At 70.4% G+C, this 55,566-nt stretch carries 56 protein-coding genes, 1 tRNA gene, 1 pseudogene and 1 riboswitch (1 of these 59 only partly in view); of the genes and pseudogenes, 19 read left to right on the top strand and 39 right to left on the bottom strand.

What is annotated here, in order from left to right; all coding sequences use genetic code 11:
- From ADK52_RS00275 to ADK52_RS00240, 8 genes are all read right to left on the bottom strand, one after another.
- Positions 1-330, bottom strand: the 5' portion of a protein-coding gene (locus tag ADK52_RS00275) for an ABC transporter permease (RefSeq protein WP_078987749.1). It extends 1,020 nt beyond the left edge of the window; the window shows 330 of its 1,350 coding nt (coding positions 1-330); it begins with the start codon at positions 328-330; the stop codon falls past the left edge of the window.
- The gene (locus tag ADK52_RS00270; RefSeq protein ID WP_053687773.1) at positions 327-1,046 is read right to left on the bottom strand and encodes an ABC transporter ATP-binding protein; all 720 of its coding nucleotides are present in this window, start codon (positions 1,044-1,046) and stop codon (positions 327-329) included. The genes ADK52_RS00275 and ADK52_RS00270 overlap by 4 nt, the downstream gene beginning before the upstream one ends.
- Positions 1,043-2,542 carry a hypothetical protein gene (locus ADK52_RS00265; protein ID WP_053687772.1) on the bottom strand — a complete coding sequence of 500 codons (1,500 nt, stop codon included), beginning with the start codon at positions 2,540-2,542 and terminating at the stop codon, positions 1,043-1,045. The genes ADK52_RS00270 and ADK52_RS00265 overlap by 4 nt, the downstream gene beginning before the upstream one ends.
- A 45-nt stretch (positions 2,543-2,587) precedes the next feature.
- Entirely contained in the window at positions 2,588-3,130 is a 543-nt protein-coding gene (locus ADK52_RS00260; RefSeq protein ID WP_053687771.1) for a hypothetical protein, read from the bottom strand.
- Positions 3,127-4,089: a hypothetical protein gene (locus tag ADK52_RS00255; RefSeq protein ID WP_053687770.1), complete on the bottom strand. Its 963-nt coding sequence runs from the start codon at positions 4,087-4,089 to the stop codon at positions 3,127-3,129. Before ADK52_RS00255 ends, ADK52_RS00260 begins: the two co-directional genes overlap by 4 nt.
- 120 nt (positions 4,090-4,209) lie before the next feature.
- Positions 4,210-4,521, bottom strand: coding sequence for a hypothetical protein (locus tag ADK52_RS00250; RefSeq protein ID WP_053687769.1), 312 nt, complete (start codon positions 4,519-4,521; stop codon positions 4,210-4,212).
- 322 nt (positions 4,522-4,843) lie between these two features.
- Complete coding sequence (locus ADK52_RS00245; protein WP_053687911.1) at positions 4,844-5,887, bottom strand: AI-2E family transporter; 1,044 nt, start codon at positions 5,885-5,887, stop codon at positions 4,844-4,846.
- 73 nt (positions 5,888-5,960) lie between these two features.
- Positions 5,961-8,105, bottom strand: a complete 2,145-nt coding sequence (locus tag ADK52_RS00240; protein ID WP_053687768.1) for an ATP-binding SpoIIE family protein phosphatase — start codon at positions 8,103-8,105, stop codon at positions 5,961-5,963.
- A 136-nt stretch (positions 8,106-8,241) separates the two neighbouring features.
- Here ADK52_RS00240 and aspS point away from each other — a divergent pair, with 136 nt between their 5' ends.
- Entirely contained in the window at positions 8,242-10,059 is a 1,818-nt protein-coding gene (aspS, locus tag ADK52_RS00235) for an aspartate--tRNA ligase (RefSeq protein ID WP_053687767.1), read from the top strand.
- Between the two features lie 76 nt (positions 10,060-10,135).
- Here the strand turns inward: aspS and ADK52_RS39190 are convergent, their stop codons facing one another.
- Positions 10,136-11,743 carry a VWA domain-containing protein gene (locus tag ADK52_RS39190; RefSeq protein WP_063783734.1) on the bottom strand — a complete coding sequence of 536 codons (1,608 nt, stop codon included), beginning with the start codon at positions 11,741-11,743 and terminating at the stop codon, positions 10,136-10,138.
- Between the two features lie 354 nt (positions 11,744-12,097).
- Between ADK52_RS39190 and ADK52_RS00225 the strand changes: the two genes are divergently transcribed.
- Entirely contained in the window at positions 12,098-14,191 is a 2,094-nt protein-coding gene (locus ADK52_RS00225) for a PhoX family protein (protein WP_053687766.1), read from the top strand.
- Between the two features lie 116 nt (positions 14,192-14,307).
- Here the strand turns inward: ADK52_RS00225 and ADK52_RS00220 are convergent, their stop codons facing one another.
- The 4 genes from ADK52_RS00220 to ADK52_RS00205 form a co-directional block, all read right to left on the bottom strand.
- Complete coding sequence (locus ADK52_RS00220; RefSeq protein WP_053687765.1) at positions 14,308-15,621, bottom strand: sensor histidine kinase; 1,314 nt, start codon at positions 15,619-15,621, stop codon at positions 14,308-14,310.
- 15 nt (positions 15,622-15,636) lie between these two features.
- A complete protein-coding gene (locus tag ADK52_RS00215; RefSeq protein ID WP_063783733.1) occupies positions 15,637-16,359 on the bottom strand; it encodes a hypothetical protein in 723 nt (240 codons plus the stop codon).
- A 144-nt stretch (positions 16,360-16,503) separates the two neighbouring features.
- Positions 16,504-18,501: an FUSC family protein gene (locus tag ADK52_RS00210; RefSeq protein ID WP_078987745.1), complete on the bottom strand. Its 1,998-nt coding sequence runs from the start codon at positions 18,499-18,501 to the stop codon at positions 16,504-16,506.
- 120 nt (positions 18,502-18,621) lie between these two features.
- Positions 18,622-19,449 (bottom strand): hypothetical protein, encoded by an 828-nt coding sequence (locus tag ADK52_RS00205; protein WP_053687764.1) that lies wholly within the window; start codon positions 19,447-19,449, stop codon positions 18,622-18,624.
- A gap of 147 nt (positions 19,450-19,596) precedes the next feature.
- On the opposite strand from ADK52_RS00205, the gene ADK52_RS00200 reads away from it, so the two are divergent.
- Complete coding sequence (locus tag ADK52_RS00200; RefSeq protein ID WP_053687763.1) at positions 19,597-20,001, top strand: hypothetical protein; 405 nt, start codon at positions 19,597-19,599, stop codon at positions 19,999-20,001.
- Between the two features lie 79 nt (positions 20,002-20,080).
- Here the strand turns inward: ADK52_RS00200 and ADK52_RS42065 are convergent, their stop codons facing one another.
- The 5 genes from ADK52_RS42065 to ADK52_RS00180 all read right to left on the bottom strand — a co-directional run bounded on the left by ADK52_RS42065 (position 20,081) and on the right by ADK52_RS00180 (position 22,653).
- Positions 20,081-20,251 carry a hypothetical protein gene (locus tag ADK52_RS42065; protein WP_159045819.1) on the bottom strand — a complete coding sequence of 57 codons (171 nt, stop codon included), beginning with the start codon at positions 20,249-20,251 and terminating at the stop codon, positions 20,081-20,083.
- Between the two features lie 58 nt (positions 20,252-20,309).
- On the bottom strand, positions 20,310-20,684 hold the full coding sequence (locus ADK52_RS00195; RefSeq protein ID WP_053687762.1) for a hypothetical protein: 375 nt from the start codon (positions 20,682-20,684) through the stop codon (positions 20,310-20,312).
- Positions 20,685-20,797: 113 nt separating this feature from the next.
- On the bottom strand, positions 20,798-21,379 hold the full coding sequence (locus tag ADK52_RS00190) for a class F sortase (protein WP_053687761.1): 582 nt from the start codon (positions 21,377-21,379) through the stop codon (positions 20,798-20,800).
- Positions 21,380-21,654: 275 nt separating this feature from the next.
- Positions 21,655-22,410 carry a CbtA family protein gene (locus ADK52_RS00185; RefSeq protein WP_053687760.1) on the bottom strand — a complete coding sequence of 252 codons (756 nt, stop codon included), beginning with the start codon at positions 22,408-22,410 and terminating at the stop codon, positions 21,655-21,657.
- Between the two features lie 30 nt (positions 22,411-22,440).
- Positions 22,441-22,653 (bottom strand): CbtB domain-containing protein, encoded by a 213-nt coding sequence (locus tag ADK52_RS00180; RefSeq protein WP_030857499.1) that lies wholly within the window; start codon positions 22,651-22,653, stop codon positions 22,441-22,443.
- A 36-nt stretch (positions 22,654-22,689) separates the two neighbouring features.
- Positions 22,690-22,844: riboswitch (cobalamin riboswitch) on the bottom strand.
- On the opposite strand from ADK52_RS00180, the gene ADK52_RS00175 reads away from it, so the two are divergent.
- The gene (locus ADK52_RS00175) at positions 22,844-23,296 is read left to right on the top strand and encodes a histidine phosphatase family protein (protein ID WP_063783732.1); all 453 of its coding nucleotides are present in this window, start codon (positions 22,844-22,846) and stop codon (positions 23,294-23,296) included. It overlaps the preceding riboswitch by 1 nt.
- Positions 23,297-23,299: 3 nt before the next feature.
- Here ADK52_RS00175 and pucL read toward each other — a convergent pair whose 3' ends face one another.
- Both pucL and ADK52_RS00165 read right to left on the bottom strand, forming a co-directional pair.
- Complete coding sequence (pucL, locus tag ADK52_RS00170) at positions 23,300-24,217, bottom strand: factor-independent urate hydroxylase (RefSeq protein WP_053687758.1); 918 nt, start codon at positions 24,215-24,217, stop codon at positions 23,300-23,302.
- Between the two features lie 230 nt (positions 24,218-24,447).
- Entirely contained in the window at positions 24,448-25,800 is a 1,353-nt protein-coding gene (locus ADK52_RS00165) for an aspartate aminotransferase family protein (protein WP_107089936.1), read from the bottom strand.
- Between the two features lie 137 nt (positions 25,801-25,937).
- Here ADK52_RS00165 and ADK52_RS00160 point away from each other — a divergent pair, with 137 nt between their 5' ends.
- Both ADK52_RS00160 and ADK52_RS00155 read left to right on the top strand, forming a co-directional pair.
- The gene (locus ADK52_RS00160; protein ID WP_053687756.1) at positions 25,938-26,834 is read left to right on the top strand and encodes a sigma-70 family RNA polymerase sigma factor; all 897 of its coding nucleotides are present in this window, start codon (positions 25,938-25,940) and stop codon (positions 26,832-26,834) included.
- A 169-nt stretch (positions 26,835-27,003) separates the two neighbouring features.
- Complete coding sequence (locus tag ADK52_RS00155; protein ID WP_053687755.1) at positions 27,004-28,272, top strand: ATP-binding protein; 1,269 nt, start codon at positions 27,004-27,006, stop codon at positions 28,270-28,272.
- 29 nt (positions 28,273-28,301) lie between these two features.
- On the opposite strand, the gene ADK52_RS00150 is transcribed toward ADK52_RS00155, so the two are convergent.
- From ADK52_RS00150 to ADK52_RS00140, 3 genes are all read right to left on the bottom strand, one after another.
- Positions 28,302-28,568, bottom strand: coding sequence for a hypothetical protein (locus ADK52_RS00150; RefSeq protein WP_078987743.1), 267 nt, complete (start codon positions 28,566-28,568; stop codon positions 28,302-28,304).
- A 95-nt stretch (positions 28,569-28,663) separates the two neighbouring features.
- Positions 28,664-28,852 carry a hypothetical protein gene (locus ADK52_RS00145; RefSeq protein ID WP_147420034.1) on the bottom strand — a complete coding sequence of 63 codons (189 nt, stop codon included), beginning with the start codon at positions 28,850-28,852 and terminating at the stop codon, positions 28,664-28,666.
- Between the two features lie 5 nt (positions 28,853-28,857).
- The gene (locus tag ADK52_RS00140; protein WP_053687753.1) at positions 28,858-29,433 is read right to left on the bottom strand and encodes a DUF5994 family protein; all 576 of its coding nucleotides are present in this window, start codon (positions 29,431-29,433) and stop codon (positions 28,858-28,860) included.
- Between the two features lie 290 nt (positions 29,434-29,723).
- On the opposite strand from ADK52_RS00140, the gene ADK52_RS00135 reads away from it, so the two are divergent.
- Positions 29,724-30,224, top strand: a complete 501-nt coding sequence (locus ADK52_RS00135; RefSeq protein WP_053687752.1) for a DUF5994 family protein — start codon at positions 29,724-29,726, stop codon at positions 30,222-30,224.
- Positions 30,225-30,380: 156 nt separating this feature from the next.
- Here the strand turns inward: ADK52_RS00135 and ADK52_RS00130 are convergent, their stop codons facing one another.
- Together ADK52_RS00130 and ADK52_RS00125 are read right to left on the bottom strand one after the other, a co-directional pair.
- On the bottom strand, positions 30,381-30,584 hold the full coding sequence (locus tag ADK52_RS00130) for a hypothetical protein (protein ID WP_053687751.1): 204 nt from the start codon (positions 30,582-30,584) through the stop codon (positions 30,381-30,383).
- A 122-nt stretch (positions 30,585-30,706) separates the two neighbouring features.
- Positions 30,707-31,663, bottom strand: a complete 957-nt coding sequence (locus ADK52_RS00125) for an alpha/beta fold hydrolase (RefSeq protein ID WP_053687750.1) — start codon at positions 31,661-31,663, stop codon at positions 30,707-30,709.
- Between the two features lie 128 nt (positions 31,664-31,791).
- On the opposite strand from ADK52_RS00125, the gene ADK52_RS00120 reads away from it, so the two are divergent.
- Together ADK52_RS00120 and ADK52_RS00115 are read left to right on the top strand one after the other, a co-directional pair.
- Complete coding sequence (locus ADK52_RS00120; RefSeq protein ID WP_053687749.1) at positions 31,792-32,427, top strand: TetR/AcrR family transcriptional regulator; 636 nt, start codon at positions 31,792-31,794, stop codon at positions 32,425-32,427.
- 251 nt (positions 32,428-32,678) lie between these two features.
- Complete coding sequence (locus tag ADK52_RS00115) at positions 32,679-34,049, top strand: FAD-binding oxidoreductase (protein ID WP_053687748.1); 1,371 nt, start codon at positions 32,679-32,681, stop codon at positions 34,047-34,049.
- Between the two features lie 40 nt (positions 34,050-34,089).
- Here the strand turns inward: ADK52_RS00115 and ADK52_RS00110 are convergent, their stop codons facing one another.
- Together ADK52_RS00110 and ADK52_RS00105 are read right to left on the bottom strand one after the other, a co-directional pair.
- Positions 34,090-34,524, bottom strand: a complete 435-nt coding sequence (locus tag ADK52_RS00110; protein ID WP_234343252.1) for a hypothetical protein — start codon at positions 34,522-34,524, stop codon at positions 34,090-34,092.
- Between the two features lie 23 nt (positions 34,525-34,547).
- Positions 34,548-34,763, bottom strand: a complete 216-nt coding sequence (locus tag ADK52_RS00105; protein ID WP_053687747.1) for a DUF6243 family protein — start codon at positions 34,761-34,763, stop codon at positions 34,548-34,550.
- Positions 34,764-35,128: 365 nt separating this feature from the next.
- Between ADK52_RS00105 and ADK52_RS00100 the strand changes: the two genes are divergently transcribed.
- Both ADK52_RS00100 and ADK52_RS00095 read left to right on the top strand, forming a co-directional pair.
- Positions 35,129-35,578, top strand: a complete 450-nt coding sequence (locus ADK52_RS00100) for a hypothetical protein (protein ID WP_053687746.1) — start codon at positions 35,129-35,131, stop codon at positions 35,576-35,578.
- A gap of 654 nt (positions 35,579-36,232) precedes the next feature.
- Complete coding sequence (locus ADK52_RS00095) at positions 36,233-37,168, top strand: nuclease-related domain-containing protein (RefSeq protein WP_053687745.1); 936 nt, start codon at positions 36,233-36,235, stop codon at positions 37,166-37,168.
- A 60-nt stretch (positions 37,169-37,228) separates the two neighbouring features.
- Here the strand turns inward: ADK52_RS00095 and ADK52_RS00090 are convergent, their stop codons facing one another.
- From ADK52_RS00090 to ADK52_RS00075, 4 genes are read right to left on the bottom strand one after another with little or no spacing between them, the layout of a single operon-like run.
- A complete protein-coding gene (locus ADK52_RS00090; protein ID WP_053687744.1) occupies positions 37,229-38,128 on the bottom strand; it encodes a hypothetical protein in 900 nt (299 codons plus the stop codon).
- Complete coding sequence (locus ADK52_RS00085; RefSeq protein ID WP_053687743.1) at positions 38,128-39,081, bottom strand: ABC transporter permease subunit; 954 nt, start codon at positions 39,079-39,081, stop codon at positions 38,128-38,130. Before ADK52_RS00085 ends, ADK52_RS00090 begins: the two co-directional genes overlap by 1 nt.
- The gene (locus ADK52_RS00080) at positions 39,078-39,806 is read right to left on the bottom strand and encodes an ABC transporter ATP-binding protein (protein WP_078987741.1); all 729 of its coding nucleotides are present in this window, start codon (positions 39,804-39,806) and stop codon (positions 39,078-39,080) included. The genes ADK52_RS00085 and ADK52_RS00080 overlap by 4 nt, the downstream gene beginning before the upstream one ends.
- A gap of 9 nt (positions 39,807-39,815) precedes the next feature.
- Positions 39,816-40,226 carry a hypothetical protein gene (locus tag ADK52_RS00075; protein ID WP_147420032.1) on the bottom strand — a complete coding sequence of 137 codons (411 nt, stop codon included), beginning with the start codon at positions 40,224-40,226 and terminating at the stop codon, positions 39,816-39,818.
- A gap of 1,419 nt (positions 40,227-41,645) precedes the next feature.
- Here ADK52_RS00075 and ADK52_RS44335 point away from each other — a divergent pair.
- Positions 41,646-42,206, top strand: coding sequence for a SpoIIE family protein phosphatase (locus tag ADK52_RS44335; protein ID WP_324615863.1), 561 nt, complete (start codon positions 41,646-41,648; stop codon positions 42,204-42,206).
- Here ADK52_RS44335 and ADK52_RS00065 read toward each other — a convergent pair.
- The gene (locus ADK52_RS00065) at positions 42,151-42,489 is read right to left on the bottom strand and encodes a MerR family transcriptional regulator (protein ID WP_053687740.1); all 339 of its coding nucleotides are present in this window, start codon (positions 42,487-42,489) and stop codon (positions 42,151-42,153) included. The genes ADK52_RS44335 and ADK52_RS00065 overlap by 56 nt on opposite strands.
- An 831-nt stretch (positions 42,490-43,320) precedes the next feature.
- Between ADK52_RS00065 and ADK52_RS43250 the strand changes: the two are divergent.
- Together ADK52_RS43250 and ADK52_RS00060 are read left to right on the top strand one after the other, a co-directional pair.
- Positions 43,321-43,493: pseudogene (locus ADK52_RS43250) on the top strand (ATP-binding protein); the annotation flags it as partial.
- Positions 43,494-43,540: 47 nt separating this feature from the next.
- The gene (locus ADK52_RS00060; RefSeq protein WP_053687739.1) at positions 43,541-43,900 is read left to right on the top strand and encodes a hypothetical protein; all 360 of its coding nucleotides are present in this window, start codon (positions 43,541-43,543) and stop codon (positions 43,898-43,900) included.
- Between the two features lie 107 nt (positions 43,901-44,007).
- Here ADK52_RS00060 and ADK52_RS00055 read toward each other — a convergent pair whose 3' ends face one another.
- The 6 genes from ADK52_RS00055 to ADK52_RS00025 form a co-directional block, all read right to left on the bottom strand.
- Positions 44,008-44,319, bottom strand: coding sequence for an SCO5918 family protein (locus tag ADK52_RS00055; RefSeq protein WP_053687738.1), 312 nt, complete (start codon positions 44,317-44,319; stop codon positions 44,008-44,010).
- A gap of 49 nt (positions 44,320-44,368) precedes the next feature.
- Positions 44,369-44,785 carry a CBS domain-containing protein gene (locus ADK52_RS00050; RefSeq protein WP_053687737.1) on the bottom strand — a complete coding sequence of 139 codons (417 nt, stop codon included), beginning with the start codon at positions 44,783-44,785 and terminating at the stop codon, positions 44,369-44,371.
- Between the two features lie 46 nt (positions 44,786-44,831).
- Positions 44,832-46,364, bottom strand: coding sequence for a DEAD/DEAH box helicase (locus ADK52_RS00045; protein WP_053687736.1), 1,533 nt, complete (start codon positions 46,362-46,364; stop codon positions 44,832-44,834).
- A 317-nt stretch (positions 46,365-46,681) separates the two neighbouring features.
- A complete protein-coding gene (locus ADK52_RS00040) occupies positions 46,682-46,885 on the bottom strand; it encodes a cold-shock protein (RefSeq protein WP_008734853.1) in 204 nt (67 codons plus the stop codon).
- A gap of 958 nt (positions 46,886-47,843) precedes the next feature.
- Positions 47,844-48,272: a nucleoside deaminase gene (locus ADK52_RS00030; RefSeq protein ID WP_053687734.1), complete on the bottom strand. Its 429-nt coding sequence runs from the start codon at positions 48,270-48,272 to the stop codon at positions 47,844-47,846.
- Entirely contained in the window at positions 48,269-49,132 is an 864-nt protein-coding gene (locus ADK52_RS00025; protein ID WP_053687733.1) for an LLM class flavin-dependent oxidoreductase, read from the bottom strand. The genes ADK52_RS00030 and ADK52_RS00025 overlap by 4 nt, the downstream gene beginning before the upstream one ends.
- 94 nt (positions 49,133-49,226) lie before the next feature.
- On the opposite strand from ADK52_RS00025, the gene ADK52_RS00020 reads away from it, so the two are divergent.
- The gene (locus ADK52_RS00020; RefSeq protein ID WP_053687732.1) at positions 49,227-49,697 is read left to right on the top strand and encodes an Lrp/AsnC family transcriptional regulator; all 471 of its coding nucleotides are present in this window, start codon (positions 49,227-49,229) and stop codon (positions 49,695-49,697) included.
- 714 nt (positions 49,698-50,411) lie between these two features.
- Here ADK52_RS00020 and ADK52_RS00010 read toward each other — a convergent pair.
- Positions 50,412-51,353 carry a hypothetical protein gene (locus ADK52_RS00010; protein WP_053687730.1) on the bottom strand — a complete coding sequence of 314 codons (942 nt, stop codon included), beginning with the start codon at positions 51,351-51,353 and terminating at the stop codon, positions 50,412-50,414.
- Positions 51,354-51,688: 335 nt separating this feature from the next.
- On the opposite strand from ADK52_RS00010, the gene ADK52_RS42060 reads away from it, so the two are divergent.
- The 4 genes from ADK52_RS42060 (at position 51,689) to ADK52_RS42050 (ending at position 54,604) form a co-directional block, all read left to right on the top strand.
- Entirely contained in the window at positions 51,689-51,895 is a 207-nt protein-coding gene (locus ADK52_RS42060; protein ID WP_159045818.1) for a hypothetical protein, read from the top strand.
- Positions 51,896-52,372: 477 nt separating this feature from the next.
- Positions 52,373-52,861, top strand: coding sequence for a hypothetical protein (locus ADK52_RS42055; protein WP_159045817.1), 489 nt, complete (start codon positions 52,373-52,375; stop codon positions 52,859-52,861).
- Positions 52,862-53,178: 317 nt separating this feature from the next.
- A complete protein-coding gene (locus ADK52_RS00005) occupies positions 53,179-53,796 on the top strand; it encodes a hypothetical protein (RefSeq protein ID WP_053687729.1) in 618 nt (205 codons plus the stop codon).
- A 738-nt stretch (positions 53,797-54,534) separates the two neighbouring features.
- A tRNA-Ser gene (locus ADK52_RS42050) sits at positions 54,535-54,604 on the top strand.
- The last annotated feature ends 962 nt before the right edge of the window (positions 54,605-55,566 follow it).

Genomic DNA, 55,566 nt, shown 5'->3' with positions numbered 1-55,566 from the left:
GCCGACCTCGGTGGCGGTCAGGGCGTTGAAGCGGCTGTCGATCTGCGAGGAGGCGGTGGCCGTCAGCCCCAGGATCGCCACGAACGTGCCCACCCCGAGGACCGTGCCGAGGCCGGTCAGCGCCGAGCGGGCGGGGCGCTGGAGCATCCCGGCCAGGGCCTCGGAGAGCAGGTCGCGCAGGGACAGGCGGGAGGGCGTGATCCCGGTGCCGGTGCCGGTGCCGGTGTTGGTGCTGGTGTCGGCGCCGGTGTCGGTGCCGCGCCGTCGCCCGATGCTCCTCAGGGCGTTTCTCAAGGCGTTCGTCAGGGAGTTCCTCAGGGGGTTCTTCATACGGGGACGACCTCGCTCAGGACCCCGTCGCGGATGGACACCGTCCGCCGGCCCCGGGCCGCCACGTGCGGGTCGTGCGTGATGACCAGCAGGGTCAGCCCGTCGGCGTGCAGCTCGTCCAGCAGGGCCAGTACGGCGCCCGCCGTGGCGGTGTCCAGGTTCCCGGTGGGCTCGTCGCACAGCAGCAGCGAGGGCCCGGCGACCAGGGCGCGGGCGATGGCCACGCGCTGGCGCTCGCCGCCCGACATCCGGGTCGGGAGATGGCCGGTGCGGTGCCCGAGGCCCACCCGCTCCAGCGCCGTACGGGCCCGCTCGGCGCGCTCCGCGCGCGGGACGCCGTTGTAGACCATGGCGAGGCGGACGTTCTCCAGGGCGCTGCGGTGCGGCAGGAGGTGGAAGGACTGGAAGACGAAGCCGATGCGCTGCCCGCGCAGGGCGGTCCGGTCGCGGTCGCGCAGGCCCCCGGTGTCGATGCCGTCGAGGAGGTACCGGCCGGTGGTCGGGGCGTCGATGAGCCCGGCGACGTTCAGGAACGTCGACTTCCCGGAACCGGAGGGGCCGACCACGGTGACGTACTCGCCCCGCTCCACGGTCAGTTCGCAGGGCCGCAGCGCCTGCACGGGCGGCGGTCCGGGGTAGGTGAGCCCGACACCTTCGAAGCGGACGACCGGGGCGGGGGCGCCGGCCGACTCCCGCGCGGGGTCCGGGGCGGTCACGGCTTCGCCTGCGCGACGAGGACCCGGTCGCCGTCGGCGAGTGCGCCGCCGCCGACCGGCTCCACCTGGACCATTCCGTCGGCGGACATCCCGGCCCGGACCTCGACCCGGCGCCGGGCGTCCGCGGCGGCGGGGTCCTTGCCCAGCACCGTGACGGTGGTCCGGCCGTCGGCGCCCGCCGAGACGGCGGAGAGCGGTACGACCAGCACCGGTTCGCCGGAGGAGGCGGCGGTCACGGTGAGCCGGACGCCCTGTCCGGAGAGCCGGGCGTCGAGCGTCTGGCCGGGGGTGACGGTGAGCGCGTAACCGCCGGAGTCCTGCGCGGCGTTCTCCCCCGCACCGGAACCCGCTCCCGCACCGGAGCCGCCGGAGCCCGGGCCGCCCGAGCCGCCCGGCACTGCGCCGCCCGAGGCCGGGGCCGGGGCGGTGGCGACCGAGGCGACCGTCCCGGTGGCGGTGAGCCCGGTGGCCTCGGACAGCACCTCGACCTTCATCCCCGCCTTGACCAGGTCCTTCTGGTGCGCCGGGAGCGAAGCCCGGATCACCGGGGCACCCGCCGACAGCGTGAGCAGCCCGTCCGGGACGACTTCCCCGACCGCCGCCTTGACCGCGTCCACGCGCGCCGGGAAGCCCTTGACGAAGACGAGCTCGTCCGCCGGGACCATGGGGCCGGCCGCCGCCCGGGCCGCCTCCAGGCGGGTGGTGGCCTTGGCCAGGTCCTGCTGGGCGAAGGTGAGCTGCTGCTGGGCCTCGGCGGTGTCGGTTCCGCCGCCCGCCTTGGCCTTGGCGAGGGCGCTCTTGGCGGTCGTGACCCCCCGCTGGGCGGTATCGGCGGCGTCCTCCGCCGCCTGGAGCTTCTCGGCGTCGCCGGGGTCGGCGGGCCGCGGGGTGTAGCCGAGCGCCGCGTAGAGCGCGGCGACCGCGGTCTTCGTGCCCGCGCCGTAGGTGCCCGACGGATCCTTGCCGGTGGGGTGGCCCAGCGCCTTGAGCCCCTCCTGGAGTTGCCCGACGTCCTTGCCGGTGGCCCCGGGCTTGAGGTCCCGGTACACGGGCAGGGACCCGGGCAGCGCGAACACCGGCCGCCCCGACACCTCGACGAGTACGTCACCGGCCTGTACGGCGGCCCCGGGCTGTTTGTTGACCCGGGTGACCACGGGTTTCCCGCCCGTCCCGGCGGCCGCGGCGGCTCCGGCCCCCGGGGACACCGTCAGGGACTGCTCGGCGGCCACCGTGCCCCGTACGACCACCGAGGAGGTCAGCACCCGCCGTTCGACCCGGTCGGCCAGGACGGACGCGGGCGGCGGCGCGGCATCGGCCGCGACCTGGGCGGGGGAGCGGATGGTGGTGGCGAGGACCACCCCGGCCCCGGTGAGGGCGACGGCGCCCGCGACGACCCAGACCAGGATCCGTCGCCGCCGGCCGAGCGAGGCCCGTACGTCGTCGGGTTCGACGGCGGTGTCCGACTCCTCGGGGGCGGCGGCCTCTTGATGTTTCACGTGAAACCCACTTCTCCGTTCAACAGCCGCCGTCGGCAGTCGCCGTCAGCAGTCGCCGAGCACCGAGACCGACGTGACCTTCCAGGGCGCGCCGAGCCGCTCGCGGACGAGGGTGAACGCGGACAGCTGGGAGGGCTTGTCCTGCAACTGGTCGGCGAGCGCGCCGCTCGCGCGGTCGTAGATGAGCCAGTGGTCGAGGTCCACGCAGTCCTGGACCACGCGGGTCTGTTCGCCGGAGACGTCCATTCCGTCGATCCGGTGCCCGACCTCGCCGCGGAGCACCTTTCCGCCCTCGCCGAAGTGCTTCAGCATGGCGCGCATGTCGTCCAACTGGGCCCCGGTGGCGATCTGGTCGAGCGCCGGATCGGCGGGGTCCGCCTTCTGGCCGGCCGCCAGCCAGGAGGTCCAGTACGCGTCGTACGCCTGGCGGACGTCGGGGGTCGGCGCGACGAGCCCGTTCCCGCTCGCCGAGGCCGTGGCCCGGGCGGCCGTACCGGCGGCGGGCGAGGTGCATCCGGTGGCGGCGAGGGCCAGCGCCGCGCACGCGCAGACGGCCGCGACCGCCACGACCCGGGCGGGGCGCGTCACGCCGTTCCGTCCTTGAGGACCTTCCCCGCGGTCTTCACCTGCTCGGCCAGGTTCTTCTTCTCCTGCCCCAGCCCGTCCTTGTTTTTCTCCACGGCGGTGTTCTGGTACGCCGTCAGCACCGCGGTCCAGGTGTCGGTCAGCTTGCTCTTCTGCTTGCACGACACGTCCGTGGTGGCGGCGGTGACCTCCTCGGAGGTGACCGGCCCGGTCCACCGGGTGCCCTCCATGTCCTGGAGCTCCCAGGGGGTCTTCACCTGGAACCCGGCGTCACGCATGCAGGCGCTCCACCGGCCGATGGCGGCCACGACCCGACTGTCGCCGCGCGCCCGGTCGTTCGTCTGCTGGGTCAGCTCGTCGAGCAGCTTCGTGCCGGCCTTTCCGCTCTGCGGGTACAGCTTGCGCGTCGCCTCGCCCGAACAGCCGCCCTCCGGGGCGCCGGGCTGCGCGGGTGCTCCGTCCTGCGGACCGTAAAGGGCCGCCGTCTCGTTCGGGTCCTGCTTCTTCGTGTCCCTCGGGCGGTCCGGCGAGGCACCGCCCGTCCGGTAGCCGAATTTCTTCGCGTATTCCGCGTCGACCAGGCCGATTCCGGTACTTCCGTGCTCGCCGCCGGTATTGGCGTACGTATTCGAGTTCTTGAACGCCGCGAAACCGAGCCGGTGCATGCACGCGTCCGTGAGAATGTCCTGGGCCTGCTGCATGACTTTCAGCTGCTCCTTGTCGAACGCGTAGGCGTCCAGCGGGAGTCCGGCGTGAACGGGATCCGCCTGCGGCGTGACGCTCACCTTGGGTTCCGCTGCGGGCAGCGACGCCGTACCCGCTTTGCCGGTGTCACCGGAACCTCCGGAGCCGCCGGTGCAGGCGGTCAGGGCGGCGGCGAGGAGCAGTGCGCCGAGAGGCAGCGCGCCGAGGGGCCCGGGTGATCCGGGCGGCCGGCGGGAGGACCGGTTGGAGCGCGGCACGATCGACCTTTCCGTGGTGTGCGGGTGGCCCTAAACTGCCGGGCGAGCCCGGTGCCGGGACCGATTCCAGCGGTCCCGGCACCAGGTGCCTGCGGGCTGATCACATACGGCTGTTGGCCGTCAGCAGTGCGGCTGGGCGATCTTGTTCAGCAGCGTCTCCGAGGCGAACCCGACCACGCCGGTGTTGTTGTTCTTGTGCTTGGTCCAGAACGGGTTGCCGCTGACGTTCGTGCCCTCCGAGTAGCAGATGGGCGTGATCGTCTGGCTCCGGTAGCCGAGGCCGTTGACGCGGGTGTCGCTCGTGTACGGGGTCTGGCGGATGCGTACCCCGTCGGTGTTGTAGTCGCCGGCCTGGGCGGCGGAGGCCGCTCCGATGCCGAACGCGGCGGTGGAAAGGGCAATGGCCAGGAACTGAACTGCCTTGCGACGCACGTTGTCATCCTCTCGATGAGCCGACAGATCGTTCGTGCAGCCGAGAGGAATTGCCGCGCCCGTTTGAGCCACGAGCGCCGAGCTGGTCCCCCCGGTCCGGTGAAAGACGATGGCACGAAGACGAATTCCGTACCAGTGGGTTCCAGGGCTGCGGGCGAGAGCGGCCGAATGTGTTCCGGGGGTGCGCGGGCGCCGTTCGTACGGACGTGAGCGATCCATTTCCGGATGTGCGCAGGAGAGGACGGTTGCCGGAAAACGGGCGTCTTCACTCCTCCCCGATCGGATGATCAGGGACCGTTTCACGGTTGTCCGGAAAACATCGCTACCCGGTGTGCTCGGCCCCCGCGTACCGCCCGCGGATCTCCGACACCACACCGAACGCCGCCGCGGTCAGCGGTACGGACAGCAGCATGCCGAGGATCCCGGCGACGCTGGCTCCCGCGGTGATGGCGAGCATGACCACGGCGGGGTGCATCTGGACGGTCCGGCTCTGGATCACGGGCTGCAGGACGTGCCCCTCCAGCACCTGTACGGCGAGCACCACGCCCACGGCCCACAGGCCGATGATCCACCCCCGCTCGGCGAAGGCGACGAGGACGGCCACCGCGCCGGAGATGAAGGCGCCCAGGTACGGGATGTACGCGCCGACGAACACCAGGGCGCCGAGGCCGACGGCGCCGGGGACGCGCAGCACGAGCAACCCGACCGTGATGCACACGGCGTCGATCAGCGCGATGAAGGTGGTCCCGCGCATGAAGCCCTCGACGGCGTCGAAGGCGCGCCGCGCCATCGCCTCCACGGTGTCGCCGGTGGCCCGGGGCGCGAGCGAGCGCAGGGTGGCGGCGGCGCGGTGCGAGTCGCGCAGGAAGAAGAACATCAGCAGGAGGGCGAGGACGGCGGTGGTGAGCACCTCGCCGACGACGCTGATGCCCGTGATGACACCGGAGGCGGCGGTACCGCCGAACTTCGCCAGCAGCTCCTTGGCGTTCGAGGCCAGGTCCTCCAGAGAGGTGCCGGCGGGCCCGAAGCGCTCGGCGAGGTCCTGTCCGGCCTGCCGGAGGGAGTCGAGGATCTGGTCGCCGGTGCTGATCAGGGCGTGGACGACGACGTACCCGGCCCCGCCGAAGACCGCGACCACGGCGAGGCAGGTGAGCGCGGCGGCGAGGGAGCGGTGCACCCCCACCCGTACCAGGCGCCGGTGCATCGGCCCGAGCAGGGCGGCCCCGAGCAGCGCGAGGAGGACGGGCGTGACGGCGGTCTTGAACGTGATGCACAGCCACACGCCGACGGCGGCCACGCCGGTGACGAGCAGGGCGACCGTGCACCAGGCGGCCAGCCGCCTGACCGGCGGGGGAAGCAGAGTCAGCACCCGTGCATCCAACCACGGCACTCCGGTGCCGCCTTGCCGCCGGGGGCCGGTCCTCCCGCCCCGCCCGGGCTCAGTCCTCCTTGGCCTGTTCGTCCATCTCGAACCAGATCGACTTGCCCTCGCCGCGCGGGTCCACGCCCCAGGTGTCCGCCAGCATCTCCATCAGCAGGACGCCCCGCCCGCTCGACGCCATCTCTCCCGGGTGCCGCTTGTGCGGCAGCTCGTCGCTGGCGTCCGCGACCTCGATGCGCAGCCGCCGCGTCCCCAGCTCGCCCACCGCCTCCGCGACCAGCAGCGCGTCGCCGTCCGTGTGCATGAGGACGTTCGTGACCATCTCGGAGACCATGAGCACCGCCGAATCCACCTGCTCCGCGTCCGCCCAGTCGTGCAGCAGCTCCCGGATCTGCCGGCGCGCGCCCGCGATCCGCTCCGGCTCCGCCTGCGCCACGGTCAGCATCGTGCGGCGCGCCGGCCGCACCGGGTGCGCCGCCGGGGCCCCGCAGCCGCAGTCCGCGTCCTCCCGGCACAGCAGGACGACGGCTATGTCGTCCTCGCGCCGGTCGGCCAGCGGGCCGGTGGTGTGGTGCGAGGAGGGCCCGTGCACCGCCTGGACCAGCAGGTCGGCCAGCTTCTCCAGGGCGTCGGACCCGTGGGTCCCGTCCGGCTCGTTCGTCTCGGACTCGAGGATCGCCCGCAGCCGCGCCCAGCCCGTGTCCAGGTCGTGCCCGCCGGTCTCGATGAGCCCGTCGGTGCAGAGCATCATCGTCTCGCCGGGCTCCAGCGTGAACCGGGTCGTCGGGTAGTCCGTGTCCGGGACGATGCCGAGCGGGAGGCCCCCGGCGGTCGGGCGCATCAGCACCGTGCCGTCCGTCATCCGGATCACCGGGTCGGGGTGGCCGGCGCGGGCCACCTCCAGCAGTCCGGTCGCCGGGTCGCACTCCACGTACAGGCAGGTCGCGAAGCGCGGGCTGCGGAAGTCGGAGTCCTCGTACGAATCGGTGATGCCGGCCAGGAAGCGCGAGGCGCGGGAGAGCACCGCGTCCGGCCGGTGGCCCTCGGAGGCGTACGCGCGCACCGCGATCCGCAGCTGGCCCATCAGCCCGGCGGCCTGTACGTCGTGCCCCTGGACGTCCCCGATGACCAGCGCGAACCGGCCCGACGGCAGCGGGATCATGTCGTACCAGTCGCCGCCGACCTCCAGCCCGCCGCCGGTCGGGACGTACCGCGCGGCGATCTGCATGCCCGGGATGTCGGGGCCCAGCGTCGGCATCATCGAGCGTTGCAGGCCGGAGGTGAGTTCCCGCTCGGATTCGGCCACGCCCGCCCGCTGGAGGGCCTGGGCGAGCATCCGGGCCACCGTGGTCAGGACGGACCGCTCGTCCGGGGAGAAGGACACCGGGTGCTTGAACGCGGCCATCCAAGCGCCCATGGTGCGCCCGGCGACGATCAGGGGGAGGAAGGCCCAGGAGACCCGGCCGAAGCGCTGGGCGAGCGGCCAGGTGGCCGGAAACCGCCTTTTGTACTCCTCGGGGCTGGGGACGTAGATCGCCCGTCCCGTACGGACGACCTCGGCGGCCGGGTAGTCCGTCTCCAGCCGCATTTCGGTGAAGGGCGCCTCGTCCCCGGGGCCGTGCCCGTGGTGCCCGATGATCGACAGCCGGTCCCCGGCCACCCCGAAGACGGCCAGCCCGTCGGGGCTGAAGCCGGGCATCGACAGAGAGGCGGCGACCCGCAGCACCTCGGCCGTGGAGCGGGCCTCGGCGAGCGCCCGCCCCGCGTCCAGCAGGAACGCCTCGCGCGAACGCCGCCAGTCGCCGGTGATCGGGGTGTGCGCGGCGGTGGTGCCGGGCTGCGGCTCGGCGATCTCCTGGATGGTGCCGATCAGCTCGTAGTCGACGTGGCCGTCGGCGGACCGGTTCTCCACGGGCTTGGAGCGGCTGCGTACGGTCCGCAGCACCCGCCCGTCCTCGTCCATGATCCGCAGCCGGGCCTCCGCGAGGGTGTCCTCGGCCACCGCCAGGTTGACGATTCCGTTGATCTCGTTCCAGTCCACCGGGTGAAACCGGGACCGTACGACGACCTCCGGGAGCACGACGGGCTCGGCGGGCAGCCCGAGCAGCCGGGCGGCCTCGCTGTCGAGGGTGACCGTCCCGGAGGCGTTGTCCCATCGCCACAGGCCCGTCGCGATGGCGGCCAGGACGTCCTCGGTGCGCACCCGGTCATCTTTACAGGTCATCCCCCCGCCGTGCCTGTTCACGGGGGGCGGCGGGCACGCCAGCACGGTCCCCGGCCCGGACGGTAACCTTGTGAGGGTTGAATCCACCCTGGTATCGCGAAGAACTGGATGACTGATGCATCGGTACAGGTCCCACACCTGCGGCGAGCTCCGCGCCTCTGACGTCAACTCCGACGTCCGGCTGAGCGGCTGGCTGCACAACCGTCGAGACCTGGGCGGCATCCTCTTCATCGATCTGCGCGACCACTACGGCATCACGCAGCTCGTCGCCCGCCCCGGCACCGCCGCGGCCGCCGTCCTGGACAAGCTCTCCAAGGAGACCGTCGTCCGCGTCGACGGCAAGGTCGTCTCGCGCGGCGCCGAGAACGTCAACGCCGACCTCCCCACCGGCGAGATCGAGATCGAGGCCGTCGAGGTCGAGGTGCTCGGCGCGGCCGCCCCGCTGCCCTTCACGATCAACACCGACGACGGTGTGAACGAGGAGCGGCGCCTGGAGTACCGCTTCCTCGACCTGCGCCGCGAGCGCATGCACCGCAACATCATGCTGCGCTCGGCCGTCATCGCGGCGATCCGCTCCAAGATGGTGGCCCTCGGCTTCAACGAGATGGCGACCCCGATCCTCACCGCGACCTCCCCCGAGGGCGCGCGCGACTTCGTCGTCCCGTCCCGCCTGAACCCGGGCAAGTTCTACGCCCTGCCGCAGGCCCCGCAGCAGTTCAAGCAGCTGCTGATGATCTCGGGCTTCGACCGGTACTTCCAGATCGCGCCGTGCTTCCGCGACGAGGACGCCCGCGCCGACCGCTCGCCGGGCGAGTTCTACCAGCTCGACGTCGAGATGTCGTTCGTCGAGCAGGAGGACGTCTTCCAGCCGATCGAGCGCCTGATGACCGAGCTCTTCACCGAGTTCGGCAACGGCCGCGAGGTCACCTCGCCGTTCCCGCGGATCCCCTTCCGCGAGTCGATGCTGAAGTACGGCAACGACAAGCCCGACCTGCGCGCCAAGCTGGAGCTCGTCGACATCACCGACGTCTTCGAGGGCTCGGAGTTCAAGGCGTTCGCCGGCAAGCACGTGCGTGCGCTGGCCGTCCCGGACACCGCCGCGCAGCCGCGCAAGTTCTTCGACGGTCTCGGCGAGTACGCGATCTCGCTGGGCGCCAAGGGCCTGGCGTGGGTCCGCGTGGGCGAGGACGGTGCGCTGACCGGCCCCATCGCCAAGTTCCTCACCGAGGAGAACGTCAAGGTCCTCACCGAGCGCCTGGGCCTGGTCCCCGGCCACGCCGTGTTCTTCGGCGCGGGCGAGTTCGAAGAGGTCTCCAAGATCATGGGCCCGGTCCGGGTCGAGGCCGCCAAGCGCGCCGGCCAGTTCGAGGAGAACGTCTTCCGGTTCTGCTGGATCGTCGACTTCCCGATGTACGAGAAGGACGAGGAGACCGGCAAGATCGACTTCTCGCACAACCCCTTCTCCATGCCGCAGGGCGGCATGAAGGACCTGGAGGAGAAGGACCCGCTCGACATCCTGGCCTGGCAGTACGACATCGTCTGCAACGGCATCGAGCTGTCCTCCGGCGCCATCCGCAACCACGAGCCCGAGGTCATGCTGAAGGCCTTCGAGATCGCCGGTTACGAGGCCGAGACCGTCGAGCGCGAGTTCGCCGGCATGCTGCGCGCGTTCCGCCTCGGCGCCCCGCCGCACGGCGGCATCGCGCCGGGCGTCGACCGCATCGTGATGCTGCTCGCCGACGAGCCGAACATCCGCGAGACCATCGCCTTCCCGCTGAACGGCAACGCGCAGGACCTGATGATGGGCGCGCCCACGGTCCTGGAGGAGTCCCGCCTGCGCGAGCTGAACATCGCGCTGCGCAAGCCGGTCGAGACGAAGGCGGCCGACGCCAAGCCGATCGCGGAGGCCGTCCACCCGGACGCCGCGCGGTAATCGCCCGTACGCACGACGAGGGGCCCGGGATCCGATGGATCCCGGGCCCCTCGTCGTGGGTGGGCGGCTACAGGGCTCAGAAGCTCTGGAGCAGCCCCTTGGCCAGTGCGGCGGACGTCAGCTCGGCGGGGGCCGGGCCGGCGTGGAAGAAGCCGGCGTTCTCGGCGTCCAGCTTGCGCAGGAAGTCGAAGGCCTTGGCGTCGTGGTCGCCGAAGGCGACGAACTGCCAGTACACGCCGGGTGCCGAGGACGCGGCGTCGGCCAGGGCCTGCTTGGCGGGCCGGACGCTGTCGGGGGCGCCGTCGGTCTGGAACACGACGAGGGCGGGGTGGTCGCCGCCGTCCTTCTGGTGGCGCTCGAGGACCTGCTCCACGGCGCGGTGGTAGCTGGTGCGGCCCATGTGCCCGAGTTCGGCGTGCCGGGTCTCGACCCAGGTGCCGTCGTGGGTGTCCAGGGTCAGGTCGGCGGTGCCGTCCACGTCCGTGGAGAAGAACACGGTGTGCACGGTCGCCTCGCCGTCGAGGTGCGCGGCGAGGGCGAGGGCGTGGTCCGCGAGGTGCTGGGCGCTGCCGTCCTTGTAGAACGGGCGCATCGACCCGGACCGGTCCAGGACCAGGTACACCTTGGCCCGCGCGCCGGCCTTGCCCTTGCCCCGGAGCACCTGCCCGGCGGCCTTGTAGGCGGCGGCCACCCCGGGAGCAGTCCGCTTCACGTCGGCGAGCGCGTGGGCCGGCCCCTCGGGCTCGGCCGCGGGGGCTTCGGCTTCGGCGGCGACGACCTCGAGCTCGGGCTCGGGCTCGGGCTCGGGCTCGACGACGACGTCGGCGACCTCGGCCACCGGCTCGGCCTCGACCTCGGCGAGGACCTCGGCCACCGGCTCGGCCTCGGCGAGGACCTCGGCCACCGGCTCGGCCTCGGCGAGGACCTCGGCCACCGGCTCGGCCTCGACCTCGGCGACGACCTCGGCCACCGGCTCGACCTCGACGACCTCGGCGACGGGCTCTGCCTCGGCCTCGACGACTTCGGTGACGGCCTCCGCCTCTGCCTCGATGATCTCGGCAACGGGCTCAGCCTCGACAACCTCGGCTACCGGCTCCGCCTCGGCCTCGACGACGTCGGCGACAGGTTCTGCCTCGACGACCTCGACGACCTCGACCTCGGCTACCGGCTCTGCCTCGACGACCGGCTCCGCCACCGTCTCGGCCTCGGTGACGACCTCGGCTGAGGGCTCTGCCACGGCCACGGCCTCAACGGAGGCGGCGACCTCGGCCTCGGCTTCAACGGAGGCGGCGACGGCGGTCACAGGCTCCGCCTCGGGCTCCACGACGGCCTCGGGTTCGGCCTCGGCCGCGACGGCCTCCGCCACTACCTCGGCCTCGGGCTCCGCCACGACCTCGGCGACCGGCTCGGCGACCGGCGCCGTCGCAGGCGCCTCGGGCGCCTCGGGCGCCTCGGGCGTCACCGTCTCGGCCGCCGCAGCCTCCTGCTGGGGGCGCCGCGCCTGCTCCGGGACCGTGGGGTCCGGGGCGGTGGCGGTGAGAAGGGTCCCCGGTTCACGGTCCCGCGGGGCGGACTGTGGGGGAACCGTCGGATTGTCGAAGGAGGCGGCGACCAGCTCGGCCGCCACGTCCAGGGGGGTCCGTTCCGCCTGGCTCGGGACGGCGGCCGAAGTGGCGTCCGTCATCTCCGGAACCGGCTCGGCAGACCGTCCGAACACCTTGCGCAACAAGCTCCGAATACCCATGGGCCAGGCCTTTCGCATGAGTGCGTGCGTCATTTGTCCGTGCTGCGCGGTTGATCCCTGCCCAGAGTGGACACGTAAGGTTATCGGCCGCTTGGCTGGAACTTCGGCAGGGGCGCCCTTCGTGGCGCCCGGCCCACCCAGCACACACCCCATCTTGCCGAACTCCCGCACCGACGTGCCCGGTTCACCGGGCGTTCATTCCAGCGCCGCCGCTTCGGCGCAACCCGCGCCTACCGTCACGGCTTGGATTCAACCGACACGCTGTCGGCACCCGTGCATCTACGGAGGAAACTCGTGCGCAAGCTTCTGCCGCTCATAGGCAACTCGCATGGGGGCGGCCGTTCCGCCCTCACCTGCCGCTACCGCTGCGGCGACGCCTGCTTCCACGAGGTGCCGAACAAGAGCGACAACGAGTACGTGGGCGACGTCATCGCCCGCGCCTACTCGCGCCGCTCGATGCTGCGCTCTGCCGCCGTCGTCACGGTCGCGTCCGCCGCCGGTACCGCGATCACCCTCGGCAGCAACGGCTCCTCGGCCACCGCCGCCCCCGCCGCCGAAGCCCAGGGCGCCGCGGCCGACGCCGCGGGAGCCCGCGGTCTGCGCTTCAAGGCCATCGCGCCGAACACGGACGACCGGGTCACCGTCCCCGAGGGCTACGAGCAGAACGTGGTCATCCGCTGGGGCGAGCCCATCGTCAAGGGTGCTCCGGGGTTCAACGCCGACAAGCAGACCGCCGCCGCCCAGGCCGGTCAGTTCGGCTACAACAACGACTTCCTCTCGCTGCTCCCGCTCGGCGGTGACTACGAGCGCCAGCAGCTCCTCGTGGCCAACCACGAGTACACCGACGAGATCCTCATGTTCAAGGGCTACGACCCGGCGAACCCGACCCGCGAGCAGGTCGAGATCGCCTGGGCCGCGCACGGCCTCGGCGTCGTCGTCGTCCAGGAGGACCACCGCAGCGGCAAGCTGACCGCGGTCAACCGCCACCAGCTCAACCGCCGCCTCACCGCGACCAGCGAGTTCAAGCTCACCGGCCCGGCCGCGGGCAGCGCCCTGGTGAAGACCTCCGTCGACGCGACCGGCACCAAGGTCCTGGGCACGCTCAACAACTGCTCCGGCGGCACCACCCCGTGGGGCACCACGCTGCACGGCGAGGAGAACTTCAACCAGTACTTCGCCAACGCCGGCCAGGTCACCGACGCGACCGAGGCCGCCCGCCTGAAGCGCTACGGCGTCACCGCCGGCGCCACCGAGCGCAAGTGGGAGCGCTTCGACAAGCGCTTCGACGTGCTCCAGGAGCCCAACGAGTCGCACCGCTTCGGCTGGGTCGTCGAGCTCGACCCGTACGACCCGCACTCCACCCCGCGCAAGCGCACCGCGCTGGGCCGTTTCAAGCACGAGGGCGCCCAGCCCCGCCTGACCGAGGACGGCCGCCCGGTCGTCTACATGGGCGACGACGAGAAGTTCGACTACTTCTACAAGTTCGTCTCGTCGAAGCGGATGAAGAAGGGCGACTCGCGCACGGCGAAGGAGCACAACCTCACGCTGCTCGACGAGGGCACCCTCTACGTCGCCAAGCTGACCGGCGACACCCCGGCCGCCGAGATCGACGGCACCGGCAAGCTCCCCTCCGACGGCCAGTTCGACGGCTCCGGCGTGTGGATCAAGCTCCTCACCTCCTCCCCTTCCGGCAACGTCTCGCACGTCGAGGGCATGACCGCCGAAGAGGTGGCCGTCTTCACGCGCGAGGCCGGCGACAAGGTGGGCGCCACCAAGATGGACCGCCCCGAGGACATCGAGCCCTCGCCGCGCACCGGTCGCGTGTACGTCGTCCTCACCAACAACAGCGACCGCGGCAAGGCGGGCAAGGCCGGTGCGGACGAGGCCAACCCGCGCAACCTGAACAAGCACGGCCAGATCCTGGAGCTCGCCGAGAACTTCGACGACCCGGCCGGTGACGGCTTCGCCTGGCGCCTGTTCCTGGTCGCCGGTGACCCGAAGGACCCGTCCACCTTCTTCGCCGGCTTCCCGAAGGAGAAGGTCAGCCCGATCTCCTGCCCGGACAACGTGACCTTCGACCCGCACGGCAACCTGTGGATCTCGACGGACGGCAACCAGCTCGGCTCCCACGACGGCCTGTTCGGCGTCGCCACCGCCGGTGAGCGCCGCGGTGAGCTGAAGCAGTTCCTGACCGTCCCCCGCGGCGCCGAGACCTGCGGCCCGCTGGTCCAGGACAAGCGCGTCCTGGTCGCCGTCCAGCACCCGGGCGAGATCGACGGCGCGTCCGTCGAGAAGCCCCAGTCGGTGTGGCCCGACGGCCCCGGCAAGATCGTCCGCCCGGCGGTCGTGTCCGTCTGGCGCAAGGACGGCAAGAACATCGGCGTCTGATCGGGCCGATGGGCACGGTCAGTTGACCGGTTGAATCCACCGAGGCGGTGGATGTTTCACGTGAAACATCCACCGCCTACGGGCATTTAGGGCATAACATATTTTATTGGCCATGGTCAGTATGCGTCCGTCAGGCGTCCGACCGGGAGCCTGAGCGTGGTCATCGCCCCGCCGTCGGGTGCGTTGGCGAAGCCCAGGGTGATCTCCAGGACCGCCGCCTGGCCGACCACGATGGTCAGGCCCAGCCCGTGGCCCCGGCCGCGGCCCGGATCCCCGGTGCGGAACCGCTGCGGGCCCTGCTCGATCAGCTCGGGCGGGTAGCCGGGCCCGTGGTCGCGTACGACCACCACCGGGCCCTCGACGGTCACCTCGACCGGCGGTTCCCCGTGCTTGTCGGCGTTGACCAGCAGGTTGGCCAGGATCCGGTCCAGCCGCCGCCGGTCGGTGAGCACCACCACGTCCCGGACGACCCGTACGGAGGCCTCCAGGCGGGTCGCAGCGACGGCCCGCCGCACCGCCTCGCCGAGTTCCACCCGGGCCAGGTCGGCGCGCTCGACACCCGACTCCAGCCGGGAGATCTCCAGCAGGTCCTCGGTGAGCAGGTGCAGCGCCTTGAGCCGGTCGTTGATCATCTCCTTGGGGCGTCCCTCCGGCAGCAGGGACGCCGCGGCCAGCGAGCCGGTGAGGGGGGTGCGCAGCTCGTGCGCGACGTCCGCGGTGAAGCGCTTCTCCGCCTCGATCCGCTCCTGGAGGGAGCGGGCCATCGTGTCGAGCGCCTGCGCGACGTCCCGCACCTCGTCGCGGTAGCGCGGCGGGCGCCGGCTGCCGTCCTCGGCGGAGCCGTCCGTGCGCTCCGCCCCGTGGCTGCCGTCCCCGCCGTCCTGTTCGGCGGGGAACCCCACGCGCGCGTCCAGGTCTCCGGCGCTGATCCGGCGGGCCACGGCGGCCGTGGTCGTCAGCCGGCGGCTGATCCGGTTGGCGAGGAAGAGGCCAGCCAGGGCCACGACTCCGGCGGCGAGTGCGGCGGAGGCGAGGATCGCGGTGTCGATGTCCCGCAGCCGGTGGCGGGTGCTCTCGTACGGGAGCCAGACGGCGAGGGCCTTGTCGTCGGCGGGCCCGGCGGCCCACATGACGGGTTTGCCGACGTGTTCCCCGACCATGCTGCCGGTGCCTCCCCGCGCCACGAGTTTGCGCAGCGGCTCGGGGAGATCGGGCGGGTCCACGGCGACGTTCACGTCACCGTGGGAGGTGCCGTACTGGTACTGGGCGAGGGCGTCGTCCAGGTCCCGGTCCACGTCCTTGCGGACCTCCCCGACGATCTGCCGGGCGACCACGTTGTGCACGAGGATCCCGAGGACCGCCGCGACGGCGCAGCACACGGCCGTGGTGGTCAGGGCGATCTTCCAGCGCAGACTGCTCGTCACCCGCACGGCGGCCCGGCCCCCTCAGACCCGGCTCGGGGAGACGCACGGGGTGGAGCTGTCCTTCGTGCCGGGGCACTCGTCGAGGGTGAGCTGGGACAGGTTCATGATCCCGGCCTTGGGGTCCCACACGTAGTCGGAGACGGAGACCTTCTCCGGGTTCGAGGTCGGCTCGCGGACCGCCAGGTGTTCGGCGGCCACCTCCACGCCCTCCAGCACCCCGCGCCGGGACAGGATCCGGGCGATCGATCCGTCGTCCCGGACGGTGTAGACGCGCAGTTCGCTGACCCTGCCGTCGATGTCGAGGGCGGTGATCAGCTCGTCGCGGCCGTTGCCCGTCACGTCGTGCAGCACCGCGGGCCGCACCGGGCAGTCCGGACCTCCGTCCACAGCCTGTGTACACAGCGCGAGCCGCTGCACCGCCCGGGGGTCGACGAGGCGCCCGGTCCCGCCGTCCTGGGCGGTGGCGGCCTTGATGTCGGCCCGTACGACCTCCACCGCGTTCACGCCCCGCATGCTGAGGCCGGCGACCTTGGGCAGCCCCGGGACCACGGCGGCCGTACCCGGCTCCTGCCCCGGGCCGGGCGGGTCCGGGTGGATGTCCGCCCACAGGGACTGCGGGGCGTGCACCGTGCCCAGGTCGCCGTCGTCGCGCAGCCCGTCCACATCGGCACACCCGGCCGCCGCCGCGAGGACGGCGGCGAGGACCGGGGCCGCTGCGCGGCCGCGCCGGGAGAGGGGCCTCATGCACCGATGCTCTCCCGCCCGGGTCGCGCGGGCCCGGCCCCGGGGCCATCCGGGTGACGCGAGCGACCCGGGCTCCTGGCCCCTGACCGCCCGCTGCCCCCTGCCCGCTGCCCCCTGCCCCTGGCCCCGGCGGCCGGTCCCGTGTCAGTGCTCGTCGGCGGCGATCGCGCGGGCCGCGGCGAGCTCGTGGCGCACCGGGGCCAGGACGGAGGTCTCGTCCCCGGGCGGCAGCGCCGCGGGGTGCAGCTGGGTCGGCGTCCGGACCCTGCGCACCCCCTCGGCGAGGGCCCGCAGATCGGCGATGACGATCTCCACTTCCTCGGCGCGGGGGGCTTTCGCTCCGTGGTTGACCCGGACCCGGGCGGCGGTGGTCGCGTCCACGATCCGCTCGACGGCGACGACCAGCGGCCACCAGGCCGCCGCGCGCTCCCCCGTCGGGGGCGGCTCCGTCAGAGCCCGCTGGAACTCGTTGCGTACGCCCGACATCTCGCGGTAGATCCGCCGCCGGGCATGGAGCCGCGCGGTCCGCGCCGCCCGCTGCCCGGCCTCCGTGTCGGGATGGGATCCGAAGGCCCGTTCCACGTACCGGGCCGCGTCGTCCACGGTGTCGGCGAGCCGGTCGCCGATCCGCGTGTGCCAGCTCTCGGGCCACAGCAGGTACCCGGCGATCAGGGTGATGGCGCAGCCGATGAGGCTGTCCAGCAGCCGGGGCCGGATCAGGTCGAAGCCCTGGTGGTTGAGGAGGTCCGAGAGCAGCAGGATCACCGGGGTGATCGCGGCGGTCTGGAAGGCGTACCCCTTGGTGGAGAACACGGGGATCAGCGCGGCGAGCACCATCATCACCGGTACGTCCCACCAGCCGCGCGGTACCTCGGCGAGCACGGCGGCGGCGATGACCAGCCCGGCCGCCGTGCCCAGGGCGCGCAGCACGGCCCGGGAGAACACCGAGCCGAAGTCGGGCTTGAGGACGAAGGTGACGGTCAGCGCGACCCAGTAGGACCGTTCGACCGGCACCACGGAGACCAGTGTCTGGGCGAGTCCGATGCACAGGGCGAGGCGCAGCCCGTACCGCCAGGAGGCGCTGGACAGCACCATGTCGCGCACGGCCCGCCGGGCGCGGACCGTCAGCGCGGCCGGCCGGCCGAGCCGGTCGTCGACGTTGTGCAGGTCCGGATCGGGCAGGTACACGATGGCCGCGGCGTGCCGCAGTGCCGCGTCGAGGGCCCGTTCGGCGGGGGTGCCCGGCGCGGGCAGTTCCAGTACGGGCTTTCCGGTGCTGCCGCGTTCCACGGCCTGTGCCAGGTCCCGTACGGCCGCCGGGATCTCGGGCGGCAGCGCCCTGCCCCGCAGGTGCATGGCGGGGGCGGCCTCCACCAGCGGGATCACCACGTTCAGCTGGGCCAGCATCCGGACGAGCGCGGGACTGCGGCCGTGCACCCGGGCGCGGCGGCCCAGGATCAGGTCGTAGGCCTGGTTCAAGGCGTGCGTGACCTGTCGGCGGCGCTCGTCGTAGTCCGGTCCGCCCGCGGCTTCCAGTGCGTCGGCGAGCGCCCGGTAGGTGGCCGCCACGGCGACGCGCTCCGGCTGCCGCCCGCGCAGCGGCCAGCCCAGCAGGGTCAGCAGCAGGACGAACAGCCCGCCGACGCTGAGCAGCAGCGGGGCGGTCCACCAGGGCTGGGGCAGCGGCAGGCCGGCGCCGACCACGGCGTTGAGGAGCAGCAGCAGCCCGGACACGGACGCGACCGTGCCGATCGAGGAGATCATCCCGGAGACGAGGGCGATCAGGGTGAGGACGCCGACGGCGAGCCAGCCGTGGCCGAAGACCAAGGTGCCCAGGGCGACTCCGACCGCGCCGAAGAGCTGCGGCACGGCGATGTTCAGGAGCCGCATCCGGTAGGCGTCGGCGGTGTCGCCGATGACCCCCGACAGGGCGCCCATCGAGACGAGCGCCCCGTACTCGGGCTCGTTCAGGGCGAAGCCGACGGCGAGCGGGACGGCCATCGCGACCGCGGCACGCGCGGCGGCGGCCCAGGGGACGGGGGCGGTGCTCGGCCGCAGTCCCTTGAGCAGCCAGGCGGGCGGAGCCAGCGGACGGTGCCTGGGGCGCCCGGAGGGTATCTGTTCGGTGCGTTCGGTGCTCATTCAGCTTCCGTGCGGCCGCTCGTGAATCGGTTCTTCTGCGCTGTTCCGGGGTCTTGCGTTCTTCTTGGGTTCTTCTCGTCTTCTTCTGGGGCGTTCTGCGCGCGCCGGTACGTTCCGAGCTTATGGGGTACGGCGTAGCCGGCCCGTCAGCCAGGCGGCGAGTGCGGCGGCGAGCCCGATCGCCAGCACCACCCAGGCGGTGGTGCGCAGGAACGCGGTGAGCGCGTCGTACACCGCCGCGGCGGCCGCCCGGTCGACGTCCGCCGGCAGATCGTCGAGGGTGAGCCGGCGGCAGACGGCCACCGCGATCCACAGCAGTACCGCGCCGACGGCGATCCCCAGTCCGGTGGCGATCACGGCGCGGCGCCGGTGGACGGCGACGGCGATCGCCGTCGCGGCGAGCACCACGGTCAGCACGGGGAGCCAGACGCCGGCGATCTGCAGCATGCGGAAGCCCTTCCGGAGCGCGCCGAGGTTGTCGTACTCCATGACCTTCACCGATACGTGCGTCACCGGGATCCGGTCGGCGAACGGCACGCCGTCGGCGACGAGGTCACCCTTGACCTGCGCGATCACGGGCGCGAGATCGATGGAGACGGCGTCGCCGTCACCGGTGGTGAGCGCCTTGAGGAAAGCGGCGTGCGCGGCGCGGTTGGCCGCGTCCCAGGCGGTGCGGTAGGCCGGGGTGCCGGTGAAGGAGCGCAGGGCCTCGCCGAGCAGGGCGTCGACCCCGCCCTGGAAGGGCCCGGCGTCGATCTGCCCGGCGAGGGCGCGGCCCGCCTGGCTGACGACGACGTTCTGGACGGCCGGGTCATCGGCCAGCGGGGACATCGCCGCTGTGTACCGGTCGGCGTCGCCCAGCTCGTGGTCCGCCCAGTACGCGACGGCGCCGGCGGGTACGAGGAGGGCCACCAGCACGATGAGTACCGCCGAGAGGAAGGTGCGCACGTCACCAGGGAAAGCCGCGGCGGCGAGCGGCGCGAGCGGTGTTGCTGCGGGTGGGTGGCGGACGGGTGCCGGGTGCTGATCCACTGATCCACTTGCCGGTCGGGAGTGGCGGGTGTGCCCTGGATGATGGGAGAGAGGAGCCCTGTCATGGCACATGCGGCACCCACCGCCCCGAGGCGGCACTGGCAGGCGACCGGTACGGACGACATGATCAAGGGCCAGCTGACGCGCGCGCTGCTCCTCGGACTGGTCTACGGCGTCTGGGCGGCCTTCATGAGGCGCGACACGGGCGGGGTCGACACGGGAAACGTGTTCTACGGCATCCTGTGCGGCGCCGTCTTCGCCGGCATCATGTTCACCCTTGCCCGCGTCGGCCCGCGGCTGATGAGGGAGTTGCACGCCGCGGCGTACGGCGCGTTCGGCGGGATCGCGGTGGGCTATCTGTACAGCCTGGCCGACCACTCCATCCTCCGCTCGTGCTGGGTCGGCTTCATCACCGGCATCGGCATCGGGCTGGCGGCGTTCTACCGCTACTACACGCGCGAGCCCTGAGCCGGCAGCGCGACAGACGGCCCGGAGCGCGACCGGCGCCGGTCCCGCACGGGACCGGCGCCTGCCCGTGCCGGGCGGCTCAGCCCTCGGACGGGGCCTCGGAGCCGTTGACCGGGGCGGTCGCCGTGGCTGCCGCAGGGCTGTCCTCGCCATCGGTTCCACGGATCGGCGGCTTGGGCGCCGTCGGGGTGTAGCGGGTGACCTCGGCGCGGAGCATGGCGTTCAGGGCGGCGTACGGGTCGATGGGCATGCCGGAACCTCACGGTGTTCGGGGGGTGTGTGGGGGTGTGCGCTGCTGCTCGGCCCGCTCAGCAGCGCAGGACCACACTCCGCTCCGTCCACGCGGACAGCATCGGGCCGTCCGTCCCGTAGGCCTCGGCGCGTACGGCTTGACCGGCGTGTTTCACGTGAAACACCGGACGCGGCAGCCGGCGCACTCCCGGCAGCCCGCGCACGACGAGCCGTACGGCGACGCGTACTTCGGGATCCGCGGCCGGATCGGACTCCCCCTCGGCGGGGGCACCCGGCTCGCCCGGCGCGCCGGAGGCGGTGCGTTCGACCGAGGCGGCCGCCGCTGCGGCCGTCGTGACGGCGGGACCGGACGCGAACAGGCACAGCAGCACGACACAGGCCGTCGAAAGGGCCCTGGCCAGTGCCGTGCGCGCGTACCGCGTCCCGCTCATGCGAGGGGTCTGCCCCGACACGCCGGACCACTCCCCGATCGGGCCGGAGAAGCCCCCGACCGGGGGACGAAGACACCCCCCTCGGCTGACGGGAGGGAGCGGCGGCGGCCGCCTCAACCGGTCCGGCGCTGGCCGGTCAGCCGGGCCACAACGGTGGTCTCACCGCTGATCAGCCGGAGTTGGGCGCGCCCGGGCCGCTGCCCGCGACCGCGGACCCCGGCGGGCGAGACCCGGTCGACGGTGAACACGGCGGTACGGCGGTCCGCGCGCACGATCTCGATGGTCAGCCCCCGCCGCAGCTCGGCGAGCCGCAGATCGGCGGCGGTGACCACGGCGGTGCCGGCCGAGCCCGGGGCCGGGCTGTCGTGGTCCCAGGCGGCCTCCTCGGCGTCCCCGCCCAGCGGCAGGTCGATGCCCAGGCTCGGGATGCGCAGCCGCAGTGGCCGCGAGACCCGCAGCGGCGTGATGGCGGCGGCGCGCGCGGGCCGGGCCCCCTTGCCCGGTGCGTGCTGCCCGGCATGCTCCAGCTGCTCGACGAGCCGGCGGTGGCCGGACAGACCCAGCGCGCGGGAGGGCAGCGCGTCGGCGGCGGTGGCCGCCGCGGGCCGGGCACCCTCGGTGCTCCGCAGCATGCCGACGCCGGCTCCCAGCAGAGCCACTGTCAGCACGCCGACCACCCACTTGGCGCGGGCCATGGACTTCCCTCCCGATCCGGTCCCCGGCTCCGGCGGCCGGGACTCCTGAGAGCAGTGGACCCTCTCCTTGCCCGTCAGTACCGCTTACAACGCCGGAGAGTGACGCCGCGTCACAGGCGTGTCGCCGTCCCGTCGCGGACGTCTTCCCAGCTGGCGACGGGTAAGCCACCGCCATTCCGTGGATTGCGCGAGATACGACCGAACGAGTGGACCGGAGAAAACACCGCGGCCCCGGCCGCCGGGGCGGTCAGGGCCGTGGATTGCCGGGTTCGGCGTCAGCTCGCGGGCTGCGCCTCCTGCCGCGGGGCGGCGGCCGGGGTGAGGGAGCGTTCGGCGAGGACGCCGAAGGCCAGACCGAAGGTCGTCCACATCACGGCCTGGATGGCCAGGGTGGCGAGGCGGAACTGCCAGATCAGGGCGGCCGGGAAGTCCGCCGGGACCTCGTTGATGCCGGGCAGGGACGCGTAGGCGACGGCGACCGCCGCGACGAAGGCGACCGAGGCCACGATCGACGCGTTCCAGTTCCCGAGCTTGGGCGCCAGGCGCCGGCCCAGGATGAGCGCGGCCGCCGACAGCAGCACGCTCAGCGCGATCATCAAGACGTAGAGGGTGGTCCTCCGGACGACGGTGTCGGGGTCTCCGACGGCCGGCGGGTTGGAGGGGTACTTGAGGAACGGCACGAGGTTGAGGGCGACGAACAGGCCGCCCGAGACCAGCAGGGCCGTGACCCGCGGGCCGAAGCGGCCGATGCGGCCCAGGGCGTAGCAGAAGATGAGCGCGGCGATGCCGCCGAGCGCGATCCCGTACAGCAGCGTGCCGGTGCCGAGGCCGGCCGTGGCCTGGAGGGCCCGGCTGACCGGGGCGGCCTCCTCGCCGTGGTCGTGGGCGGCGTGGCCCGCTTCCTCGATGGCGATGGCCGCGTCGACCTTGGACTCACCCAGGACGTACGCGACGAGGAAGGCGGCCACGCCTGCGAGCAGACCGGCCAGCATGCCCCGGACCAGCAGGACGCGGGGGGAAATGGGGTTCATGGTTCGGTTCTTCCCTTGCTGAGGTGGAGATCAGTGGCAGGGGAAGCCGAGGAGGTGGCGACCGTCGTGCATCCACTCGTGGACGGTGTCGCCTTCGAAGAGCGCGGTGGCGCCCTGCTCGGCACCGACGAGGTAGAGCAGGACCAGCATCAGGACGCCGACGAACACGGCCCAGGGGGCGAGCGCGGAGAGCGAAATCGGGGCGACGGCGGGGGCCGTCGTGGGCACGGCGGAGTGAGCCATGGCAGTACCTCCAGAGGGAACACGCGTCCCGGTCAGTGGTGCTCGCGACGACATGGCGGGTCTGACTTTCCCTCCCCCTCCGGGAGGATTCACAGTGGCGCGACCGTGCCGGATTTTCACCGGTACTTCCGTCATACCGTCGTCTTTTTTAGGTTGTCGTCCGAGACGGTACCGCGTTTACGCTCCCCTTATGAAGAGTGCCGTGGTACGAGTTCAGTTCGTGACACGCCCGTTCGACGCCGCCGCACGGCAGATACGTTTCGGCCACGGCGTCCCCTGCCCGGGTTACGAGGGCCTGCGCGGCCCGGACACGGGGGCATGGGCGGGCCGGACCCTGGACGAGGTCTCCGCCGAGGATCCGGCCGCCGTACAGCGATGGCTGACCGACCCCGGCTACGCGCCGCCCGGCGGGGAATCCGTCACCGCGCTGATCGCCCGCGTGGGCGCCGCACTCGCCGGCCTGGACCCCGGCACGCATCGCGCCGTGGTCGACCAGGCCGTCGTACGGGCGGGCGTGGTGCACGCGCTGGAGCTGCCGGCCGCAGCGTTCTGGCGCCTCGACGTACGGCCGGACACGGTGACCCACCTCACCGGGCGGCTCGGCCGGTGGAACCTCCAACTCGGCCGGCCACTCGACGAGTAGCCGCTACGCGACGATCCAGTCGCTCGTCGCGATCACCGGCTGCACGCCGTCGCGGTGGATGGTGCCCTCGATCAGGCCGTACATCCGGTCCGCCGCGAAGTAGACCTCGTTGTCGTTCTTGAGGCCGAAGGGCTCCAGGTCGACGAGGAAGTGGTGCTTGTTGGGGAGGTTGAGGCGTACCTCGTTGACCCGCGGGCAGTTGTCGAGCACCCGCTCGGCCATCTGGTTCAGGGTCTGCTGGAGCGAGTACGAGTAGGTCTCGGCGAAGGCCTCCAGCATGTTCTTGCGGACCTTCTTGTACGACCGGTCCCAGTCGAACGCGGCGTCGTCGGCGGCGAGCGCCGAGTGCGCCCAGCGCGCGGTGACCTTGGTCGCCAGGATGCGGTCGTACGCCTCTTTCAGCGTCGTGTACTCGTCCTTGATGTAGCCGTGGAACTCGGAGTTCGTCGAGTTCATCACGGTCAGGTCCTTCAGACCCGAGATGACCTGGAGGCCGGTCGTCTCGCTGTACGTGATCTGCGCCGTGCGCACCTCCTGGCCCTTGCGGACGAAGGAGTGCTGCTCCTTGCGCGTCGGGACCGGGATCCGCTCCCAGGCGTACTCCTCGATCCGGATCTGCGCCTCGCGGATCGGCGACTGGGAGGAGACGAAGTGCTTGGCGAGCAGGACGCCGAAGGCCTCGGGCGAGGCGATGCCGTGCTCCTTGCCGAAGGCGTACACCGTGTTCTTGGTGGTGTCGGTCGGCAGGCAGTTGGCGTTGTCGCCGGTCAGGTGGACGTCGCGGAACTCGCCGCGGAGCGCGACCGAGACGTTGAGGTCGCGGATCTCGTGCCATGACCCGTCGGATCCCTTGCGGGTGACCTTGACGATGCGGTTCTCGGCCTTGCCGTACTGGTTCTGCGCGAGGACGTGCTTGCTCATGGCTGTATTCCTTCGGGTACACGGAGTCCGACTGACTGGATCCCGTACGCCCGGCGTCCAGCGGTCGGCCCGCTCCCCGCCGTTCGGTCACGGAGGACCGCCCCGGGACTGACGTGCATCCCGGTCCGTAGGTGCTCTCTCGGATTCCAGCACGTTCACGTGGTGTTCGGAATGGCGCGGAACGTCCAAGACAGGCACCCACGGATTGGGTGACCGTATATCCGTGCAGGTCAGGACATGTGCGCGTCCGCCACGGACAGGGCCTCGTCGAGGATCCGCAGGCCCTTGGCCACGTCCTGCGGGCCGATGTTGCAGGGCGGGGCGACGTGGATGCGGTTGCCGGCGGTCAGCGGCCACAGCCCGCCCTTCTTGCAGGCGGCCCCGAACTCGGCCATCGGCGCGTTGTCCGCCCCGGCCGCGTTGTACGGGACGAGCGGCTCGCGCGTCTGCCGGTCCCGTACGAGCTCCAGGGCCCAGAAGGTGCCCAGGCCGCGGACCTCCCCGACCGACGGGTGCTTCTCGGCGAGGGCGCGCAGACCCGGCCCCAGCAGCTCCGCGCCGGTACGGGCGGACTGCTCGACGATGCCCTCCTCCTCCATGACGTTGATCGTCGCCACGGCGGCTCCGCAGGCCAGCACGTGCCCGGAGTAGGTCAGCCCTCCCGGGTAGGGACGGCGCGCGAAGGTCTCGGCGATGGCGGCCGAGATGGCGACTCCGCCGAGCGGGACGTATCCGCTGGTCACGCCCTTGGCGAAGCAGATCAGGTCGGGGGTGACGTCCCAGTGCTCCGAGGCGAACCACTTTCCGGTGCGGCCGAAGCCGACCATGATCTCGTCGAGGATGAAGACGATGCCGAAGCGGTCGCAGAGCTCGCGGACCCCGGCGAGGTAGCCGTCCGGGTGGACGAGCACGCCCGGAGCGCCACCGACGGTCTCCAGGATGATCGCGGCGATGGACTGCGGGCCCTCGAAGACGATCGTGTCCTCGAGGTGGCGCAGCGCGCGCTCGCACTCCTCGGCCTCGGTGGTCGCGTAGAACGGCGAGCGGTAGGTGAACGGCCCCCAGAAGTGCACGACGCCGGCGGTCGCGCTGTCGTTGCCGAAGCGGCGCGCGTCACCGGTCAGGTTGATCGCGGTGGAGGTGGCCCCGTGGTACGAGCGGTACGCGGACAGCACCTTGGGCCGGCCGGTGTGCAAGCGCGCCATCCGTACGGCGTTCTCGACGGCCTCGGCGCCCGCGTTGGTGAAGAAGATCTTGTCGAGGTCGCCGGGCGTGCGCTCGGCGATCAGCCGGGCCGCCTCCGAGCGGACGTCGACGGCGAAGCCGGGGGCGACGGTGCAGAGCTTGGCCGCCTGCTCCTGGATGGCCGCGGTCACCTTGGGGTGCTGGTAGCCGATGTTCGTGTAGACGAGGGCACTGGAGAAGTCGAGGAAGCGGTTGCCCTGGTAGTCCCAGAAGTACGAGCCCTCGGCCCCGGCCACGGCGAGCGGGTCGATGAGCTCCTGCGCCGACCAGGAATGGAAAACGTGCTTCCGGTCGGCGTCTTTCACGGCGGCGAGCACGTCGGCGGCTTCTGCGTTCATGTTCCGAGCGTAGTTGTCCATGATGTGGACCCCGGGGAGGGGCGGACGATGTTTCACGTGAAACACCGCTCCGGCGATGCGGCATCCGGTTAGCGTCTTCGTGTGCATGTGACGATCACGACGGGAGGACGTGACAGGTGAGCGAGCAGGACACCCTGGCCCGGCGCTTCGAGGAGCACCGCCCCCACCTGCGGGCCGTCGCCTACCGGATGCTGGGTTCGCTCAGCGAGTCGGAGGACGCCGTACAGGAGGCGTGGCTGAAGCTCAGCCGCTCGGACGTCTCCGCCGTGGAGAACCTGGGCGGCTGGCTGACCACCGTCGTCGGCCGGGTGTGCCTGGACATGCTGCGCTCGCGCACCTCGCGGCGCGAGGATCCGCTGTACGACCAGGACGGGTACGTCCGGCTGCCGGACCCCGTCGTGACGGGGCTCTCCGGCATCGACCCGGAGCGCGAGGTACTCGTCGCCGACTCCGTGGGCATCGCCCTGCTGGTCGTCCTGGAGACGCTGGCCCCGGCCGAGCGGCTGGCCTTCGTGCTGCACGACCTCTTCGCGGTCCCGTTCGACGAGATCGCCCCGGTGCTCGGCCGTACCTCCGCCTCCACGCGGCAGCTCGCCAGCCGCGCCCGGCGCCGGGTCGAGGGCGCCGCGCCCGTCCCCGACCTCGACCTGGTGCGCACCCGCGAGGTGGTGGAGGCCTTCCTCACCGCCGCCCGCGGCGGGGACCTCGACGCGCTCGTCGACCTCCTCGACCCCGATGTCGTGGCCCGCTCCGACGGCGGCACACTGCGCCCCAGCGCGGTCCGGCGCGGCGCGACCGACGTCGCCTCGAACGCGATCACCTTCGCCCGCTTCGCCGCGGCCGCCGTCCCGGTCCTGGTCAACGGCTTCCCCGGGGCACTCGCGATGGCGGAGGGCAAACCCCTGTCGCTCATGGCGTTCACCGTCAAGGACGGAAAGATCGTCGCGCTCGACATCCTCACGGACCCCGAACGCCTCGCCCGGATCGACCTGGGCCCCACCCTGGACGGCTGACCTCAGAACCCCGCATCGGCACACGTCGACTCAGAACCGACCGGACACCGCCCAGGACTCCGGGACGCACACGTTCCGAGCACGTCGTGGCCGCCGCGCGGCCCTTGCCGCGCGGCGGGCGCGCACATCGGCCGATGATGGGAGTACGGCCGAACACGCGGAGCTGATCATGACGGGTTGGCGTGTCAGGGACTACGCCCAGGACGACCTCGAAGCGGTGGTCCGCGTCGATGCGGAGAGCAGCAGGACCGAAGAGCCACCTCTCTTCCCGCTCTCGGACGTCGTGGCGGCCCTCCAGGCCCTCCACCCGGCGGTGGTGGCCACCGCGGACGAGGTGGTGGTCGGCGCCGCGGTGAGCAGGGTGGAGGGTGACCGGGCGTGGATCCTGCGCATCAGCATGGCGTCCGCCTGGCGGCACCAGGGGCTGGGCAGCGACCTGATCACGGCTCTGGAGCACCGGCTCTTCGCCGGTGGCGTCCGAACGGTGCACGCGGTCCTGCCCGACGGCGAGACCGGGGCCACCGCCCTGCACAACTGCGGCTTCGGCGCCCGTCCGGGCCTGGTCTTCTTCGAGAAGCGCGGGCGGGTGACGCCTCAGGCGGTCAGCATGCTCTCGTCGCTCGGAGCGGAGCTGCCGCCCGGTGGACTGTGGCAGAAGGTCGTGGGCATGCAGAAGGAGAAGCAGCTCATCGAGCGGCGCCTGGTCCTGCCGCTGGCCCACCCCGAACTGGCCACCCAGCACGGAGTGGAGCTGCCGCGGGCGGTGATGCTGTTCGGTCCGCCCGGGACCGGCAAGAGCACGTTCGCGCACGCGATAGCCAGCCGTCTGGGATGGCCCTTCCTCGAACTGTTCCCCGCCCGGCTGGCCGCCGAATACGGGCTGGCGAGCGGGCTGAACCGGCGCTTCGACGAGATCGCCCGGCTCGACCACGTCCTGGTCTTCATCGACGAGGTCGAGGAGATCGCGGGGACCCGGAGCGGCGCGGACGCGACCGCGGTCGGCGTCGTCAACGAACTGCTCAAGGCGATCGTCCGGTTCCGGGGCCAGGACGGGCGGCTGCTCGTCTGCGCCACGAACGACGTGACCACGCTCGACTCCGCGTTCCTGCGGCACGGCCGGTTCGACTACGTGCTGCCGATCGGCCCTCCCGACGACCGCGCGAGGACCGCACTGTGGGAGAGCTACCTGGCCCGAGCGGGCGCGGAGGCCGACAGCGCGGTGCTGGCGACCGCCAGCGAGGGGTTCACCCCCGCCGACATCGCCCATGTGGCGCACACCGTTTCCCAGGTCCAGTTCGAGCGGACCTTCGACACCGGAACCCGGGCCCGCCCCACCACTGAGGACTACCTGGGCACCATCGGCGACACCAAACCCACGGTCAGCACGGCGATGGCCCAGGAGTTCGCCCACCAGACCGAGACGTTCGCCCGCGTCTAGTGAGTGGTCCGGAGCCGGTCGGGGCTTTCTCAGGTCTCGTCGGAGTGGGCGCCGGTGCCGACGGGTGGTCTGCTGGCGGCCAGCCACGAACGGGCGGGGCCGGCGGGCATCGCCGTGTCCACGGTGAGGTGGAGGCGGGTGTTGCCGTCGAGGGCGGGGTAACTGCGCTGTTCCGCCCCCGCGAAGCTGCGGCGCAGCGCCTCCGCGACCGCTCGGGCGGCTTCGGGCGTGTGCGCGATGATCCGTACCTCGGCGTGTCCGAGCGATGGCAGTGTCTGGGTCTCGATGTACTTCACGTAGGCGTGGTTCCCTTCGGGGTGGGCGAGAGGCCGGCGGGTCGGGGCGCCGTGGCGCCCCGACCGCTGCCCCCGGTCGGAGGAAGGTCTGTTCCTCACCGGTCGGCATCCGTGTGGTGGGCTCGACGACCGGTGTCGTCCGGCAGGCCGGGAGGCCTCGGCAGGGGGTCGCTGAAGCGGTAGGCCTCGATCCGCGCGTCGTGCTGGGCGTTGAGCAGGTGGATCCAGCGCATTCCGATGGCGATCGCGAGGATGATCACCGCGATGAGGACGATGGTCTCCACGGAGCTCACCTCCAGCCGTTCGACGGCGCGGGGAGGGCGCTTCGGCCCATCGGGCTCCCGAAGGGGGACATGCAGGCCCCGCCTTCGCTCTCCCAGGTGGCTTCCCGGCGGCGGGCGTCGCGGATGCCGCGCCCGATGACGGTTTCGTTGGCCATCAGGACGCCCGCGGTCAGGACGCTGCCGGGGATCGCCGCGGCGGCCATCAGACGCGCAGCGGCGGCGGGTTCGGTCTCGGGCGGGATGACGAGGAGGTCCCAGCGCCCGACGGTGTACGAGAGCAGGATCAGCTTGTCGGGGTCCTGTTCGGTGAACCAGCCCACGTGCAGCACGCGCCCGTCCACGGCAACCCTGCGCGGCACGACGGGCCAGCGGGCGGGGTTCACGGTGACGCGGGTGACGCGGCCCCAGCATTCCTCCAGGGCGGCGACGAGCGGCGGAAGCTCGGCTTCGAGGTCGCGGGAGTGGGGCCACCAGGCCCCGTCCAGCTGGCCGGCGAGCGTGGTCTTCGGGGTGAGGGACAAGCGAGCCGGGAGCTCTGCGGCGAGGTCGCGGGGCGCGGTCCGTTCGAAGGTGCTGGTCATGGTGTGGACCTGCCCCCGGACTGCCCGTCGGCAGTCCGGTATTTAGGCGATCGCCGGAAATGACACCCACGTGAAAGCAGGTGTACGAAGTACTCCCGGTCCTTTCACTGTACGCCTGTTCGGCTGGCCATGACCGATCTGACCAGCGATTTTCCGGCAGGCGGTGGAGCGGGCGGCGAGAGTACCGTGAAAGGACGACAGGCCCGCGCACGCCGACCGGCCGGAAGCGGCACCGGCACGGGTGCCGGCCTGCGACGCAGTACGGCCGCACCGTAGACGGGCGAACCCACATGGCTGACTCCGACATCCCCCACACGCCCCCACTGCTCCTGCCGGACGCGATCCACCAGGCGATCCAGCCGGGCACGGCGCTGCTGCGGCTGGAGACCACGCGGTCCCGGGAAGGGCTCCTGGACGGCGCCTGGTGGCCGCGCACCCGCGACATCGGAACCGAGCTGCCGGCACTGATCAGCGTGCTGACCGGGCATCTCGGGCCGATCACCCGGGTGGGCGTGGACGCGTCCGCCTGGAACGGCCTCCCGACCCGCCTGGTCATCGACGGCCAGGTCGTGCACCTCGACTCCGACCCGGTCGGCGACGACACCGTCCTCATCACCCGCGGGCACAACGACCACTTCGCCCTGCTGGTGGTTCCCCCGGACACCACCGCCGACGCCGCCCGCGAAGCGATGGCCCGCGCCGTCCACACCGACAACATCACGCAGGCCGCTCAGATCCTCATCGCCACCACACCCGAACCCGAGGACAGCGCCGCCGATCCGGCGGGCTGACCCCGGATGGCTGACTCCGGATCCTCGGCGGCCGAGCCGAGAGCGCGGCGCCCCCACGGCGGGCGGCGGCGTCTCCTTGGGTCTCGGGCGGCGCGGGGCAGGGCCCGGCCGGAGTGACGCTGGACCGGCCGGGGCCCGGGGTGTGCGGTGCGCTGGTCAGAGACCCTCGTCGTGCAGGTCCTCTTCGCGCATCAGGTCGTCCTCCAGGCGGCGCGAGGTCTCCTCCTGGCCGGGCTTGCGGCCCTTCTCGCGGGACTGCTTGCCCGGTTGGGGCTGCGCGGGGTCCCCGGGGCGGCGATGGTGTTCCTGCGCCCCGTGGCCCTTGCCCGGCTCCTGGTGCTTGTCGTGCGTACCGTCCATGACGGCGACTCCTCTTGATGCGTGGGGTACGGACTCCTCTCGGATCACGCTGACACGCACGGCCACGCCCCGCATCATGTCGACCGCGGAGCGAGGCACACGGACGACGCCCCACGCAGGCCCTAGGCGTCGGCCTCGGCGGCCTCGGCGGCCTCGGCGGGGTCGAGGGAGTCGACGTCTTCCATGAAGCCGAGCATCCGGGCGTTGACCACGTCGGGGTGGTCGATCTGCGGGCCGTGGCCCGTCGCGGCGATGATCTCGGCGCGGGCCCCGGGGATGAGGCGCGGCACGCGCTCCAGCTGCCGCTGCGGGTGGACCAGCAGGCTGCGCTTGCCCATGATCAGGTAGAGCGGCGTCCGGATCGAGCGCAGCGCGTCCTCGGCAAGCGGCAGCGGCGCGGGGCGGCGGATCCGGAAGGCCCGGGCGCCCAACTGGACCCATTTCCGCAGTTCAGGGACGGCGATCACCGGCTGCTCCAGCCAGGAGGCGAGGCGCGGGCGCAGCGCCTTGGGGGCGAAGCTGGCGAAGAGACTCACGAAGACCCAGGCGAAGAAGCGCAGCCCCACCTTCTCCAGGCCGCCGGGGTCGAGGGCGGTGACCGACGCGAGCCGGTCGGGCCGGCGGTGTGCCTGGTTGAGTACCAGCCAGCCGCCGTAGGAGGAGCCGACGAGGTGGACCCGGTCGAGGCCGAGTGCGTCGAGGGCCTCGTCCATCCACTGGGCGGCGCGCTCGGGCTGCCACATGGGCTCTCGGTGGACGCTGCGCCCGGCGTCGCCGGGGGTGTCGAGCGCGTAGACGGGCCGTTCGGCGCTGAGCGCGGGGGTGTTGGGGTACCACATGGCGGAGCTGTAGCCCGCGCCGTGGATCAGGACGATCGGCGTGCGGGACTCGGCGGCCGGGTCGCCGGGTCCGTACCGGTAGACGTGCGTGGTGCCGAAGCTGGTCTCCACGTCCGTCTCGGAGCGGATGGGTGCCCCCATCGCGTAGAGCACGTCGCCGGCGGCGAAGTAGCGCTCGCGCAGTTCGTCGTTCACGTAGCGGCCGACGTCGCGGCGGGCACGGGTCGTGTTCTCGGGCACGGGGCACCTCCGGGAAGATCCGTTCTTCGTGATACGACCGTACCATGATGTTGATACGGCGGTACCATAAAGCGGTCCGGTCCGAGCCGGACCGCGAACCCACCACCGACGGGCGGAGACACCCGCACATGCCAAAGCGCGTTGACCACGGGGAACGGCGGGCCCAGATCGCCGAGGCGCTCATCCGGGTCGCCGGACGGCGGGGCCTGCACGCCGTCGGCATGCGTGACGTGGCCGCGGAGGCCGGCGTGTCACTGCGGCTCGTGCAGTACTACTTCGAGACCAAGGAGAAGCTGCTCTTCTACGGACTCCAGCACCTGACCGACCGCTTCACCGCGCGGGTGGGTGCCCGCCTGGCCGCCGCCGGTCCGGACCCGGGCCCGCGCGCGACGATCGAGGCGCTGCTGCTGGCCTCGCTGCCGACCGACGAGGAGAGCCGCACCTTCCACCTCCTCTACAGCTCCTACTCGATCCTCTCCGTGACCGATGAGGCACTGGCCGCCCAGCCCTTCATCGACAACCCCGACGCCGCCGAGAACGCCCTGGCCGGCCTGCTCGAACGCGCCCAGGCGTCGGGCCTGGCCGACCCGGGCGTCGCCGCGCGCACGGAGGCGATCAGCCTGCTCGCGATGACGGCGACCATGGGCACCAGCATCCTGGTGGGCCAGCGGACTCCGGAGTCGGCCGTCGCGGTACTCCGTCACCACCTGGACCGGATCTTCACGGCCGCCGAGCCCTCGGCGAACGGGGCGGGCCCAAGCTGACGTGCCGCTACGGCAGTTGCGCCGCGCCCGCTGCCCGCGGGCGGCCCCACGGCGCGATCGTCCGGGGAGAGCCCCCCGGGCAGCCGCCGCCGGAGCCGACCGGATCTGACTGGCTCAGCCGACCGGAGCCGACGGTGGCGCGTCCCCCTCGGATCTCGGGTTGAGGCTTCACGCCATCGGCGTAGCGTGAAAGAGAAGCGAAGCTCAGTGACAGGGCGCGCGGCGGGGTACCGGCACGAGGAGCGGTTGCTATGGGCAAGCTCTCGATCGAGCAGTTGCGTGAACGCGTCCGCGGGGCGGTCACCACCCCTGACGACGATGCCTATGACGAGGCGCGCACGGTCTACAACGCCATGATCGACCGGAGGCCGGCCGCCGTCGTGCGCTGTGCCAACGCGGGCGACGTCATGGCCGCGGTCGACTTCGCGCGGGAGAACGAGCTCGACCTGGCAGTGCGTGGCGGCGGGCACAGCGTGCCCGGTTTCGGTACGTGCGACGGCGGCGTCGTAGCCGATCTGTCCGGAATGCGTGGCGTGCGCGTCGACCCCGCGCGGCGGACGGCTCGCGCCGAAGGCGGCGCGACCTGGGGTGACTTCAACGCGGCGACGTACCCCTTCGGTCTGGCGACGACCGGGGGAATCATCTCGACCACGGGTGTCGGCGGGCTCACCCTCGGTGGCGGCATCGGCTATCTCTCCCGTGGACTCGGGCTGAGCTGCGACAACCTGATCTCCGCCGACGTGGTGACCGCGGACGGCCGGCTGCTCGTCGTGAGCGAGGACGAGCACGACGACCTCTTCTGGGCCCTTCGCGGTGGCGGTGGCAACTTCGGTGCGGTGACCTCCTTCGAGTTCCGGCTCAGCCCGGTCAAGGACATCTACGGCGGGCCGATGCTCTTCGAACTGGAAGACGGCGCCACCGTATTGCGCTCCTACAGCGAGTACATCGCCGATGCGCCGGAGGAACTCGGCGCGTTCCCCGCCTTCCAGCTGGCTCCGCCGCTCCCGTTCATCCCGGAGGACCGGCACGGCGAACCCTTCCTCCTGATCGTGTCGTGCTGGGCGGGGCCGCTGGAGGAGGGGGAGCGCGCCCTCCAGGCCTTCCACGACTTCGCGCCGGTGGTCGCCGAGCACGTCGGGCCGATGCCGTATCCCGCGCTCAACAGCGCCTTCGACGCGCTGGTACCGCCCGGCCTCCAGCATTACTGGAAGGCCAACTTCGTGACCGAGCTCAGCGACGCCGCCATCGCGGCCCACTTGCAGCACGGGCCACGACTGCCGGCCCTGAACTCGACGGTCCACATCTACCCCATCAACGGTGCCTGCCACCGAGTCGCACCGGAGGCAACGGCCTTCGCCTACCGGGACGCCTCGTTCGCCACCGTCATCGCCGGGATGTGGCCCGACCCCGCCGCCAACGAGGCCAACACCGCCTGGGTGCGCGACTACTACGAGGCGATCGCCCCGCACTCGGAGGAAGGCGGATACGTCAACTTCATGGCGGAGGACGACCAGGGCCGGATCAGGGCCAACTACAAGGCCAACTACGACCGCCTCGTCGAGGTCAAGCGGACGTACGACGCGGGAAACCTGTTCCACCTGAACCAGAACATCAAGCCCTAGTGTTTCCGCCTTTCCGCTGATCAGGACCGGGGCGGGGGGCTCAGAGAGCCGCCCCGGAGGGGCGAGCCGGCGGTGGGTGGCCCGCTCGTTGGCCGATCAGGCCGTAGTCCTCCGAGTAGACGCTCAGCGGGCTGTACGCCCAGCCGGACGAAGTGAAGTCGAGCGTGCCGCGCGCGTGGCCGGGCCTGTTGACGTTGGTGTGACAGCGGGTCCCGTCCCCGTAGCGCGCGAGGACCGTGCGTGCCATGGCCCGCAGTGCCTTCTCGCTGTCCGTGAAGCGCTCCAGGCTGGAGAGGGTGCACTTGTCGTCCGTGAGGGCCAGGAGCAGGTTCTCGGCGCTGTCCCGGTCGATCTCCTGGAGACGCTCCGCGACGTACTCCGGGGGGTGGACGGCGAAGGGGTACGTGGGGAGCCAGCGGGTCGTTCGGGTCCATGAAGAAGGCCCAGGTCGCTGACCTGGGCCCTTCGCCCGCATGAAGCCCTGCGGCGGCGGTGGCGTCAGCTCTGGGCGGTGTCGTCGCCCGCCTGCGCGGCGCCCTCGGCTGCTCCCGCCTTCTCGCGCATCTTGCGCACCAGCTCCGCCTTCACGTCGGCCGCACCCTGGCGGTCGAGGTTGCGGTGCGGACCGTTGTTCTGCCGTTCGGCGCGGGACAGCCTCTTGCGCTGGCCGCCGCCCTGGCCGACGGGGTTGTTGATGTTCTTGCTCACGGTCACGGGTTCTCCCGGTAATGATGTGAAGTGATCTGCGGATTCGTAGGTGAGGGACGGGCGGCGACGTCGAAGGACGTCAGCAGGGGCCCATCACGCTCTCACTCGTAAATCGGCGCCTGGAAGAACATGACAAAGACGTTACCCGGTTCCGACTGCCCCGCACACCAGCCCTTACGCCGCCCCGACGTCGGCCGGGCCTTCGAGGAGCGCCCGTGGCCGGCCCCGGTGCACGCCGCCGACACCATCGACGCCGACGCGTGCGGCCGGCACTCTCAAACGACGGCGCCAGGTCGCTGAGCTGGGCTTCGTTCAAGATCGGATGACGGGAATCGAACCCGCGCCATGGATTTGGGGAAGTAAAAGCCAAAATGACCATGATCGAACGCCTATGGGAAGATTTTCGGCTTCCCATCAGAGATGCCCTGCATTTTGCGGAGGGGAGATCCTGTGATGTCGGCCTCGGCTCCGACGCGCCGAGCGGTATGAGGGTGCTCGCCCCGTTCGATCTCGAGGAAATGCTGGAGATCGATCCCTCTTGGGTCTCTTCGGTCGATGGGCTGGTCGCAGTAGACCTGGGGAGCAAGGGGCTGCTGTGGGGCGGCGAGGGTTCGTACGGGTCGGAGGGGTTCATTGCGCGGTTGACTGCTGACCGTTCGCTCATCTGGGCGATCCTCTTCACGGAATCCAATCCATTTGATCGGATCCGGCTGTCCGGAAACGTGGCCACCTTCACGTCAACCGCGGGGTTCGAGATCACAGTTGACATCGACGATCCAGGAAGTTCAGCCGCTGGACCGCTTGGTTCCGGGAACGGGTGACGAGGACGTCGACGAATGAGCCGACCCACCGCGCGGAGACAGTCCCAGGTCGCTGAACTGGGCCTGCGTTCAGGAGAGGATGGCGGGAATCGAACCCGCGCCACACATGTGGGAATTCGGCATCTTTGCTCGTATGCCTGCTCGGTCTCGATCCCCCTGCCACACTTGGCGTGCCTGACATCGCTATCGCCATCCAGCCACGGGGGGCGATAGCACGAGGACGGGGGGATCCGGCCGTGTCTTATCCCGTAGAGCGCCCACGCGGTAAGGCCAAGCTGCCGCCGCGCGATATCCGGAGGGATGAGGGCGACTCGCGCTGTAAAAGGTGCGGTTTGAAGCTTCCTGGAGATAGGTGGGGCCAACACGGTCAGTGCCCCTGCGTGGATACGAAGTAGGAACACGTCGGTGAGCGAGGGCACAGCTGGCCCCCCCGTAGGGCTCGACTCATGCCCTTGGGCCCATCCCGTCTTGCAGGGGCGGGCGTCGGCGCAGCGGGGGCGGAGCGGGCCGAAGGCAGGAGCCTGGCCCCGAGCGGAGCCGGGTGCTTGATGAGGTAGGGAAACCTGTAACGGCTCGCTCTGTCCCCGGCGGTCTTGCCGACCTGGCCACCAGCTGCTGGCATATGTGTGGGGACGGCACGCAGGGGGGCGGCTGATGAGCGATCTGACGGTGCATTCGTGGAAGAGGCACGGCAAGGATCGGCTCTATGTGAACCTGCCGGACGGAACGGCCGTCGCCTGGGCGGATCGGGCGACCAAGACCGTGACGATCAAGATTCGGACGCACCAGGACGAGGCTCTGGCCCTTCTCCGGCGGCACCTCGGGGACGGGCTCATCGTCGGCCCCACCCCCACCCCCACCCCCTCACCTGCCCGTGAACCCCGCCCCTCAGGCCCCCCTCAGCGGCCTCGCCGGCCCGGCCCCGCAGCCCCGAATCACCGTGCCGAACGGCCGGCGTCCCTTCCGCCCCTCTCTCCCGGTGATGACCTGGCACGGAACCGTCCAGGCGCCCGCCTGCTGGGGACCATCGCCGAACGAGGCCCGTCGACGGCCCAGCGGTGGAGGGCGAAGCTGCTTCGGCAGTCTTCGGAGTGGGACAACTGGTACACCGGGCTCGAGGGAGAGCGGCGGGTCGGTCGAGAACTGCACCGCCTGTCCCCGCTCGGCTGGCGGATCCTCCACGGAGTCGAGAAGAGCAACGGCGGCGACATCGATCACTTAGTGATCGGCCCCGGGGGCGTGTTCAGCATCAACACCAAGACTCACCGGGGCGCTTCGGTCTGGGTCGGCGACTCCATGGCCAAGGTCAACGGCGGGCCGCCGCAACGGTACGCCGCTGCGAGCAAGGCTGAGGCCGACTACGTGCGAAAGGTGCTGGGGCGGTACTGCGACTTCGACGTGCCGGTCGAACCGGTCCTGGTCTTCGTCGGCGCCGCGTCCCTCCATCGTGCGGCGACGCAGTACACCGTACGGATCTACCAGGAACGGGACGTGGCGGCTCTCGGCCCCCTCACCGGCAAACTCAGCCCGCAGCAGGTGGAGAGCGTGTACGCCGTCGCCCGTCATCGGCGCGCCTGGCTGCGAGCTTGACCCGCCTCATCTCGCAGAAGCCGGCGCACGGCAGCGGCTGCGCCGCACTTGGCCGCGGTGTCAGTCAACGGGCCGTAGCGCGCGCTCGGAGCGCAGCGCGGCCCAGGCTGCCACACCGGCCAGGGCCGCGGCCCCGGTGAGGGCGAGGCACCCGGTCAGGGGTGCGGGATCGGGCGGGGCCTGATTCCAGAGGTAGAGCTGGTATTGGGCCTCGGGGGGCAGGTTCAGCAGATCGGCGATCCAGCGGTGCGGCAGGAACGGCGCCGCCGGAAGCATCACGAGTGGTGCGGTCACCAGCAGGGGACCGACCCCGAGCGCGAGGGTCCCGATGACGCTGCGCAGCAGGGCCGCGGCGAGGGCCGCCAAGGAGATGAAGAGGAGTTGGACGAGGAGGGCGGCGGCGATCGCGCCTGCGGCCTGGCCCCAGGTCGCGGACTCGGCGGGCAGGGGAGGTGACGTGTGGACGCCCCCGCCGGCGAGCCCGGAGGGCACCGCGCGGGGCCGCACCGGCCACAGCCGGGCGTATGCCGAGGTGCTCAGCCACAGCAGCACGCCGGTGACGATCTGGCTGGCGAGCGACAGGGCGAGTGCGGCGCCGGCCTTGCGGGCCCACAGCACCCCGACCCGGTTCTCGAACAGGCGCAGGGCGCTCCAGGTGCCGCCTTCCAGGGTCTGGCCGAGCCCCGTGGCGACGACCACTCCCGTGAGGACGAGACCCAGCAGGGTCGCGAACTGCCATGCCGCCGCTCGCAGCGCCGACGGGAGCGAGGTGAGCGCCGACACCGAGGGGTCGAGCACCCCGTACGAGGCTCCCGCCATCCAGAGCCGGCCGACGAGCGCGAGGGCCAGCAGGATCACAGCCGCGGTCGCTCCCCATACGGGAGCGGTCCACAGGGCTCGCAGCTCACCGGCCCAGGCGGTCCCCTCCCCGCGCGCCGGCCGCCGCCGGTTGCCGGCCATCAGGCGCGGTCCCGGGTCCGGTTGAGGCGGTCCAGCCCGAGCCAGAGCAAGCCGATGAGGGCCAGGGTCGGCAGGACGCGGAGCAGGACGGGGGCCGTGGAGGGGTCGGTGGAGATCCAGAAGTGGTCCCACACCCCGTCCACCGAACCGAAGCCGACGAGGTCGGCCAGCGCGCCGCCGGGGAGCCAGGCGCCCAGCCCCGGGGCGGCGGACGTGCGGACCACCAGGACGAGCAGCAGCATCCCGGCGAGGAAGGTGCGCATCGGCTGGCGCAGCAGTGCGCCGAGGGCGACCGCGACGGCTGCGGCCCCGGCCAGCACGGCTGCACCGGCCAGTACGCCGAGTGCGGTGTCGGCGAGGACGGTGCCGAGGGCGCCGGGCGAAGGCAGCGGGTAGGCGTTGCGGCCGTAGAGCAGGCCGAACGCGGCTGTAACGGCGGCCGACACGCACAGCAGCACCAAACTCCACGCCCAGACGGCCAGGGTCTTGGCGGCGAGCAGCCTGCTGAGGCGGGACTCGTAGAGGAGGAGCGGCACGATGCTGCCCCGGCTCCACTCGCCGGCGACGGAGAAGGCCGCGAGCATGACGAACAGCGCGAGCCCCGGAACGGACGTCAGCAGCCGTATGGTCCACAGCAGCGAGCCCACCGGGTGCTGGGCTTGCGCGGCACGGACTCCTTCGGCGGTGAACCTGTCCTGGATCCGCTCCAGCCCGGCAGCCTGCAGGGGTACTTCGGCGAGGCACCCGGCCTTCTGCTGCGGGGTGTTCCGCGGGGAATCACATGATCGGGGGAGGAAGTCGAGGTTGGCCTGCACCTGCGTGATGTTGTGCGAGGCCATGTTCTGGCTCACCCACGCGCAGTAGAGGGAGCCGAAGACGAACAGCACGGCGAGGGTGAGGGCGAGCGGGTGCCGCAGCAGCCGCCGGGTCTCAGCCCGGACGAGTGGGTTCACTGGCGGTCGCCGTTCCCGACGAGCCCGAAGAACCAGTCCTCGAAGGCGGCCGGACCGCTTTCCGGGTCGTAGCCGAGCGCGTCGAGAGTGCCGGCGGCGACGACGCGGCCCTGGGCGAGCATGATCACGCGGTGGCAGATCCGCTGGATCTCGTCGAGTTGGTGGCTGGATACGAGGACGGCGGCCCCGCGCTCGGCCTCCTCGGCCACGATCCGCCGCACCATGCGCAGTCCCTCGGGGTCGAGCCCGTTGGTGGGCTCGTCGAGGATCAGCAGATCGGGCCCCTTGAGCAGCGCCGCGGCGATGGCCAGCCGCTGCCGCATGCCCTGCGAGTACGTCCCGAGCCGCCGGTCGGCGGCTCCGCTGAGCCCGACGCGGTTGAGCGTGCGGGCGATGCGCCCGCCGTCGGGAAGCCCGGCGGTGTCGAGCAGGGTGCGCAGCATGGCGCGTCCGGTGGACCACCGGTGGAAGGCGGGCGCGTCGAGCGCGGCTCCGAGCCGGTCGAGCTGCCGCGGCCGCATCGGCAGGGACTCCCCGAACAGCCGCACTTCACCGGAGTCGGGAGTGGACAGCCCGGTGATCACCCGCATCAGGGTGGTCTTGCCGGCGCCGTTGAGCCCGAGGAGGCCGACGATCTCGCCGGCCTCCAGGCTGAGATGGACCCCTTCCAGCACGGAGTGCTTCCGGAAGCTCTTGGTCACTTCGTGACAGGAAAGGACGCTCATCGTCTGAGATTACTTCCAGTTGTAGACGACGCGACCCGACGAGTGGATGAAGGCCGGAGCGTTCGCGATCTGCATGTAGTAGCTGCCGGCGGGGGCGTTGTTGAACTCCTTCCAGAACGTGCCGTTGTCGCAGGACCAGTCACGCCAGGCGACCCACTGGTCGGGCTGCCAGGACTTGTCGATCTTGAAGTCGTAGCCGACCCGGCCCTGAGCGCCGTTGCTCGTGGCGCACCCGTCCTGCGTCGCGGCCTGGCTGTTGCCCGGGGCCGACCAGCGGCCGGTCTCCGCACCCACGCCCTCGTCGGTGAAGGAGAAGTTCTTGACCTGCGTGTACGCGGCGAAGGCGTTCGGCGCGAGTGCGCCGATGAGTCCTGCTGCGAGTGAGGCCGTCACCACGGCCGACTTCATGCGAGTACGCATGGGGGTTCCCTCCCGATTGCTCCACCTTCCCCGGTGGAGTCTGTGCACTGCGTGCCGTCATCGGCACGCAGCCGGAGATGATCTTCATCATTTCTTTAGTTTTGGTCAAATGACGGCATGATCAAGCCAAATTTCGATGGTTGCGTTTGTTATTCCGTTGGCCTAGGCGGGGTGCTTCAGCGGGGTGCGAAGGCGAACTCGCTGTCGTGTTCGGGTAGTCGGCCGCTCCTGGGGTCGTGGACCTGCGGCAGGATCGGCCGGGGTATGGCGCAGTCGGAGCGCCGGCGCCGGAGGATCTCGACGGCAGGTCGTCCAGCCACGGAGGGCCCTGCTCTAAGAGGAGGCGACCGTGCGGGTCGCGGGACCGGCTGCACCGGGATGCCGCCCCGCCGGCGGCCTGGATCGACCACTGCCGGCCAGTGAGGGAACCGCCATTCGCCTGTTCCCGGACCAACTGCCCAGTGAGCGCGCCGGTCTGGCCGTGGGGGTCGGGCGCGACGCCTTTCGAAGCGAGCGTGCACGATTGTCCGCTCGCGTCGTCCGACTCACCGCTGCCGCGCTCGTCCTGCGCCGACAGTCGGCGCGCCCCAAGTCGTGATCGTTTGCGGGCGCAGCCCTGCACATGCAGCAAAGGAGTGCACGAGCCCCGGTACCGGATACGCGGTGGCCCCCGGCCGCAGCAGGCCTGCCACCGGAGGCGGTGTTCGGGCAGGTGGGGGAGGTCGCTCGGACACGTTTACGTTCCCGCCGCCCCGAGGCCATGGCCGCGGACACGGCCTTTCATGCCGAGGCGGATGGACGTAGGCCCCCTCCCTGCCGGCGACGCTCAGCGTTGCTCCCGGGGAAGTACGGGATGCCCGGGGGGGAGGAGGGATCTCCTGCGTCGGTGTGACGGAACGGTGCGTCGGAGACGGGACATTGGATGCAACCGGGCGGACCTTCGGGGCCACCGGTCCGAGTTCAGGCGGCGGGGCCCCGAAATGGACCAGGCGGGGCCAACAGGGCAAACGGTGTGAACAGCGTGAACAGGTAGACGCCGCACGGTGGTTCCGTGTCTACCACCGCGACGGCGGGCTGACCGCCGCCGACCGGGACACCGCCGAACGGCAGATCGCGGTGGTCACGGTCCCGGCGGTCACGGTCCCGGCGGGTGCCGCGGAATACCGGGTCCGCCAAGTCCGACCACGACGATGTCCTGATGCGCGCCCGCCCGGCCCCGCGGGGCCCACGGGTTGCCCGTCGGCTTCTCGCCGGCATGTGAGGCGGCCCGGTTCACGGTCGCCGGAGCACTGGAACCGGCGACGCACGTCGGTGGCGACACCTTCGACTGGGGCGTCGATCGGGACACCATGCAGCTCTCCGTCACCGGTGCCATAGGACACGACGTGGAAGCCGCGCTCCTCGCCACCGGGGCCGTGGGTGCCCTCCGCAGGGCCGGACGTGCCGGCGCCGAGCTCGAGGGGCAGGCTCGCGAGGCCAACCAGGCAGTCATCGACAACGGCACGCGGGGCGTCGTCACCGGGCAGCTGCTGCACGTCAGCCTGCTCGACGGGGAGGGTCGAGGAGATCGCTCCCGAAGTGGATCTACCGTTCGGTGTCCACCTTCGTGCCGCCTATCGGGTGCAGCGGTTGGACCTGCAGCCGGGTGACCGGCTTGTCATGCTTACCGACGGCATGCTCGAGCGGCGCGCTGTGGAGGCCGACCTGCCCTCCCTGATCGTTCGCACGGGCGCTCTCCACCCCCGCGAGGCCTCCCGGGCCCTGGTTGCGGAGGTGCTGCGCGCCCACGGCGGCCGTCTCCAGGACGACGCCACGGTCCTCCGAACCAGCTCGCAACCACGATCGGACGGTGACGGTCGAAACCGGGCGGTGGCGCGATGCCGCCCCCTGGACGCGGCCCACCGATGCGATGGGCACACTCACCTCAGGCCGAGGCCGACGGACCGGACGATTCGGCGGCGCGGCGGTATTCGGCGTTGATGCGCTGCGCTTCTTCGAGCTGGTCCTCAAGGATGATGATGCGGCAGGCGGCCTCGATGGGGGTGCCCTGGTCGACGAGTTCCCGGGCGCGGGCGGCGATGCGCAGCTGGTAGCGGGAGTAGCGGCGGTGACCGCCCTCGGAGCGGAGCGGGGTGATGAGGCGGGCTTCGCCGATGGCGCGGAGGAAGCCCTGGGTGGTGCCGAGCATCTCGGCGGCCCGGCCCATCGTGTAGGCGGGGTAGTCGTCGTCGTCGAGACGGCCGAACGAGTCGTCTGCTGTCATTGAACCTCTCTCATGGAACGCGTGGAGGGGCCCTGGTGCCATATGGCACCAGGGCCCCGAAGGAACTACTACACCATCCGCCGGCCCTGGTCCTGCGCCGGCCTTCTGTGTCCGCAGACCCGGCCAAGATGCTGCCGGGATTGCGGGGATCGCGGTTGCTTGACCGGAGACCACCTCACTATCGATGTCCTGCGGTACCCGGGCTCAGGCTTCCGCCCGGGCGATCCTGATGGTGCTCTGCTCCTCCGTTCTTCCCTCGATGATCAACTACTTATCAAACGGAGACTGCGAACTGCTGGTACTGCTCCTCCTGCGAACTGCTCAGTGACCTCACCCAGCGCCACTCTTCGGCAGCCAGCCCCGTTGCCCATCCTGCATCTGCTCTGGCTTAGAACCCCACTGCCGAACTTCCCGGTGCGCGCGCCCGCAGCCGACGCCTTCACCGAGGTGCTGCTCACTGACTTCACTGCTGGTACTGCCAACTGCGCTTACTACGGGTACTGCCACTGCGTTAACTGCGGCACTGCTTGTGGCGGCCCCTGATCACTGCGGGCCACCCGGTCCGGTCGTCAGCCCCGTCGCCGTCCTGCAACCGCTCTGGCTTCGGAACTCCACCACCGCACCGTGCTGCGCACTGCAACTGCGGGTACTGCTGCCCGGCAGTTCGTCTCTGCCAGGCCCTGCGGTCTCTCTGCGTTACGAGAGAAACCATAACCACGCCACAGCTCAATGTCTACTCCGGCCGACATAGATTTTCCGGTGCGCTGAGGACAGCTAGACGCTCGCGGTCGGCCTAGCATGCCGTGAGCAGCCTGCATTGCAGGTCAGGCGCTCGAGGTGGCCGTCCACGATCCCAGCCCGCACGTGCCGCGCATGCGCACCCCTGACATGGACGGTGGCACCGGGGGTTCGGCTGGCCCGTGGTCAACAGACACGCCCGAGCGACCGCGGTCACCCGTCGGGCCTCCGGCGGGAAGACGGTGAGTGCCCTTCTCGCCCTGTAGCGCGACCGCTGGAGCGGGCGGAAAGGCGGTGAATAGAATCGGCTCTCATGTCGAAGCCTGACCAGCTGCTCGTTGATGTCGCCACTCTCGTGGAGTCCGGGCAGAGCAACCAGATGTCCCTGACCGTGGTCACCAGCGGCGCTGTCATCACCGGTCGGCTGGCCCCCGAAGCCGTGTGGAGGCAGCGGGTGTCGGAGGTCCTGACGGACTCGGCCCGCCTGGCCGAGTTCTCCGCCATCTTCACCGCCACGACCCGCCGGGACGGGCCGCCGACCCATCTGCACTTCCATGTGGCCCGCATCCTCCAGGGCACGGTGGGGATCCCGGAGACGGGTGGGATGTATCGAGTCTCGATCGCGGATGTCAGTGCCTGGACCGTGGGCGACTTCAGCTACTCCGACCACTGACCCTGCACCGCGTAGAGCAAGCCGTCGGAACGCAGGAGGGCCCGACCGGCACGTGCCGGTCGGGCCCTCGTCGCTGTGTCCGTGTCGGCTCGCGCCGGTCCCGTCGGTCAGACGGTGACGGGGTGCCCGAGCATCGCGGCCGCCTTCTCGAGCGGGCTGAGGACACGCGTGGGCGCTGCGGCCTGGGGAAGGCCGCGGCAGGTGAACCCGAGCTGGGTCATGGCGCGGAGGACTTCGCCGGCGCTGAAGTCGCGGCGGTCCTGGCGGGTGATGACCTGGCCGACCTGCTTGACGGGGTAGGTGCGGCGGCCGATGGTCACTGACTCGCCGATGACCTGCTCGGGCTTGATGCCCTTCATCGATTCCAGGACACCGCTTTTGGTCAGGTCGAACGGGAAACGGGCGATGACACAGCGCATGGATGCCTCACAGGGTGAAGGGGGAACGGTCCGACCACGGTGCGGTGGTTCAGTGGCTGAGGGCGAGGACGCCCAGGGCGCTGCCTCGTTCGTCCACGACGGGCAGGGCGGTGACCCTGCGGTATCGCGTCGCGTGATCGGCCTCGGCCATCGTCGTCGTGGGCGAGGTGAACGGCCCGCGGTCGCCGAGGACATCGCGCAGACGGGTCCGGTCCGTGTACGCCGCGCTGTCGCGGACGGTGGTGAGCTGGGCATGGGTGATCAGCCCGGTGCACAGGCCGTCCTCGTCGCAGACGAGCAGATGGTCCGCGCGGGCGCTGGCCATGACGGCCAGGGCCACCTCGACGGTCATGTCGTCGCAAACCTGTGGACCGGCCGCTTCCATGGCGTCGTCCACCGTCCGGTGGACGAGGTCGGCATGGGCATCGGAATGCGCCGCGCGGGGCTGCATCTGGACCAGCGTCAAAAGGTGCCTCCTGCAGAGGTGGGTCAGTGTCCTGATCGCGTGGTTCTCAGGCCGCCGCGTCGAAGGCGGTCTGTCGCAGGCTCGCGCGCCGGGCAGCCGCCATGGGCCCGCGTCGACCGCGGGAGGCCGTGCTGCGCTTGGGGCGCTCGGACACCGGTGCGGTGATGGTGACCGGGATGCCGGAGGGTGCCTGAGCACCGGTGATGCGGTTCAGGGCCTCGTCGCCCGAGCGGACCTGGGTGGTCTGCGGGGTGATGCCCGCGGCCTGCATCAAGCGGGCCATCTCGCGGCGCTGGTTGGGGGTGACGAGGGTGACGACGCTGCCGGACTCACCGGCGCGGGCGGTGCGGCCGCCGCGGTGGAGGTAGTCCTTGGGGTCGGTGGGCGGGTCGACGTTGACGACGAGGTCCAGGTTGTCGACGTGGATGCCGCGCGCCGCCACGTTGGTGGCGACCAGCACGGTGACGTGTCCGGTCTTGAACTGGGCCAGGGTCCGGGTCCGCTGCGGCTGGGACTTTCCGCCGTGCAGGGCCGCAGCGCGGACCCCGCTGTCGAGGAGGTCCTGGGTGAGGCGGTCCACGGCGTGCTTGGTGTCCAGGAACATGATCACCCGGCCGTCGCGGGCAGCGATCTCCGTCGTCGTCCGCTGTTTGTCGGCCCCGTGGACGTGCAGGACGTGGTGCTCCATCGTGGTCACCGCGCCCTGCGAGGGGTCGACGGAGTGCACGACCGGGTCGGTCAGGTAGCGGCGGACCAGCAGGTCGACGTTGCGGTCGAGGGTGGCGGAGAACAGCATCCGCTGGCCCTCGGGACGTACCTGGTCGAGGAGGGCGGTGACCTGCGGCATGAAGCCCATGTCGGCCATCTGGTCGGCCTCGTCGAGGACGGTGATGGCGACCTGGTTCAGGCGGCAGTCGCCGCGGTCGATGAGGTCCTTGAGGCGTCCGGGAGTGGCGACGACCACTTCGGCTCCGGCGCGCAGCGCACCGGCCTGGCGGTGGATCGGCATGCCGCCGACCACGGTGGCCAGGCGCAGCTTGACCGCCCGGGCGTAAGGGGTGAGCGCGGCGGTGACCTGCTGGGCGAGCTCTCGCGTCGGTACGAGGACCAGCGCGAGCGGCTGGCCCGGCTCGGCGCTCTGGCCTGCCGTACGGGCCAGCAGCGCGAGGCCGAAGGCCAGGGTCTTGCCGGAACCGGTGCGGCCGCGGCCGAGTACGTCGCGGCCCGCGAGGGTGTTGGGCAGTGTCGCGGCCTGGATCGGGAACGGTGTGGCCATGCCCTCACGGGTGAGCGTGGTGAGCAGCTGGGCCGGCATGGCGAGGTCGGCGAAGGCCTCGACGGCGGGCAGCGCGGGGGTGATCGTCTTCGGCGGTGCGAACTCGCCCTGGATCGCGGCGGGCCGGCGGCCGTAGCCGCCCGAGCGGCTCGGAGCTCCGGAACGGCTCGGACCGCCGGAGCGGCTCGGGGTCGACGAGCCGAAGCGGCTGCCCCGCCCCGAACCGGCGCCGGTGCCGAAAGCGGGGCCGCCGGTGCGGCCGCGGGTGCGAGAAGAGCGCTCGTTCGTACGTGTGGGGTTCATGCGGAACCTTCCTTGATACGGCACGTATCAAGGAATTCCCGCAGCGTAGGAGCGGCGCACGGAATTGCGAGAACGGGCCGAATGGAATGCGATAGCGGATCTGGCGGACAGAAATCTGTTCGGGCTCAGACGCTGAAATAAGGTGGCGTCATGTGGACGCGACGACCAAGAAGCGAAATCGGATGCAGCTCCGAGAGGGCCAGTCGGCCGGATCTCTCAATGCTTGATGCCGCGGGTGGACGCACCGCGGGAAATGCATGCAGCTGGGGCCCGCACCCCGAGGGATGCGGGCCCCAGCTGCAGAATGTGTGTCAGCGTCAGGCGGGAACGATGTTCTCGGCCGTCGGGCCCTTCTGGCCCTGCGCGATGTCGAAGGTGACCTTCTGGCCCTCGTTCAGCTCGCGGAAGCCCTGGGCGGCGATGTTCGAGTAGTGGGCGAACACGTCAGCGCCGCCACCGTCCTGCTCGATGAAGCCGAAACCCTTTTCCGCGTTGAACCACTTGACGGTACCAGCAGCCATGTCAAATCTCCTTTGGGGCAATACATCAACGTCTGCACTGTGCGGACGCCGTGTCGCCGCGATGATGCCCCGCCCGGAATTTGACCGGGAAATACAAAGCGCTTCTTGCGGCCCGAAGTCCGACTGGAGGCGCTTGAAGCCTTGGGTACCAAAACTGCAACCGAGATCGACAGTAGCACGCTGCAGCGGCTTGTGTGCGTTGAATATTTCCGGCTGCCGCGTGGCGGTAGAAACTCTCCCCGCATGATCCGTTAAATTCTCAGGTCGCGGTGACAGATATTGATTCACGCCGAGCACAGCGTTTTTAAGTGCTCGCCGTCGGCTGCAGGGTGCGGCAGCGAGGTCTCGCGAACTGGGGCGCGCGGGCGGGGTGGTTGATCGTCCGCGTTACAGGGTGCGAACGGGCGAATCCGAGCGGGCTCGTGGCGCGGGGCACGCGAATTGCGTCTCGCGTTTCGAGACGGCATCGCGCCACTGCGGTAAAAGTGGCGCGTGAAGAGCCATCTGGACAGGGCATTCCAGCGAGTTGGGGAGCCCCGGCCCTGAACGCCGCGCGAACTTCAGTCGAGACCATTCGCACCATGTTGCTGCGGCGGAAGGCGACCTGCGCGGCGATGCTCTTGCCGGGGGTGGGCGGCCGGAAGCGGGGGGAAGGCTTCCTCGCCGAGGCCGAGCAGGTCCTCCTGCGTGTCCTTGTCCCAGCCCAGCTCGCCCTCGGCGCGCTCCTCGCGGAAGTCCTCGCGAGCCAGGTCGACATTGAGGCGGCTCGAGAAGAGAAGGACGTTGGCCCGGTAGGGCCGTCCGCCGGCGCACGGAACCGGAAGAGCCCGACCAGGTCGGCCGGCGACGTGAACTCGACGGCCGCGGTGCCGCTGCCGCCATCTCGACATACGTGCCGAGCCAGACAGCTCCAGCAGCCTCGACGGAGGAGCCGGGAGATGGCCGCGATGCCAGACGGTCAGCGGTAGTACCCCTCGATCACGGCTCGCACCTCGTCTAGCAGCGCGGGGCCGTCCTGCGGCACGGGCGGCCGGCCGCTGCCCGGTCTGATGTCCAGGAGCTGTTCGTTGGACAGAGCGAACACCACCCGCCGCAGGCCCGCCTGTTGGATGACCGCCTCGCACATCCCGCACGGCTGGCAGCTGGTGTACATCGTGGTTTCCGCTGCCGTGGCCGCGTCCAGCTCCCTTGCGGCCCATCTCGCCAGCTTCAGTTCCGGGTGCGCGGTGATGTCCCTGTCTGTGAGGGTCGTGTTGTGCTCCTCTGCCAGAACCGCCCCGTCCGGTCCCGACAACAGCGACCCGAACGGCGGGTCACCGCCCGCGCGTGCCTTGGCCGCGAGCGCGATGGCCCGCCGGAGGAAGGCGTGGTCGTCGGGTGTGGTCATGACTGCTCCGTTCTGGTGCGGGGTGGGTAGAAGTGCGCGGCCACCGTGGCGAGTGCCTGCCAAACCGCCTGCGGGTGGCAGGTCTTGCGGGGGTCGCCGTCGTAAGGGTCGAGGACGACGGCATCGGCACCCAGCAGCCGCAGTTGGTCGAGGTCGTCCATGATTTGGTCGATCGTGCCCTCGCCAGCGAGTCGTTGCGGTCCGCTGACTGGTGCCGCAGTCAGTTTGAGAGCGATGCGGGGGGCCAGGGCGGGCACGGGGAGGTGTTGCTCGTCTGCCGACGTCCTCAGTCTTTCCGCGGCTTCGCGCAGCCACGGCATGGTGCAGCGCAGCGGATGCCATGCGTCCCCGAGTCGCACGGCTCGGCGCAGCCCCGCGTCGCTGTTGCCGCCGACCCACACCGGGATCCTGCGGTTTCCATAGGAGGCGGTGTCCGCCCAGGCCGTCCGCATGTCCCGCAGGTGGTCGTCGGTCAGTCGTCCACGCCGTTCGAACGGGATCCCGAGGGCGGCGAACTCCTGCCGCGCCCAGCCCACTCCCACGCCGAGGACCAGCCGACCCCCGCTCAGTTCATCCAGGTTGGCTGCCATCCGGGCGGTGAGCAGCGGGTGCCGGTAGGGAGCGATGAGGACCGTCGTGCCGAGCCGGACCCGGGTGGTGAGGCCGGCCAGCCAGGACAAGGTGGTGAAGGGCTCGTAGAAGGGTGCCGGATAGCGCTCGGCGACGTCGGGCGTGATGGCGACGTGGTCCGAGGCCATGAGCAGGTCGAAGCCCAGGCCCTCGACGGTCTGGGCCCAGCTTCGAAGGACTCCCGGGTCGGTGCCGGGGCCGAAATTGAGGACGTTGACTCCGATCTTCACAACGCCGAGCCTAGCCACGCCGTACGGTCCTCCAGAAGTAATTCCCGCCTGTTCAGAGGCGTTTCGACCGTGGATCCGCCGGTATTCTGGGCGGATGACCGAGAGTCTTGATGCGACGGACTGGGCGATCCTGGCCGAACTCCAACGGGACGGTCGGATGGCGTTCACGGAGCTGGCACGGCGGGTGAACCTGAGCGCGTCGGCGACGAAGGAGCGGGTGCGGCGGTTGGAGGCGGCCGGGGTGATCGCGGGGTACCGGGCGGAGGTGGACCTGGAACGGACCGGCTACCCGGTACTGGCGGTGGTTCGGCTGAAATATCCAGGGCCGGGGACCCGGCACGAGCCGTTGCGCCGGCTGCTCGAGGAGCGCTCGGAGGTCCTGGAGTGCCTGCGCACCACGGGGGACGACTGCTACGTCCTGAAGGTGACGACCAGGTCGATGGCCCACCTGGAGGAGATCGTCGACGCGCTGGCCCAGTTCGGGAGCACGACCACCAACCTCGTCCTCAGCCGGACGCTGCCGTTCCGCGGCCCGCGAGAGCCTCGGGCGAATACCGTCGGGTAGGCGTCAATGTGGCACGCGGACGCCAGAGCCAGCCCGGCAAGGCGGCCCGAGACCGCCGACCAACGAGAGCCGGACCTTCCATCTCCTCTACAGCTCCTACTCGATCTTGTCCGTGACCCCGAGCCCGCGGAGAACGCCCTGACCGTCCTGCTCGAACAGGCCCAGGCCTCGGACCTGGCCGATCCCGGCATCGACGCGCGCACGGAGGCGATCAGCCTGGTCGCGACGGCGGCGACCATGGGCACCAGCGCCCTCGTGGGCCAGGACGTTTCGCCCGCCCGGCGCCCCGTGTTGCCGGACGTCAGGAATTCGGCCGCTTGGCCCCAACTCGCTGTGATGAGGGGCCCCTCGTGGCGCGCGGAGGGTGCGGTCACCTCTGAAAGCTCTAGACAGCAAAGAAGGCCCAGGTCACTGACCTGGGCCTTCTCTCAAGAGCGGATGACGGGAATCGAACCCGCGCTATAAGCTTGGGAATCACCGATCCTCAAGGCCTCGCAACACCTATGACCTGCACAAACAGGCGTAGGGAGCGGGGCCTTTGTGCTGCTGGGTCCCTGGTGTTGACCGCGGTTATCCGCCCTACCTGGCACGTGTATGGCACGCGGGGTAGCTCCGCTGGCCGCGGCCTGCTGGCCCCAGTCGCCTGCCGGCATCAATGATGTTGTTACCTCACTGCAGTGATGCACAATCCCGGCAGGCAGCTCAGGTGATCCCCTACGGCAGTACGTCCGAGCGGCTGCCCTCAAACGACTTGCCGGCCGGCCACAGGACTACGCACTGCTGGCTCGTTGCGAGGTCGATCAGGTCCTTGCGGGGCTCGGACGGCAGAAGAATCGCGCACGTGGTCGGTTCTACGAACCGGCTGTAGTCGGCTAGCTGGCCGATGGCCATGCGCACGTTCTCGCGAGTGACGCTTCCCTTCGCCTCGACAAGCAAGCCGAGTTCCGGAGCGTAGAGGTCGGTCAGCAAGGGGCGGGTTTCGCCCGCAGGCAGGATCCGGTGTCGATGAACCCGCTGCCCCCTCGACCTGAGGTAGTCGCTGAACTGTTGGACGAGCTTGGCTTCCCGCCGCTCTGCTTCGTAAGGCTCGCGACTTGGGTTGACGAAGGCCGTCTCGGTCTCTTGCTGCTCAATGTCTACGTGCAGGACCGTCTCTGGCTGGCTCCGTAGCACTCGACCGAGCTTCGTCTCCGACTGCTGCGGGGCGGTGTCCACGGGGCGGAGCTTGAAGACAATCACCTTGCGGAGGGGCCCGTCGCCGGTCTCCGGAGCGTCGGCCTCGTACCAGCCGTCAGCCTCGAACTCGCCAAGGTAGGTGACCGTTCCGCGGGCCCCCTGGAAGACGCGCAGCGCGCGGCCCTCGGCCCGGTGGTTCAAGATGCTGGCGTTGCCGGACAGCATCCGCTGGTCGCCGTACTGCCCCTCACCGCTGTAGTGGAAGAGCCTGTCCGGCATCCACCCGTCGTAGTAGCCGTGCTTCTCGCCGGCGATCGGGTCCGTGAAGACCATGACGTTCGGCGTCTTCGCCGATGGGCCGATGCCCCCCTGCGTGCGTCCGCCGTATTCGGCATGCAGTCGCTTGCGCTCGATCGTGTCGCCGGGTTCGAGCCCCCAGGCCGTGGTGCTTGCTGGGTCCGCGACGGTCACCTCCTCCATGTGTAGCTCTCCTTATTTATTAGCTCTGAACTACTAACCCTCATCGTAGTGTACTCTGCTCGCACGGTACAGGAATCAGATACGCGAATCCGACCCGTAAAATTAGCATCCAAATCGGACATCACCCACTGGTAGGGGGGAGGGGCACCGGAGGGAGGGGGCATGTCGGTTCGACGCGAACCGCGAAGAAGCTGTGCCGGCTAGGGCCTCACGGGGCGCTTGACGGCCTAGATCGAGAACGCGGCCGCGGCCCCTGCACATGGAGCAGGCGGCCACCCGTTGCACCGGGGGCCGCCCTTGAAAACACCTCGTTCATCACTCCAGGAGGCGTCCATATGAAAGTACGACGAACCCAGCCGGATGGCGAGCGGCGTCGCCGCCCCGGCCGCAAGATGGTGGCGCTCGCCGCGGTCGGGACCGTCGCGTTCGGACTCGCCTTGATCGTGCCGGCCGCCGGCACGGCCTTGGGAGTCGCTGCCGCGGTCGTCGCGGTACTCCCCTCCGACGGAAGGGGAGGCGGCAAGGGCGACCGGGAGGAGTAGATCCCCCTCCTGGTGGGCCTTGCCATCGTCGAACAAGCAGGGCCCCTGACTGAAACGCTGGTCAGGGGCCCTGCTGTTGACCACCTTCTGGTCCGTAGCTCTAGCCAGACCGGTCAGCGATGGTCATACCGGCCGCTACGAGGCCCCGGAGAGACGGTGGCGGACCGGGGCGGTTGCTGTGGTTGCGGTATGTCGCTGCTGTGCAGCCGTCCCCGGGCTACGGGAGCGCCTTGTGGGTGCTGACGTGCCGCTCGCGGCCTTGGCGAGGGAACGGCGAGCGGCAGAAATTTTCCCCACCTCGTCAAGGGCGCTTCCGCCGCCAAAGCGGCGGTCGACGGCAGACGGGATGGGAGCCCGGGACCGTGGTGGGTACAGGCAGTTATCAGCTGACCCACTGCAGTCCCGATCCGAGTCAACGCCTGATGGGTCGCTGCGACTCAGGTGGCGATCATGTGTGAGCACGGAGACCCTGGAACTATGTTCCTTTCCGCCGCGATTGATTGGGCTAACGCACTCAAATGGCCCGTCACCGTAATTCTGCTCACAGCAATGGCGTTCCTTATTTTCCGACCTGCGATTGACGCATGGATCATGAAGGTTCACCATGCCAAATTTCCCGGCGGGGAGCTTTATGCGCTGCATGATCGTATGGACGGCTTGAATCATACGCTAAAACATATCGATGAACGTACCGATGAGCTCCAGGGCGCGATCGCCCACAATCGTGAGTCTCCGATCTACGCCGCACATCTACTACCCGAGACGGCTGTTAAGGCCCGCGACTCCCTTAAGGGTGCCGCAGATCAAGAAGGGTTCGACAGAGAGCTACTTGAACAAGTATCACAGCGTTCACTTGACCTTGGATGGGTCCTAGCAAAGGTGGGGCTAAACCCCTCAGACGTCTGGTGGCGCTGGGACGGCGAAGAGCCGGACATCGTCATTCCATCGCCTCCCGAAGAGGCATAGGGCCATTGAAGGTACTCAAATGAGCGCCTTCCCGGGGCCGTCTCGGGGCCGTGGGAGGGCGCTCGTTGGTGACCAATGCTGACAACTGGTGGCGGCTGGGCCACAGGTCAGCACGTTGGTCGATTGCTCAGCCGCAGGTCAGTGCGGCGGGGCGTCAGTTGTGGCTGGACTGAGCTCGGGGATTACGCAGCGCGAGGATTGGCCCGCGGGAGAAGTGGTTCCTGGCGCGTGACGCCACCAACCGCTACAGGAGCGAGCCAGGTCGTGCCTACGGTGCGAGACTGACGGCAACGCCCAGGGAGCTGGAGGGATCGGCCATGGACGAGGAGAATCCGCCGCCACAAGCTCTCACCGCCCGGATCAAGGGGCACGTCGGTTGGTGGCTCAGTGCCCTCGGAGCGATCGCGGGCATCATCGCCCTGTACTTCGCCTTCAGGCCGACGCCTGACCCGCCGATCACAATGGCGGAGTGGAGGACCAAGGCGAGCTCGGTCTGTGAGAAGGAAGCCGGACCAGCCGTCACGGTGTACGACGATGCCCGAGCTGCTTTGTCGAAGCTCGTTGATAATGCCGTGGCTGGACAGCCTGCGGACGTTGAGGCCATCGCAGCGGCCGGACATCAATATGAAGAGGCAGGCAACACAATCCAGGGGTTCATGGGCAGCCTGAGGGACATCGAGCAGCCACCTCGGCAAGCAAAGCAGATCACTGAGGCGTTGAATCTAGGCAGCGATATTGGGGCAGCGATGCATATTGCAGGTAGGGCGATCATCAACCGGACCCCATGGATCGCGAAGCCGCAGTTGCTGAAGGTCAATGACATGGATGAACCCTGGCGCGACCAGATTGCCGAGCTGAAGGCCCGGTACTGCGCAGCCGTAATCCACCCCCCGACCCCCTCTCCGACAGCCACTCCCTCGGCCAGCGGACTGTAGCGCAACGCGTCTTGGGCCACCGTTGGTGCCAGCGTGCCCAGCGGCTACCACCAACGGCACCCCTGCCCCCACACATCACCGGGGGGATGACCGAGACCGCCATTCGAGGAATACGGCCTATTCATGGACGGGCACGGCCACTCAACTGGGTTCTGAGCCCCTGATCTGGTGAAACACGCAGGACGCACGGGCCCTCCGGAGCCGTGTGCCCTGCCGTGCTTCCGCGCGCGTCTTCATCGCCTATGCCGCCTACGAGACACTGCGGGCGTCCGTCTGCGTGCTTGGGAGGAGGTTAGGGCGAGTGACCCAGCCGAGGTGTGGAGCTGCGACGAAGGGCGGTGGCCGGTGTACGAGGCCGGCCATCATGAACAGTGGCCAGTGCTACCAACATCAGGGCGAGTGGACAGCCCGCGGGGTGGCAGACCGCAAGGAGAGGGAAGCCAAGGCGAAGAAGCGGGAGCTTCGGAAGAAGAAGCGGCCTTGGTGGTGACCGCCGCTGACATCTACAACTGACATCAACGGGGGTGGACTGTGGCAGTCGCGAGGAACCGAGGAGGGGCGCTGAGTCCTGAGCCCGGACGGTAAGCGGTAACCGCTGGGCGAGCTTACAAGGCAGTGGTCAAGCGCTCGTTGGTTGGAACCCAACAGTGGGCATCGGGGCGTGCTGAGCCGCGCTGTGGGCCAGCGTGCCCGTGAATCTGCCGCATCGAACAGTAGGTGCAGGTCAGAGGCAACACCGGGAGCGATATCGCGACGGTCTTGAAAACCGTCGTGGCGCGAGTCACCGTGGGTTCAAATCCCACACCCACCGCATGTGAACGACCCCTGACCAGCAAGAACGGTCAGGGGTCGTTCGTGCGTGCGCTGTCCGTTGGCGACCGTTGACCCCCGTTGTTCCCCCACCGAACGGGCACGGGAGGGGCACGGTCGCTCTGTGATCCGCGGCGCTACGGAGATTGGTCAGTGGCAGTCATGCCAGCCGCGTCAAGGCTGCGCCAAGTCATACACGGTTCCTGTGGTTTCGGTACGCGGCTGCTGAGTCGGCGCCAGCGAGGGTGGTCACGAGGGCGATGGCATTTGCGTACGCAGCAACGACATTCGAGACGGCTGGAGAAAGCACCAGAACAATCACGATCACTGTGATCGCCCATTTGCTGGGAACAGGGTTTGACAGAGCCTGGGTACCAGGGGACACACTCATCATTGAGCCTCCAAGGCTTCCGGGCCCACCCCGACTGTGCATGCCGCAAGCCGTGCAGCCGGGGTGGGCTTTTGTCGTGACGGGAACCATGGTGGCGCCTCCGGCCTGGGGCGACGCAATGTGAGCTTGCAGCTCTCCGGCATGCACTTGGTGGAGCAAGTACTCCACTTCATTGCGGAACATGATCCGGAACGACGTGCAGCGACCAGCGGAAACATCCATGCGCATGACGCTCTTAGCACACACCCCTGACAACCTAAGTGCCACAGTCGGGGGATATCTACTTTGAGTGCCATTCATCCCGATTTTCTATTTGCTGGGACTTTGCCGAAATTCGTAGAAGGCATACGACGAACACGGCAGGTGCGGGCCATCATTCACACGATGGTGTAAAAAAAGGACGCCCTGGACGCGATGCGCCTGAGGGTCTAGGCGCGTCCCTTGAGGGGCATCAGCCACCACGTGCCCCTGCTGTCATCCCGTCTGCCGTCGACCCACACGGAGTGATAGCGGGGCAGGCTTCTGGGGCCCAGGTGGAGCGCCCTGCTGGACGAACGACCTGGGCCCCA

The organism is Streptomyces sp. WM6372 (assembly GCF_001279655.1).
In the GTDB taxonomy this organism is placed as follows: Bacteria; Actinomycetota; Actinomycetes; order Streptomycetales; family Streptomycetaceae; genus Streptomyces.
The sequence above is the reverse complement of the archived record's forward strand: the minus strand, read 5'-3'. Positions and strand labels throughout refer to the sequence as shown.

Bases quoted from the DNA above. Each gene is read 5' to 3' on its own strand.
- ADK52_RS00130 (WP_053687751.1), bottom strand. From the start codon at position 30,584: ATGGACGGTACGCACGACAAGCACCAGGAGCCGGGCAAGGGCCACGGG.
- ADK52_RS00095 (WP_053687745.1), top strand. From the start codon at position 36,233: ATGAGCGATCTGACGGTGCATTCGTGGAAGAGGCACGGCAAGGATCGG.
- ADK52_RS00215 (WP_063783733.1), bottom strand. From the start codon at position 16,359: ATGAGGCCCCTCTCCCGGCGCGGCCGCGCAGCGGCCCCGGTCCTCGCC.
- ADK52_RS00195 (WP_053687762.1), bottom strand. From the start codon at position 20,684: ATGAGCGGGACGCGGTACGCGCGCACGGCACTGGCCAGGGCCCTTTCG.
- ADK52_RS42065 (WP_159045819.1), bottom strand. From the start codon at position 20,251: ATGCCCATCGACCCGTACGCCGCCCTGAACGCCATGCTCCGCGCCGAG.
- ADK52_RS00010 (WP_053687730.1), bottom strand. From the start codon at position 51,353: ATGGAGGAGGTGACCGTCGCGGACCCAGCAAGCACCACGGCCTGGGGG.
- ADK52_RS00055 (WP_053687738.1), bottom strand. From the start codon at position 44,319: ATGCGCTGTGTCATCGCCCGTTTCCCGTTCGACCTGACCAAAAGCGGT.
- ADK52_RS00155 (WP_053687755.1), top strand. From the start codon at position 27,004: ATGACGGGTTGGCGTGTCAGGGACTACGCCCAGGACGACCTCGAAGCG.
- ADK52_RS00200 (WP_053687763.1), top strand. From the start codon at position 19,597: ATGGCACATGCGGCACCCACCGCCCCGAGGCGGCACTGGCAGGCGACC.
- ADK52_RS00185 (WP_053687760.1), bottom strand. From the start codon at position 22,410: ATGAACCCCATTTCCCCCCGCGTCCTGCTGGTCCGGGGCATGCTGGCC.
- ADK52_RS00045 (WP_053687736.1), bottom strand. From the start codon at position 46,364: ATGAACCCCACACGTACGAACGAGCGCTCTTCTCGCACCCGCGGCCGC.
- ADK52_RS00065 (WP_053687740.1), bottom strand. From the start codon at position 42,489: ATGACAGCAGACGACTCGTTCGGCCGTCTCGACGACGACGACTACCCC.
- ADK52_RS00020 (WP_053687732.1), top strand. From the start codon at position 49,227: ATGACCGAGAGTCTTGATGCGACGGACTGGGCGATCCTGGCCGAACTC.
- ADK52_RS00110 (WP_234343252.1), bottom strand. From the start codon at position 34,524: ATGCGGGCGAAGGGCCCAGGTCAGCGACCTGGGCCTTCTTCATGGACC.
- ADK52_RS00080 (WP_078987741.1), bottom strand. From the start codon at position 39,806: ATGAGCGTCCTTTCCTGTCACGAAGTGACCAAGAGCTTCCGGAAGCAC.
- ADK52_RS00140 (WP_053687753.1), bottom strand. From the start codon at position 29,433: ATGACCAGCACCTTCGAACGGACCGCGCCCCGCGACCTCGCCGCAGAG.
- ADK52_RS00115 (WP_053687748.1), top strand. From the start codon at position 32,679: ATGGGCAAGCTCTCGATCGAGCAGTTGCGTGAACGCGTCCGCGGGGCG.
- ADK52_RS00030 (WP_053687734.1), bottom strand. From the start codon at position 48,272: ATGACCACACCCGACGACCACGCCTTCCTCCGGCGGGCCATCGCGCTC.
- aspS (WP_053687767.1), top strand. From the start codon at position 8,242: ATGCATCGGTACAGGTCCCACACCTGCGGCGAGCTCCGCGCCTCTGAC.
- ADK52_RS39190 (WP_063783734.1), bottom strand. From the start codon at position 11,743: ATGACGGACGCCACTTCGGCCGCCGTCCCGAGCCAGGCGGAACGGACC.
- ADK52_RS42055 (WP_159045817.1), top strand. From the start codon at position 52,373: ATGTTCCTTTCCGCCGCGATTGATTGGGCTAACGCACTCAAATGGCCC.
- pucL (WP_053687758.1), bottom strand. From the start codon at position 24,217: ATGAGCAAGCACGTCCTCGCGCAGAACCAGTACGGCAAGGCCGAGAAC.
- ADK52_RS00040 (WP_008734853.1), bottom strand. From the start codon at position 46,885: ATGGCTGCTGGTACCGTCAAGTGGTTCAACGCGGAAAAGGGTTTCGGC.
- ADK52_RS00005 (WP_053687729.1), top strand. From the start codon at position 53,179: ATGGACGAGGAGAATCCGCCGCCACAAGCTCTCACCGCCCGGATCAAG.
- ADK52_RS00165 (WP_107089936.1), bottom strand. From the start codon at position 25,800: ATGAACGCAGAAGCCGCCGACGTGCTCGCCGCCGTGAAAGACGCCGAC.
- ADK52_RS00120 (WP_053687749.1), top strand. From the start codon at position 31,792: ATGCCAAAGCGCGTTGACCACGGGGAACGGCGGGCCCAGATCGCCGAG.
- ADK52_RS00135 (WP_053687752.1), top strand. From the start codon at position 29,724: ATGGCTGACTCCGACATCCCCCACACGCCCCCACTGCTCCTGCCGGAC.
- ADK52_RS00190 (WP_053687761.1), bottom strand. From the start codon at position 21,379: ATGGCCCGCGCCAAGTGGGTGGTCGGCGTGCTGACAGTGGCTCTGCTG.
- ADK52_RS00090 (WP_053687744.1), bottom strand. From the start codon at position 38,128: ATGGCCGGCAACCGGCGGCGGCCGGCGCGCGGGGAGGGGACCGCCTGG.
- ADK52_RS00180 (WP_030857499.1), bottom strand. From the start codon at position 22,653: ATGGCTCACTCCGCCGTGCCCACGACGGCCCCCGCCGTCGCCCCGATT.
- ADK52_RS00175 (WP_063783732.1), top strand. From the start codon at position 22,844: ATGAAGAGTGCCGTGGTACGAGTTCAGTTCGTGACACGCCCGTTCGAC.
- ADK52_RS00075 (WP_147420032.1), bottom strand. From the start codon at position 40,226: ATGCGTACTCGCATGAAGTCGGCCGTGGTGACGGCCTCACTCGCAGCA.
- ADK52_RS42060 (WP_159045818.1), top strand. From the start codon at position 51,689: ATGAAAGTACGACGAACCCAGCCGGATGGCGAGCGGCGTCGCCGCCCC.
- ADK52_RS00060 (WP_053687739.1), top strand. From the start codon at position 43,541: ATGTCGAAGCCTGACCAGCTGCTCGTTGATGTCGCCACTCTCGTGGAG.
- ADK52_RS00100 (WP_053687746.1), top strand. From the start codon at position 35,129: ATGACCATGATCGAACGCCTATGGGAAGATTTTCGGCTTCCCATCAGA.
- ADK52_RS00210 (WP_078987745.1), bottom strand. From the start codon at position 18,501: ATGAGCACCGAACGCACCGAACAGATACCCTCCGGGCGCCCCAGGCAC.